At 55.7% G+C, this 55,433-nt stretch carries 69 protein-coding genes, 2 rRNA genes and 1 other annotated feature; of the genes, 70 read left to right on the plus strand and 1 reads right to left on the minus strand.

Features of this window, described 5'->3' with window-relative positions; all coding sequences use genetic code 11:
- From BMZ79_RS32195 to pssA, 9 genes are all read left to right on the plus strand, one after another.
- Positions 1-106: ribosomal RNA gene (locus BMZ79_RS32195) — 23S ribosomal RNA — on the plus strand; the annotation flags it as partial.
- Positions 107-211: 105 nt separating this feature from the next.
- Positions 212-328, plus strand: a 5S ribosomal RNA gene (gene rrf / locus BMZ79_RS32200).
- A gap of 320 nt (positions 329-648) precedes the next feature.
- A complete protein-coding gene (locus tag BMZ79_RS32205) occupies positions 649-1,110 on the plus strand; it encodes a CtsR family transcriptional regulator (RefSeq protein WP_090648984.1) in 462 nt (153 codons plus the stop codon).
- 35 nt (positions 1,111-1,145) lie between these two features.
- Entirely contained in the window at positions 1,146-1,688 is a 543-nt protein-coding gene (locus tag BMZ79_RS32210; RefSeq protein ID WP_090648987.1) for a protein-arginine kinase activator protein McsA, read from the plus strand.
- A gap of 14 nt (positions 1,689-1,702) precedes the next feature.
- Complete coding sequence (locus tag BMZ79_RS32215) at positions 1,703-2,785, plus strand: protein-arginine kinase McsB (protein WP_090648989.1); 1,083 nt, start codon at positions 1,703-1,705, stop codon at positions 2,783-2,785.
- Between the two features lie 2 nt (positions 2,786-2,787).
- Positions 2,788-5,247 carry an ATP-dependent protease ATP-binding subunit ClpC gene (gene clpC, locus BMZ79_RS32220; protein ID WP_090648992.1) on the plus strand — a complete coding sequence of 820 codons (2,460 nt, stop codon included), beginning with the start codon at positions 2,788-2,790 and terminating at the stop codon, positions 5,245-5,247.
- A 133-nt stretch (positions 5,248-5,380) separates the two neighbouring features.
- Entirely contained in the window at positions 5,381-6,748 is a 1,368-nt protein-coding gene (gene radA, locus BMZ79_RS32225; RefSeq protein WP_090648994.1) for a DNA repair protein RadA, read from the plus strand.
- Between the two features lie 14 nt (positions 6,749-6,762).
- Positions 6,763-7,839 carry a DNA integrity scanning diadenylate cyclase DisA gene (gene disA / locus BMZ79_RS32230; RefSeq protein WP_090648997.1) on the plus strand — a complete coding sequence of 359 codons (1,077 nt, stop codon included), beginning with the start codon at positions 6,763-6,765 and terminating at the stop codon, positions 7,837-7,839.
- Positions 7,840-7,995: 156 nt separating this feature from the next.
- Positions 7,996-8,751 carry a CDP-diacylglycerol--serine O-phosphatidyltransferase gene (gene pssA, locus BMZ79_RS32235; RefSeq protein WP_090648999.1) on the plus strand — a complete coding sequence of 252 codons (756 nt, stop codon included), beginning with the start codon at positions 7,996-7,998 and terminating at the stop codon, positions 8,749-8,751.
- A 110-nt stretch (positions 8,752-8,861) separates the two neighbouring features.
- Here the strand turns inward: pssA and BMZ79_RS32240 are convergent, their stop codons facing one another.
- Entirely contained in the window at positions 8,862-9,257 is a 396-nt protein-coding gene (locus tag BMZ79_RS32240; RefSeq protein ID WP_090649002.1) for a nucleoside triphosphate pyrophosphohydrolase family protein, read from the minus strand.
- A 189-nt stretch (positions 9,258-9,446) separates the two neighbouring features.
- On the opposite strand from BMZ79_RS32240, the gene BMZ79_RS32245 reads away from it, so the two are divergent.
- The 61 genes from BMZ79_RS32245 to sat all read left to right on the plus strand — a co-directional run bounded on the left by BMZ79_RS32245 (position 9,447) and on the right by sat (position 55,381).
- Positions 9,447-10,541: a PIN/TRAM domain-containing protein gene (locus BMZ79_RS32245; RefSeq protein ID WP_090649004.1), complete on the plus strand. Its 1,095-nt coding sequence runs from the start codon at positions 9,447-9,449 to the stop codon at positions 10,539-10,541.
- 87 nt (positions 10,542-10,628) lie between these two features.
- The gene (ispD, locus tag BMZ79_RS32250; RefSeq protein ID WP_090649007.1) at positions 10,629-11,351 is read left to right on the plus strand and encodes a 2-C-methyl-D-erythritol 4-phosphate cytidylyltransferase; all 723 of its coding nucleotides are present in this window, start codon (positions 10,629-10,631) and stop codon (positions 11,349-11,351) included.
- Positions 11,348-11,833, plus strand: coding sequence for a 2-C-methyl-D-erythritol 2,4-cyclodiphosphate synthase (gene ispF, locus BMZ79_RS32255; RefSeq protein ID WP_090649010.1), 486 nt, complete (start codon positions 11,348-11,350; stop codon positions 11,831-11,833). Before ispD ends, ispF begins: the two co-directional genes overlap by 4 nt.
- Before the next feature lie 40 nt (positions 11,834-11,873).
- The gene (gltX, locus tag BMZ79_RS32260) at positions 11,874-13,331 is read left to right on the plus strand and encodes a glutamate--tRNA ligase (RefSeq protein WP_090649012.1); all 1,458 of its coding nucleotides are present in this window, start codon (positions 11,874-11,876) and stop codon (positions 13,329-13,331) included.
- A gap of 489 nt (positions 13,332-13,820) precedes the next feature.
- Positions 13,821-14,537 (plus strand): serine O-acetyltransferase, encoded by a 717-nt coding sequence (gene cysE, locus BMZ79_RS32270; RefSeq protein WP_090649173.1) that lies wholly within the window; start codon positions 13,821-13,823, stop codon positions 14,535-14,537.
- Positions 14,534-15,934, plus strand: a complete 1,401-nt coding sequence (gene cysS / locus BMZ79_RS32275) for a cysteine--tRNA ligase (RefSeq protein ID WP_090649017.1) — start codon at positions 14,534-14,536, stop codon at positions 15,932-15,934. Before cysE ends, cysS begins: the two co-directional genes overlap by 4 nt.
- Positions 15,931-16,404: a Mini-ribonuclease 3 gene (locus BMZ79_RS32280; RefSeq protein WP_090649020.1), complete on the plus strand. Its 474-nt coding sequence runs from the start codon at positions 15,931-15,933 to the stop codon at positions 16,402-16,404. The genes cysS and BMZ79_RS32280 overlap by 4 nt, the downstream gene beginning before the upstream one ends.
- Positions 16,391-17,158, plus strand: a complete 768-nt coding sequence (rlmB, locus tag BMZ79_RS32285) for a 23S rRNA (guanosine(2251)-2'-O)-methyltransferase RlmB (protein ID WP_090649022.1) — start codon at positions 16,391-16,393, stop codon at positions 17,156-17,158. The genes BMZ79_RS32280 and rlmB overlap by 14 nt, the downstream gene beginning before the upstream one ends.
- 2 nt (positions 17,159-17,160) lie before the next feature.
- On the plus strand, positions 17,161-17,685 hold the full coding sequence (locus BMZ79_RS32290) for an NYN domain-containing protein (protein WP_090649025.1): 525 nt from the start codon (positions 17,161-17,163) through the stop codon (positions 17,683-17,685).
- 290 nt (positions 17,686-17,975) lie between these two features.
- Entirely contained in the window at positions 17,976-18,626 is a 651-nt protein-coding gene (gene sigH, locus BMZ79_RS32295) for an RNA polymerase sporulation sigma factor SigH (protein WP_090649176.1), read from the plus strand.
- Positions 18,627-19,053: 427 nt separating this feature from the next.
- Entirely contained in the window at positions 19,054-19,203 is a 150-nt protein-coding gene (gene rpmG, locus BMZ79_RS32300) for a 50S ribosomal protein L33 (RefSeq protein WP_090583192.1), read from the plus strand.
- A 20-nt stretch (positions 19,204-19,223) separates the two neighbouring features.
- Entirely contained in the window at positions 19,224-19,433 is a 210-nt protein-coding gene (secE, locus tag BMZ79_RS32305; protein ID WP_090649027.1) for a preprotein translocase subunit SecE, read from the plus strand.
- 32 nt (positions 19,434-19,465) lie between these two features.
- Positions 19,466-19,999 (plus strand): transcription termination/antitermination protein NusG, encoded by a 534-nt coding sequence (gene nusG, locus BMZ79_RS32310; protein ID WP_090649179.1) that lies wholly within the window; start codon positions 19,466-19,468, stop codon positions 19,997-19,999.
- 56 nt (positions 20,000-20,055) lie between these two features.
- Entirely contained in the window at positions 20,056-20,481 is a 426-nt protein-coding gene (gene rplK, locus BMZ79_RS32315) for a 50S ribosomal protein L11 (protein WP_090649030.1), read from the plus strand.
- 136 nt (positions 20,482-20,617) lie between these two features.
- Entirely contained in the window at positions 20,618-21,310 is a 693-nt protein-coding gene (gene rplA, locus BMZ79_RS32320; RefSeq protein WP_090649033.1) for a 50S ribosomal protein L1, read from the plus strand.
- 17 nt (positions 21,311-21,327) lie between these two features.
- Positions 21,328-21,486, plus strand: a sequence feature (ribosomal protein L10 leader region).
- A gap of 57 nt (positions 21,487-21,543) precedes the next feature.
- Positions 21,544-22,041 (plus strand): 50S ribosomal protein L10, encoded by a 498-nt coding sequence (gene rplJ, locus BMZ79_RS32325; RefSeq protein WP_090649036.1) that lies wholly within the window; start codon positions 21,544-21,546, stop codon positions 22,039-22,041.
- A 66-nt stretch (positions 22,042-22,107) separates the two neighbouring features.
- Entirely contained in the window at positions 22,108-22,470 is a 363-nt protein-coding gene (rplL, locus tag BMZ79_RS32330; protein WP_090649041.1) for a 50S ribosomal protein L7/L12, read from the plus strand.
- Between the two features lie 90 nt (positions 22,471-22,560).
- A complete protein-coding gene (locus BMZ79_RS32335; RefSeq protein ID WP_090649044.1) occupies positions 22,561-23,163 on the plus strand; it encodes a class I SAM-dependent methyltransferase in 603 nt (200 codons plus the stop codon).
- A 347-nt stretch (positions 23,164-23,510) separates the two neighbouring features.
- On the plus strand, positions 23,511-27,074 hold the full coding sequence (gene rpoB, locus BMZ79_RS32340; protein WP_177222460.1) for a DNA-directed RNA polymerase subunit beta: 3,564 nt from the start codon (positions 23,511-23,513) through the stop codon (positions 27,072-27,074).
- Positions 27,075-27,217: 143 nt separating this feature from the next.
- Positions 27,218-30,838 (plus strand): DNA-directed RNA polymerase subunit beta', encoded by a 3,621-nt coding sequence (gene rpoC / locus BMZ79_RS32345; protein WP_090649050.1) that lies wholly within the window; start codon positions 27,218-27,220, stop codon positions 30,836-30,838.
- Positions 30,839-31,076: 238 nt separating this feature from the next.
- Positions 31,077-31,307 (plus strand): ribosomal L7Ae/L30e/S12e/Gadd45 family protein, encoded by a 231-nt coding sequence (locus BMZ79_RS32350; RefSeq protein WP_090649053.1) that lies wholly within the window; start codon positions 31,077-31,079, stop codon positions 31,305-31,307.
- 135 nt (positions 31,308-31,442) lie between these two features.
- Positions 31,443-31,862: a 30S ribosomal protein S12 gene (rpsL, locus tag BMZ79_RS32355; RefSeq protein WP_090583216.1), complete on the plus strand. Its 420-nt coding sequence runs from the start codon at positions 31,443-31,445 to the stop codon at positions 31,860-31,862.
- Positions 31,863-31,929: 67 nt separating this feature from the next.
- Complete coding sequence (rpsG, locus tag BMZ79_RS32360; RefSeq protein WP_090649056.1) at positions 31,930-32,400, plus strand: 30S ribosomal protein S7; 471 nt, start codon at positions 31,930-31,932, stop codon at positions 32,398-32,400.
- Positions 32,401-32,429: 29 nt separating this feature from the next.
- Entirely contained in the window at positions 32,430-34,508 is a 2,079-nt protein-coding gene (gene fusA, locus BMZ79_RS32365) for an elongation factor G (protein ID WP_090649059.1), read from the plus strand.
- A 119-nt stretch (positions 34,509-34,627) separates the two neighbouring features.
- A complete protein-coding gene (gene tuf / locus BMZ79_RS32370) occupies positions 34,628-35,818 on the plus strand; it encodes an elongation factor Tu (protein ID WP_090649062.1) in 1,191 nt (396 codons plus the stop codon).
- Positions 35,819-36,242: 424 nt separating this feature from the next.
- Entirely contained in the window at positions 36,243-36,551 is a 309-nt protein-coding gene (rpsJ, locus tag BMZ79_RS32380; RefSeq protein ID WP_005544556.1) for a 30S ribosomal protein S10, read from the plus strand.
- A 33-nt stretch (positions 36,552-36,584) separates the two neighbouring features.
- Complete coding sequence (gene rplC / locus BMZ79_RS32385; protein ID WP_090649066.1) at positions 36,585-37,208, plus strand: 50S ribosomal protein L3; 624 nt, start codon at positions 36,585-36,587, stop codon at positions 37,206-37,208.
- 25 nt (positions 37,209-37,233) lie between these two features.
- A complete protein-coding gene (rplD, locus tag BMZ79_RS32390; RefSeq protein ID WP_090649068.1) occupies positions 37,234-37,857 on the plus strand; it encodes a 50S ribosomal protein L4 in 624 nt (207 codons plus the stop codon).
- Positions 37,857-38,147, plus strand: a complete 291-nt coding sequence (rplW, locus tag BMZ79_RS32395; RefSeq protein ID WP_090649070.1) for a 50S ribosomal protein L23 — start codon at positions 37,857-37,859, stop codon at positions 38,145-38,147. Before rplD ends, rplW begins: the two co-directional genes overlap by 1 nt.
- Positions 38,148-38,210: 63 nt before the next feature.
- Positions 38,211-39,041 (plus strand): 50S ribosomal protein L2, encoded by an 831-nt coding sequence (rplB, locus tag BMZ79_RS32400; protein WP_090649073.1) that lies wholly within the window; start codon positions 38,211-38,213, stop codon positions 39,039-39,041.
- Between the two features lie 68 nt (positions 39,042-39,109).
- Entirely contained in the window at positions 39,110-39,391 is a 282-nt protein-coding gene (gene rpsS / locus BMZ79_RS32405) for a 30S ribosomal protein S19 (RefSeq protein WP_090649075.1), read from the plus strand.
- Between the two features lie 43 nt (positions 39,392-39,434).
- The gene (gene rplV / locus BMZ79_RS32410; RefSeq protein WP_090649078.1) at positions 39,435-39,770 is read left to right on the plus strand and encodes a 50S ribosomal protein L22; all 336 of its coding nucleotides are present in this window, start codon (positions 39,435-39,437) and stop codon (positions 39,768-39,770) included.
- A 13-nt stretch (positions 39,771-39,783) separates the two neighbouring features.
- Positions 39,784-40,446 (plus strand): 30S ribosomal protein S3, encoded by a 663-nt coding sequence (gene rpsC / locus BMZ79_RS32415; protein ID WP_090649081.1) that lies wholly within the window; start codon positions 39,784-39,786, stop codon positions 40,444-40,446.
- Between the two features lie 2 nt (positions 40,447-40,448).
- The gene (gene rplP / locus BMZ79_RS32420) at positions 40,449-40,883 is read left to right on the plus strand and encodes a 50S ribosomal protein L16 (protein ID WP_090649084.1); all 435 of its coding nucleotides are present in this window, start codon (positions 40,449-40,451) and stop codon (positions 40,881-40,883) included.
- On the plus strand, positions 40,873-41,073 hold the full coding sequence (gene rpmC / locus BMZ79_RS32425; RefSeq protein WP_090649087.1) for a 50S ribosomal protein L29: 201 nt from the start codon (positions 40,873-40,875) through the stop codon (positions 41,071-41,073). Before rplP ends, rpmC begins: the two co-directional genes overlap by 11 nt.
- Before the next feature lie 48 nt (positions 41,074-41,121).
- Complete coding sequence (gene rpsQ, locus BMZ79_RS32430) at positions 41,122-41,385, plus strand: 30S ribosomal protein S17 (protein WP_090649090.1); 264 nt, start codon at positions 41,122-41,124, stop codon at positions 41,383-41,385.
- Positions 41,386-41,426: 41 nt separating this feature from the next.
- A complete protein-coding gene (gene rplN / locus BMZ79_RS32435) occupies positions 41,427-41,795 on the plus strand; it encodes a 50S ribosomal protein L14 (RefSeq protein ID WP_090583243.1) in 369 nt (122 codons plus the stop codon).
- Between the two features lie 45 nt (positions 41,796-41,840).
- On the plus strand, positions 41,841-42,194 hold the full coding sequence (gene rplX, locus BMZ79_RS32440; RefSeq protein WP_090649093.1) for a 50S ribosomal protein L24: 354 nt from the start codon (positions 41,841-41,843) through the stop codon (positions 42,192-42,194).
- 31 nt (positions 42,195-42,225) lie between these two features.
- A complete protein-coding gene (gene rplE, locus BMZ79_RS32445; RefSeq protein ID WP_090649096.1) occupies positions 42,226-42,768 on the plus strand; it encodes a 50S ribosomal protein L5 in 543 nt (180 codons plus the stop codon).
- Positions 42,769-42,790: 22 nt separating this feature from the next.
- Positions 42,791-42,976, plus strand: a complete 186-nt coding sequence (locus BMZ79_RS32450; protein WP_090583249.1) for a type Z 30S ribosomal protein S14 — start codon at positions 42,791-42,793, stop codon at positions 42,974-42,976.
- A gap of 30 nt (positions 42,977-43,006) precedes the next feature.
- The gene (gene rpsH / locus BMZ79_RS32455; protein ID WP_090649099.1) at positions 43,007-43,405 is read left to right on the plus strand and encodes a 30S ribosomal protein S8; all 399 of its coding nucleotides are present in this window, start codon (positions 43,007-43,009) and stop codon (positions 43,403-43,405) included.
- Between the two features lie 30 nt (positions 43,406-43,435).
- Complete coding sequence (rplF, locus tag BMZ79_RS32460; protein ID WP_090649102.1) at positions 43,436-43,978, plus strand: 50S ribosomal protein L6; 543 nt, start codon at positions 43,436-43,438, stop codon at positions 43,976-43,978.
- A 61-nt stretch (positions 43,979-44,039) separates the two neighbouring features.
- Positions 44,040-44,408 (plus strand): 50S ribosomal protein L18, encoded by a 369-nt coding sequence (rplR, locus tag BMZ79_RS32465; protein ID WP_090649104.1) that lies wholly within the window; start codon positions 44,040-44,042, stop codon positions 44,406-44,408.
- Between the two features lie 30 nt (positions 44,409-44,438).
- On the plus strand, positions 44,439-44,936 hold the full coding sequence (gene rpsE, locus BMZ79_RS32470) for a 30S ribosomal protein S5 (protein ID WP_090649107.1): 498 nt from the start codon (positions 44,439-44,441) through the stop codon (positions 44,934-44,936).
- Between the two features lie 13 nt (positions 44,937-44,949).
- Positions 44,950-45,135 carry a 50S ribosomal protein L30 gene (gene rpmD, locus BMZ79_RS32475; RefSeq protein ID WP_090649110.1) on the plus strand — a complete coding sequence of 62 codons (186 nt, stop codon included), beginning with the start codon at positions 44,950-44,952 and terminating at the stop codon, positions 45,133-45,135.
- Positions 45,136-45,228: 93 nt separating this feature from the next.
- The gene (gene rplO / locus BMZ79_RS32480; protein WP_090649114.1) at positions 45,229-45,669 is read left to right on the plus strand and encodes a 50S ribosomal protein L15; all 441 of its coding nucleotides are present in this window, start codon (positions 45,229-45,231) and stop codon (positions 45,667-45,669) included.
- The gene (secY, locus tag BMZ79_RS32485; protein ID WP_090649117.1) at positions 45,669-46,970 is read left to right on the plus strand and encodes a preprotein translocase subunit SecY; all 1,302 of its coding nucleotides are present in this window, start codon (positions 45,669-45,671) and stop codon (positions 46,968-46,970) included. The genes rplO and secY overlap by 1 nt, the downstream gene beginning before the upstream one ends.
- A gap of 87 nt (positions 46,971-47,057) precedes the next feature.
- Positions 47,058-47,711, plus strand: a complete 654-nt coding sequence (locus BMZ79_RS32490; protein WP_090649120.1) for an adenylate kinase — start codon at positions 47,058-47,060, stop codon at positions 47,709-47,711.
- Complete coding sequence (gene map, locus BMZ79_RS32495) at positions 47,708-48,469, plus strand: type I methionyl aminopeptidase (protein ID WP_090649123.1); 762 nt, start codon at positions 47,708-47,710, stop codon at positions 48,467-48,469. Before BMZ79_RS32490 ends, map begins: the two co-directional genes overlap by 4 nt.
- 6 nt (positions 48,470-48,475) lie before the next feature.
- A complete protein-coding gene (locus BMZ79_RS32500) occupies positions 48,476-48,757 on the plus strand; it encodes a KOW domain-containing RNA-binding protein (protein WP_090649126.1) in 282 nt (93 codons plus the stop codon).
- Between the two features lie 2 nt (positions 48,758-48,759).
- The gene (gene infA, locus BMZ79_RS32505; RefSeq protein WP_048743586.1) at positions 48,760-48,975 is read left to right on the plus strand and encodes a translation initiation factor IF-1; all 216 of its coding nucleotides are present in this window, start codon (positions 48,760-48,762) and stop codon (positions 48,973-48,975) included.
- Positions 48,976-49,019: 44 nt separating this feature from the next.
- On the plus strand, positions 49,020-49,133 hold the full coding sequence (gene rpmJ / locus BMZ79_RS32510) for a 50S ribosomal protein L36 (protein WP_003333770.1): 114 nt from the start codon (positions 49,020-49,022) through the stop codon (positions 49,131-49,133).
- Between the two features lie 17 nt (positions 49,134-49,150).
- Positions 49,151-49,519: a 30S ribosomal protein S13 gene (rpsM, locus tag BMZ79_RS32515; RefSeq protein ID WP_090649129.1), complete on the plus strand. Its 369-nt coding sequence runs from the start codon at positions 49,151-49,153 to the stop codon at positions 49,517-49,519.
- A gap of 18 nt (positions 49,520-49,537) precedes the next feature.
- Complete coding sequence (gene rpsK / locus BMZ79_RS32520) at positions 49,538-49,933, plus strand: 30S ribosomal protein S11 (RefSeq protein ID WP_090649131.1); 396 nt, start codon at positions 49,538-49,540, stop codon at positions 49,931-49,933.
- A 129-nt stretch (positions 49,934-50,062) separates the two neighbouring features.
- Positions 50,063-51,007, plus strand: a complete 945-nt coding sequence (locus BMZ79_RS32525) for a DNA-directed RNA polymerase subunit alpha (protein WP_090649134.1) — start codon at positions 50,063-50,065, stop codon at positions 51,005-51,007.
- A gap of 50 nt (positions 51,008-51,057) precedes the next feature.
- Positions 51,058-51,426 (plus strand): 50S ribosomal protein L17, encoded by a 369-nt coding sequence (gene rplQ / locus BMZ79_RS32530; protein WP_090649137.1) that lies wholly within the window; start codon positions 51,058-51,060, stop codon positions 51,424-51,426.
- Positions 51,427-51,501: 75 nt separating this feature from the next.
- Complete coding sequence (truA, locus tag BMZ79_RS32535) at positions 51,502-52,242, plus strand: tRNA pseudouridine(38-40) synthase TruA (RefSeq protein ID WP_090649140.1); 741 nt, start codon at positions 51,502-51,504, stop codon at positions 52,240-52,242.
- Positions 52,243-52,463: 221 nt separating this feature from the next.
- Positions 52,464-52,901 (plus strand): 50S ribosomal protein L13, encoded by a 438-nt coding sequence (rplM, locus tag BMZ79_RS32540; RefSeq protein ID WP_090649143.1) that lies wholly within the window; start codon positions 52,464-52,466, stop codon positions 52,899-52,901.
- 19 nt (positions 52,902-52,920) lie between these two features.
- Positions 52,921-53,313 carry a 30S ribosomal protein S9 gene (gene rpsI / locus BMZ79_RS32545; protein ID WP_090649146.1) on the plus strand — a complete coding sequence of 131 codons (393 nt, stop codon included), beginning with the start codon at positions 52,921-52,923 and terminating at the stop codon, positions 53,311-53,313.
- Positions 53,314-53,463: 150 nt separating this feature from the next.
- Positions 53,464-54,156 (plus strand): phosphoadenylyl-sulfate reductase, encoded by a 693-nt coding sequence (locus tag BMZ79_RS32550; RefSeq protein WP_090649149.1) that lies wholly within the window; start codon positions 53,464-53,466, stop codon positions 54,154-54,156.
- A gap of 61 nt (positions 54,157-54,217) precedes the next feature.
- Positions 54,218-55,381 (plus strand): sulfate adenylyltransferase, encoded by a 1,164-nt coding sequence (gene sat / locus BMZ79_RS32555; protein ID WP_090649152.1) that lies wholly within the window; start codon positions 54,218-54,220, stop codon positions 55,379-55,381.
- Positions 55,382-55,433: the final 52 nt, after the last annotated feature.

Here is a 55,433-nt window from a genome sequence, read left to right on the forward strand (position 1 = left end):
CCCAATTTAGTAAGACCCCTTGAAGACGACGAGGTAGATAGGTTCGAGGTGGAAGCGCAGCAATGCGTGGAGCTGACGAATACTAATCGGTCGAGGGCTTATCCAAGGTACATCGCTTCAGCTAAGCAAGACCTTCGCAAAGGTTCGTATCCAGTTTTCAGGGTGGCAAGCTCTGAGCAAGAATCGCGTTTCCGTTAGCGGAAGACGCCCGTTTGGTGGCGATGGCGGAGGGGAACCACGCGTACCCATCCCGAACACGACCGTTAAGCCCTCCAGCGCCGATGGTACTTGGACCGCAGGGTCCTGGGAGAGTAGGACGTTGCCAAGCACGATGAACCGACTGCATAAGCAGTCGGTTTTTTGTTGTTTAACAATCTTTTCTATGCGGGTAATCATATTGTGGCTGTAAGCCAGAAGCGGTTCGGAATGTTGTGGATATGCCTCCTCTCCGCGTATAAATGAACTGAATCCGCCCAAAGCTAGTAAGGTCAGGGCAATCATTCGATTGCAGGAACCCGCTTGACCTTTTGGGAAAATTGCGTATAATAAAATTAAGGTCAAAGAAAGTCAAAGTCAATTTGACTAAATACTTCGAGAATTATGATTTCTTGACCGAAGGGTTTTGGGCAATTTAGGGAGGTTGGCGAAATGCGCAACATTTCCGATCTCATCGAGCAGTACCTGAAGCATATGCTAAAGGAAAGCCCCGGCGGTGCGGTTGAACTGCAGCGCAATGACTTGGCGGACCGCTTCTCCTGCGTGCCGTCCCAGATCAATTACGTGATCAGCACCCGCTTTACGCTGGAGAAAGGCTATTTCGTCGAAAGCAAGCGCGGCGGCGGCGGCTACATCCGCATTCAACGCGTGGAGCTGCCTACGCTGTCCGCCCTCCAGGAACATCTCGCGCAAACGATCGGCGAGCAAGTGGACCAGGATACGGCGGAAGGGGTTATTTATCAGCTGGAGGAAGGCAAGCACATCACCCGCAGGGAAGCGAACTTGCTTCGGGCGGCGATGTCGCGCGACTCCCTGGCCGTGAAGCTCCCGCTGCGCGACGAAATCCGGGCCCGGCTGCTCCGGGCGATGCTGGTCACGCTGCTCATGAAGTAGGCTGCGCAGCCTTGCAAGAGGAGGGATAGTGCGGAATGCTTTGTCAGGAATGCGAGAAGAAGCCGGCTACGCTTCATTTTACGAAAATCGTGAACGGGGAGAAGACGGAGTTCCATATTTGCGAATCTTGCGCGCGTGAACGGGGCGAGGGAATTCCCGGCACGGCCAACGGATTCTCCATCCACAGCTTGTTGTCCGGCCTGCTCGACTTCGAGCAGAGCGGTGGCGGGGTGAACGGCATCGGCGCCAAGCAGGCCCAACAGCTCCGCTGCGACAACTGCGGATTAACGTATACGCAATTCAGTAAAATGGGCCGGTTCGGCTGCAGCAACTGCTACGCTCAATTCGGCAGCAAGCTGGACCCGATCTTGAAAAGGGTGCATGGCAACACCACGCATGTCGGCAAAATTCCAAAGCGGGCCGGCGTGAAAATCCAGGTGAAGCGCGAGATCGAAGAACTTCGGCGCGATTTGCAGACGCGGATCGAGCAGGAGGATTTCGAAAACGCGGCCAAAGTCCGAGACCGGATTCGCGAGCTGGAACGCGATTCGGCCGACGCAGAGGAAAGGCATGGGTAGGAAGGTGATTCGAAGTGTCGAAGCGGTCTTATGTCGATGAAGCGCTGAGCGATTGGATGAGGGGCAACGGTCCCGACTCGGACGTCGTCATCAGCAGCCGAATTCGCATCGCCCGCAACTTGTCGGGACATCCGTTTCCGATGCTGGCTACCAAGCAGCAGGCGCAGGGCGTGATGGAGAAGCTCACCGCCGTGGCCAAGAACGGCAAGCTTCGGGAAATCGGCGATTTCGAGACGATCGAACTTTCGCAGCTCAGCGAGCTGGAACGAAGGGTGCTCGTCGAGAAGCATTTGATCAGCCCGAACTTGGCCAACGAGTCGCGCAGCGGCGCGGTGATGCTCAGCGAGAACGAAGCCGTCAGCATCATGGTGAACGAAGAGGATCATTTGCGGATCCAGTGTTTGTACCCGGGATTCCAAGTCAAGGAAGCTTGGGGACTGGCCAGCCGCATTGACGATATTTTTGAAGAAGCAACCGATTACGCGTTCGACGAACGCAGGGGGTACTTAACGAGCTGTCCGACCAACGTCGGAACGGGCATTCGCTCTTCGGTGATGATGCATCTGCCGGGGCTGGTGCTGACGCAGCAAATCAACCGCATCCTGTCGGCGATCACGCAAGTGGGGCTGGCGGTCCGGGGGATTTACGGCGAAGGCAGCGAAGCGACGGGCAACCTGTTTCAGATCTCGAATCAAATTACGCTCGGCCAGTCCGAGGGGGAAATCATCGAGAACTTGCACAACGTCGTCCGCCAAATCATCGAGCACGAACGGGCGGCGCGGCAGCGTCTGCTTGAGGAATCCCGCATTCGGCTCGAGGATCGCGTAAGGCGTTCGTACGGCATCCTGTCCCATGCGATGGTCATGGACTCCAAGGAAGCGTCGCAGCGGTTGTCGGACGTGCGGCTCGGCATCGACTTGGGTTTGATTCCGGACGTTACGCCGCAAGCGATGAACGAAATGATGGTATTAACGCAACCGGGCTTTCTGCAGCAGGTGTTTCATGAGAAAATGTCGCCTGAGCTGCGGGACGTCCGGCGTGCGGAACTTATACGCAAGCAGTTGAATTCTTGTCAATCCGATCATGGGGGTGTGTGAACATGATGTTTGGAAGATTTACCGAACGCGCGCAGAAGGTGCTCGCATTGGCGCAGGAAGAAGCGGTTCGTCTCGGCCATAACAATATCGGGACGGAGCATATCTTGCTCGGCCTGAACCGGGAAGGCGAAGGCATTGCCGCCAAGGCGCTGATCGGGCTCGGACTGAGTCTGGAGAAAATTCAGGACGAAGTCGAAACGCTCATCGGCCGCGGCCAGGAGCAGCCTACCAATATCGCGTACACGCCGCGCGCGAAAAAGGTCATCGAGCTGTCGATGGACGAAGCGCGCAAGTTGGGTCACACGTACGTCGGGACGGAGCATATTTTGCTCGGCCTGATTCGCGAAGGCGAGGGCGTCGCGGCCCGCGTCCTCAATAATCTCGGCATCAGCTTGAACAAGGCGCGCCAGCAAGTACTGCAGCTGCTCGGCAGCAGCGAAGCGGTGTCCAGCAATCACGGGGCGCCGTCCAATGTCAGCACGCCGACGCTGGATGGACTCGCGCGCGATTTGACGGCCTATGCCAAAGACGGCAATCTGGATCCGGTCATCGGCCGGAGCAAAGAAATCGAGCGCGTCATTCAGGTGCTCAGCCGCAGAACGAAAAACAATCCGGTCTTGATCGGGGAGCCCGGCGTCGGTAAAACGGCCATCGCCGAAGGTCTCGCCCAGAAGATCATCGCCGGCGAAATTCCCGAGACGCTTCGCGATAAGCGCGTCATGACGCTCGATATGGGCTCCGTCGTCGCCGGCACGAAGTACCGCGGCGAGTTCGAAGACCGTTTGAAAAAAATCATGGACGAAATTCGTCAAGCCGGCAACATCGTGCTCTTCATCGACGAGCTGCATACGCTGATCGGCGCAGGCGGCGCGGAAGGCGCGATCGATGCCTCCAACATCCTGAAGCCGGCGCTTGCCCGCGGCGAGCTGCAGTGCATCGGGGCGACGACCCTGGACGAATACCGCAAATACATCGAGAAGGACGCCGCTTTGGAACGCCGCTTCCAACCGATTACGGTCGACCAGCCGACGCCGGAAGAAGCGATTCAAATCCTGCACGGCCTTCGCGACCGCTACGAAGCGCATCACCGGGTCAAAATCACGGATGAAGCCATCGAGCAAGCCGTGAAATTGTCGGACCGTTATATCACGGACCGCTTCCTCCCGGACAAAGCGATCGACTTGATCGACGAGGCGAGCTCCAAAGTAAGATTGAAATCGTACACGGTACCGCCGAATCTCAAACAGCTGGAGAACCGTTTGGAGGACATCCGCAAGGAGAAGGACTCCGCCGTTCAAAGCCAAGAGTTCGAGAAAGCGGCCGCGCTCCGCGATACGGAACAGAAGATCCGCGAGGAGCTCGACGTCACGAAGAACCAATGGAAAGAAAAGCAGGGCCGTACGGATTCCGAAGTGACGCCGGAAGACATCGCGCAAGTGGTGGCGAGCTGGACCGGCATCCCGGTATCGAAGCTGGCCGAAGAAGAGACGCAGCGTCTGCTGAAGATGGAAGACATTCTGCATGACCGCGTCATCGGCCAAAGCGAGGCCGTCAAAGCGGTATCCCGCGCCATCCGCAGAGCCCGTGCCGGCTTGAAGGATCCGAAGCGCCCGATGGGCTCGTTCATCTTCCTCGGCCCGACCGGGGTCGGCAAAACCGAGCTCGCCCGCGCGCTTGCGGAAGCGATGTTCGGCGACGAGAACGCGGTCATCCGCATCGACATGTCGGAGTACATGGAGAAGCACTCCACGTCCCGGCTGGTCGGGGCGCCTCCGGGCTACGTGGGCTACGAAGAGGGCGGCCAGCTGACGGAGAAAGTCCGCCGCAAGCCGTACTCGGTCGTCCTGCTCGACGAGATCGAGAAAGCCCATCCGGAAGTGTTCAACATCCTGCTGCAAGTGCTGGAAGACGGCCGCCTGACGGATTCCAAGGGCCGCGTCGTCGACTTCCGCAATACGCTGATCATCATGACGTCGAACGTCGGCGCGGATCAAATCAAGCGCAATTCCTCGCTCGGCTTCACGGCCGCCCAGGATGCGGGCCGCGATTTCAACATCATGAAGGAGAAGGTGCTGGCGGAGCTGAAGAAAAGCTTCCGTCCGGAGTTCCTGAACCGGATCGACGAAACGATCGTGTTCCACTCGCTGGAGCAAGAGCATATCGCGCAAATCGTGACGCTCATGTCCGATGAGCTGCGCAAACGGCTGCGCGAACAAGAAGTCGATTTCACGCTCACGGACGCCGCGAAGGCGTTCCTGGCGAAGGAAGGCTTCGATCCGCAGTACGGCGCGCGTCCGCTGCGCAGAGCGATCCAGAAGCATATCGAGGATCGGCTGTCCGAGGATCTGCTGCTCGGCAAGATCGCCAAGGGCCATACGCTCATCATCGACGAGAAGGACGGCGAGTTGACGGTCACGCATGCCGACAGCGCGCCCGCGACGGAAGAACCGGCTACGAAATAAAACGTTCGGCGAATACCCCTTGCTTCCCGCCCCGGCGGGGGCGAGGGGTATTTTTTAGCGTAATTTTAGGTTTAATCGCACCGCTAGAAATGGTAAACTTTTAATGATACGTCTTTTGCATAAGGAGCCGCTCATGGCAAAACTTAAAACCAAGTTCGCATGCACCGAATGCGGCAACGAATCGCCCAAATGGATGGGCAAATGCCCCGGCTGCGGGCAGTGGAACACGATGGTGGAAGAGAAGGAAACGGTGGTCAAGACGCAAGGAATGGGCTCGACGCTCATTCAGACGAAAGAAAAGCCGCGACCTATCATACATATAGAAAGTGGTCAAGAGAAGCGCATCGAGACGTCCAACCAAGAACTCAACCGCGTACTCGGCGGCGGCGTCGTGCCGGGCTCGCTCATTCTCGTGGGCGGGGATCCCGGGATCGGGAAATCGACGCTGCTGCTGCAAACGTCGCATGCGCTGGCTTCCAAAAAGCTGAAGGTGCTGTACATCTCCGGCGAGGAGTCCGTCCGCCAGACGCGGCTTCGCGCCGACCGCCTCGGCGCGTTGTCGGATACGCTGTACGTGCTCTGCGAAACGAACATGGAGCAGATCAACGACGCGATCGAGTCGGTGAATCCGGATTTTCTCGTCATCGACTCCATCCAGACCGTGTACGACCCGCAGGTGCAGTCCGCGCCGGGGAGCGTCTCGCAGGTAAGGGAGTGCACGGCGCATTTCATGCGGGTGGCGAAGATCAAAGGCATCGCGACGGTGCTCGTCGGCCACGTCACGAAGGAAGGCGCCATCGCCGGTCCGCGGATGCTCGAGCACATGGTGGACTGCGTGCTTTATTTCGAAGGCGAGCGGCATCATACATACCGGCTGCTCCGGGCGGTGAAGAACCGGTTCGGGTCCACGAACGAGATCGGCATCTTCGAAATGGTCGAGGACGGGCTGCGGGAAGTCAACAATCCGTCCGAGCTGTTCTTGTCCGAGCGGCCGATGGGCGTGTCGGGCTCGACCGTCGTGGCGAGCATGGAGGGCACGCGGCCGGTTCTCGTCGAGATGCAGGCGCTCGTGGCGACGACGAACTTCCCCTCGCCGCGACGGATGGCGACAGGCATTGACCACAACCGCATGACCTTGATCGTCGCGGTGCTGGAGAAGCGGATGGGCATGTTCCTCCAGACGCAGGACGCGTATTTGAACGTCGCCGGCGGCATCCGCCTGGATGAGCCGGCGGTCGACCTGGCCGCGGCGGTCAGCATCGCGTCGAGTTTCCGGGACGCGCCGACGAGGCCGTTCGACGTGTTTTTCGGCGAAATCGGGCTGACGGGCGAAGTGCGCGCGGTTTCGCGCGCGGAGCAGCGGGTGAAAGAAGCACAGAAGCTCGGCTTCAAACGCGTGATCATGCCGAAGAAGAGCTTGAAGGGGTGGACTCCGCCCAAAGGAATCGAAATCATCGGCGTCGAGACGGTCGCAGAAGCGCTGTCCGCGGCATTCGGATAAAGGGGGGAAACGATGTGAAAGAGACGAACCAGGCCGAAATGGTCAATCAGCTGCTTCAGATGGTCGCGCCCGGCATGCCGTTCCGCGAAGGGCTCGACAATGTCCTGCGGGCGAAGACGGGGGCGCTCATCGTGGTCGGCTACAGTCCGGAAGTGATGGAAGTGGTCGACGGCGGATTTTCCATCAACTGCGACTTCTCCCCGAACTATCTGTACGAGCTGGCCAAGATGGACGGCGCCATCATTCTGAGCGAGGACCGCAAACGGATCTTGTACGCTAACACGCAGCTCATTCCGGACAGCTCGATTTCGTCCAGCGAGACGGGGATTCGGCACCGGACGGCGGAGCGCGTGGCCAAGCAGACGGGCAAGCTGGTCGTGTCCATCTCGCAGCGGCGAAACGTCATTACGCTGTACCAGGGCCAGTTCCGGTACTCCTTGAAGGAAATGGGCGTCATCCTGACGAAAGCCAACCAGGCGATTCAGACGCTCGAGAAATATAAAGCGGTGCTCGGCCAATCTTTCACGAACCTGTCGGCGCTGGAGTTCGAGGAAATGGTTACGCTGCAGGAAGTGGCGCACGTCATCAAGCGCGTCGAGATGGTCATCCGCGTCAAAATGGAAATCAAGCGCTACGTGAACGAGCTCGGCACGGAAGGCCGGCTGATCAGCATGCAGATGGATGAACTGGTCGGCGGCGTGGAGGAGGAGGCGTGGTTCCTGCTGAAGGATTACGCCAAGGATCCCAATGAAGACCGCGTGAAGGACATTCGCACGAATATCCGCAAGCTCACGTCCGAAGAACTCCTCGACCTGCCGCAAATCCTGAAAACCTTGGGCTACGGCGGCATCAACGCGTCTGCCGAGGAGATGGTCGCTCCCCGGGGATACCGCTTGCTCAGCCGCATCCCGCGCCTGCCGGCGGGCATCATCAGCAACCTGGTCGAAAAGTTCGGGACGCTGCCGCACGTGCTCATGGCCACGATCGAAGAATTGGACGCCGTGGACGGGATCGGAGAGGTACGCGCGAGGGCGATCAAGGAAGGCTTGAAGCGGATTCAAGAGCAGATGTTCATTGACAGACAAATTTAAATCCCATACAATGGGGGAATGCAGCCAGAAGCTGGGTACAACTTACAATTCACGCCTTGCCGCTGATGAAGCTTCGATTTCGAAGCTTTTTCACAAGATTGCCCTTCATTACTGCGACGGTCGGTTTTGGGGCATAGTAAAGATGAGGTGGAGCAAATGATCACGAAGTCGATACCGAGTCTTTTTACGGTGGCGAATTTGTTTTTAGGCATTATTGCCGTTATATTGGTCTTTCCGGATAACGCCAAGCCGGAATTGGCCGCGATGATGGTCATCATCGCCATGCTGATGGACGGCGTCGACGGGCGGGTAGCTCGGGCGCTGAACGCGCAAAGCGAATTCGGCAAAGAATTGGACTCTCTCTCGGACGTCATATCCTTCGGGGTGGCTCCGGCGTTCATTATGTATAGCGTGGCCTTCCAAGAACTGAATCCGGCTCCGGCTTGGATCATCACGGCGCTGTTCCCGATTTGCGGAGCGCTCCGGCTGGCCCGGTTCAACGTGGTGTCCGGCATGCCGGGCTACTTCATTGGCCTGCCGATTCCGGCGGCCGGCGGCGTATTGGCCACGTTGGCCTTGTTCCACAAAGACATCGCGCTGTCCGTTCTGATGGCGAGCACGCTCGTGCTGTCGTTCCTGATGGTCAGCACGATTCGCTATCCGAATTTCAAGAAGCTGGGCATTCCGAAGAACGCGATTTGGGTCGTCCCCATCATCGTCGTGATCGCGGTCGGCCTGGGCATTCTGTTTCCGCACCACTTGTCCAAAATCATTTTCGTGCCGCTCGTGCTCTACGCGCTGTACGGCCTAAAAAAAAACGTTGATCGCCGTCTCCCGAATAAAAAGCGGAAACGCCGGCTCGAGAATCAGCTTCCAGAAGAAGCCGCGGTCAACGGGGAACACAGCGCCTAACCCGGGCGAACAAAAGAAGACCGCCTGATTTCTCCTTCGGGAGAAACCAGGCGGTCTTTCGTCGTTTCCGGCCGACCGCGAACGGTTCGGCCGGCAGATGAGTTCGCGCTCTACGTTAAATTAAACAGGCCCAGCGTGCTGCACTTGTCGGATTCGCGCTCGATGACGTCGTCCAGCTTGATGTCGAGCAGATTGGCCATGGCCGACATATAGAAGAGGTTGCGGCCCAGTTCGTTCTGGATGGCTTCTTTGCAGTGCTCGCAAAGCTCGCCGGAGATGTGGTGGTGCAGCTTGCGTTTGGCCTTCTCCAGGTTAAAATCGTCTTCGTACGACTGCTTGCGGGCATTGAGCTCGATGCACCCGCATTCGGTGACGGCTTTGGCGACGGCGCGATTCACGGAAGCGCCGGATTGACCGTATTTGGACAAAACGTCCAGCAAGCTTCGATGACGCAGCAGCAGTTCGGATACTTGCTGCTGGAATTGCTCCAACGTTGGTGCGATCATCGTATCCACCTCATTTCAGGAATGGGTTGCTTTGGTACCATTATAAGCCTCTCGGGGGATCATTTCAAAACGGATTTCCGCATTTTGTCCCGTCCGGAAGGCAAGTTAATAATTTCTAATGCATTCCCCGCCTCCGCGCGATTAACGTGACAGAAATTGGAACATAATTGGTAGTGGAGGTGGATTTATATGATGAAACGAATGATTCAAGGAATCGGGCTATGGTTTGGCGGCGTCATGGGGGCGCAGCTATTCGGCTCCGTGAACGGCGGTCTAAGCTGGGCGGCGCCCGCGAACGGCATTATGCAGCATTCGGGAAGCTATTACATGAGCGTGGGCATCGGCGCGGCCTGCGGCTTGGCGCTCGCGACGATGATGGCGGGGCCGCTCGCCAAATGGATCGAGCAGGGCGCGGACAAGGCGTCCGCCATGCCGACGGGCGAGCTGTTCTCGGGCGGCGCGGGGCTGCTCGGCGGCCTGGCGCTCGCGGCGCTGCTGTACCCGGCGCTCTCCGGGCTCGAAGGCACGTGGCTGCTCATTCCGGTGGCGCTGACGGCCTTCCTCGGCTACGCCGGGATGCGGATCGGCCTGAACAAGCGCGAGGAGTTGGCGCAGACCATCGCGGCGATCGCGGAGCGCACCTCGAAACCGTTGAAAGCAGAAGAAGAGAGCACGTACGAGGAGCATAAGATTCTCGATACGAGCGTCATCATCGACGGCCGGATCGCGGATATTTGCAAGACGGGTTTTATCGAAGGCACGCTGGTCATTCCGGAATTCGTGCTGGAAGAGCTGCAGCACATCGCCGACTCGTCGGATCTGCTCAAGCGCAACCGCGGACGCCGCGGGCTCGACATTTTGAACAAGATTCAGAAAGAGCTGGACGTCAAGGTACTCATCTATGAGGGCGACATGGAAGACGGCGAAGTGGACAGCAAGCTCGTGAAGCTGGCCAAGGCGCTGCACGGCAAAGTCGTCACGAACGACTTCAACCTGAACAAGGTGTGCGAGCTGCAGGGCGTGTCCGTGCTGAACATCAACGATCTCGCCAATGCCGTGAAGCCGGTCGTGCTGCCCGGCGAAGAAATCGTCGTCCAGGTCATCAAGGACGGCAAGGAGCACGGCCAAGGCGTCGCTTATCTGGACGACGGCACGATGATCGTCGTCGAGGGCGGCCGGGACTATATCGGCACGACGATGGAAGTGCTGGTCACGAGCGTGCTGCAGACGTCCGCGGGCCGAATGATTTTCGCAAAGCCGAAGCTGTTGGAAAAAGCGCTGTAACGCGGTATGATGGTATACGAATGATGTCCGGGCGAAGCGCCTGGCGGTTCTCCGGGACATCGAAGTTTACGGCGGGGCGGTAGAGGCATGGCGGAAGCAAAGGCAACATGGGGCGTCGTCGTCGTGGCGGCGGGCCGCGGCACCCGGATGGGGACGCCCGAGAGCAAGCAGTATCTGCTGCTGCGGGACAAGCCCATCCTGGTCCATACGCTGGAGACGTTCCAGGCGATGGACGAAATCGCGGAGATCGCGCTGGTCGTCGGACGGCCGGATATCGAACGCTGCGAAGCGTTCGCCGACGCGTACGGCCTGCATAAAATCTCCTCCGTCCTGGAGGGCGGCGGCGAGCGTCAGCATTCCGTGCGGCGGGGGCTGGCGGCGCTGGGCGGCGAGGTCAATTGGGTCATGGTGCACGACGGCGTCCGGCCGTTCGTCGCGCCGGAGGCCGTGCGGCGATGCATGGCGAAGGCGATGGCGACGGAGGCCGCGGTGCTGGCCGTGCCCGTGAAAGATACGATCAAGCAAGTGAACGAAGACGGCGTCATCACCGCGACACCCGAACGGCGAAGCTTGTGGGCGATACAAACGCCGCAGGCTTTTCGCCGTTCTTTGCTGGAACGGGGGCTGCGCAAGGCCGAGGAGGACCGGTTCGTCGGCACCGACGATGCGATGGCGGTCGAGCGGCTCGGCGTGCCGGTCTCGGTCGCCGAAGGGGATTACACGAACATTAAAATCACGACGCCGGACGATTTGCCGTACGCGGAATTTCTGCTGGCAAGCCGTTCGCGGGAGAGAGGGACGGACGTATGATTCGAGTGGGGCAAGGATTCGACGTGCATCAGCTGGTGGAGGGACGCCCGTGCATCATCGGAGGCGTGACGATTCCGTACGAACGGGGGCTGCTCGGCCATTCCGACGCCGACGTGCTGCTGCACGCCATCAGCGACGCGGTGCTGGGCGCGCTCGGCCTCGGCGACATCGGCAAGCATTTTCCGGACACGGATCCGGCGTTCAAGGACGCGGACAGCCTGAAGCTGCTGCGTCACGTGTGGGGGCTCGCGAAGGAGCGGGGCTACAAGCTCGGCAACGTCGACGCGACGATCATCGCGCAGAAGCCGAAGATGGCGCCGTACATCCCGCAAATGGCCGACGTCATCGCGGGCGCGCTCGAAGCGGAAGAGAGCGGCCAGGTCAACGTCAAAGCGACGACGACGGAGCAGCTCGGTTTCGCCGGCCGGGGCGAAGGGATCGCCGCGCAAGCGGTTGTCTGCCTCGCGAAAGTTATGCTATGATTCAGCAATACAAAGCGATGACGGGAGGAATCGAGAGGTCATGAGCGATCAAATCAGGGTGCGCTATGCGCCGTCGCCGACGGGGCATCTGCATATCGGGAATGCCCGGACGGCCTTATTCAATTATTTATTCGCCCGCAATCTCGGCGGGAAATTCATTATTCGGATCGAAGACACCGACGTGAAGCGGAACATCGCGGGCGGCGAGGAGAGCCAATTGACGTATTTGAAATGGCTCGGCATCACGTGGGACGAGAGCGTCGATATCGGCGGCGGCTACGGCCCGTATCGCCAGACGGAACGGCTCGACATCTACGAGAAGTACTGGCAGGACCTGATCGACCGCGGACTCGCCTACAAATGCTACTGCACGGAAGAAGAGCTGGAGCAGGAGCGGGAAGAGCAGACGGCGCGCGGCGAGATGCCGCGTTATTCCGGCAAGCACCGCAGTCTGACGGCGGAGCAGCAGGCGGCCTATGAGGCGGAAGGCCGGATCCCGAGCATTCGTTTCCGCGTGCCCGAAGGCAAGACCTACACGTTCAACGACATGGTCAAAGGCGAAATCAGCTTCGAGTCCGACGGCATCGGCGACTTCGTCATCGTGAAGAAAGACGGCATTCCGACCTATAACTTCGCCGTGGCGCTGGACGATCACTTGATGGCCATCAGCCACGTGCTGCGCGGGGAGGACCATATCTCCAACACGCCGCGCCAGCTCATGATCTACGAAGCGTTCGGCTGGGAGCCGCCGGCGTTCGCCCACATGACGCTGATCGTCAGCGAGAGCCGCAAGAAGCTGAGCAAGCGCGACGAGTCCATCATTCAGTTCATCGAGCAGTACGACAAGCTCGGGTATTTGCCGGAGGCGCTGTTCAATTTCATCGCGCTGCTCGGGTGGTCGCCGGAGGGCGAGCAGGAGATGTTCACGCAGGACGAACTCATCGCGGCGTTCACGGCGAGCCGGCTGAGCAAGAGTCCGGCGTTGTTCGATACGAACAAGCTGGCCTGGATGAACAACGAATACATGAAGAAGACGGAACTGTCCCGCGTCGTGGACCTGTGCTTGCCGCACCTGGCGGCCGCGGGCCGCGTCACCGGCATGCTGTCCGAGAGCCAGCGCGCGTGGGTGAACGATCTGGTCGCGCTGTATCAGGATAAGCTGCGCTCCGCTTCCGAGATCGTGCCGCTCACGGAGCTGTTCTTCCTGCCGGAGCCCGCGGACGAAGAGGACGCGGCGGCCGTGCTGGGCGAGGAGCAAGTGCCGGCCGTGCTTGGCGCCTTCCTGGAGCAGGTCAAGGCGCTGGAAGAGTTCTCTGTCGACGGCGTGAAGGCCGCGATCAAGACGGTGCAGACCTCGACGGGCTTCAAGGGCAAGCAGCTGTTCATGCCGATCCGCGCGGCGCTGACGGGCCAGACCCATGGTCCCGACCTGAATGCGACCATCGTCCTGCTAGGCCGGACGAAGGTGGAGGAGCGGCTCGCGGCCCGTCTGGGCTGAACCGGCGCTACCAAAGCCCGCAAGGCGCACGGCCACTTGTCAGTTTCGGGACGGTGGGCTATACTTGAAGTAGTTATTCGCAGCTCGAACCCATCGCCCTTTAGATGCATAAGGCAAGGAACAGGATCGTGCATTTCAATCGAAAATTCCAGAGATGGCGACCTTTCGCACGGAGCCGCGCATTGGGGCGCTTCCCGCGATCGGCTGGAAGTCGCCGATTTTCGGAAATGGACGTTGCGCCTGGGAGCCGCGTCTTCGAACTGCCGCCGGCAGGGTGGAAGACGACGCCTTCGTCCCCGTTACGGACGAACCGAGATCGCGCATGCCCGGCTGTACCTTGGCGGCGCGAAGCAGAGTGGAACCGCGTAGGAGTACGCCTCTGCAGCCCGTTTTGGGCTGCGGGGGCGTTTTTGTTTACCTTTTTCGGCTAGGGGAGAGAGCTTGTCGTCCAGGCGAGATAGAGAGGGGGGCTTGACCTTGCTGCGTTCGATGAAATCCGATATCCAGGCGGTGCTGGAGAACGATCCCGCCGCGAGGAACATTTTCGAGGTCGTCTTCACGTATTCGGGGCTGCACGCCATCTGGGCTCATCGGATCGCGCACGCCTTTTTCAAACGCAAGTGGTTTACGCTAGCGCGGATTATTTCGCAAACGAGCCGGTTCTTCACCGGCATCGAGATCCATCCCGGCGCCCGGATCGGCGAGCGGCTGTTCATCGACCACGGCATGGGCGTCGTCATCGGGGAGACGTGCGAAATCGGCGATAACGTCATCATCTACCAAGGCGTCACGCTCGGCGGAACGGGAAAAGAGAAAGGCAAGCGCCATCCGACGATCGGCAATAACGTGGTCATCGCGTCCGGCGCGAAGGTTCTAGGCTCCTTCAAGGTTGGAGACAATGTGAACATCGGCGCGAATTCCGTCGTGCTTCGGGAAGTGCCGGAGAGCAGCACGGTCGTCGGCATCCCGGGACGGATCGTCAAGCGCAACGGCGCCCGCGTCAGCGACCGGCTCGATCATGCCCAGCTGCCGGACCCCGTGGTCGAGATGCTGCGCGCGATGCAGAAGGAAGTGGCGGAGCTGCGAACGGAGCTCGAGCGCGAGCGGCGCGACAAGCAGGAACGGCTCGAGCGGCTGGAATCGGAGCTGCGCGAACGGCCGGAAAAACATAAACACGCAGTAGCTGGAGGAGAAACGAGAACATGACGTTGCGGATTTATAATACGATGACGCGCGAGAAAGAAGATTTCAAGACCCTGACTCCGGGTAAAGTGAACATGTACGTCTGCGGACCGACGGTCTATGATTATATCCACATCGGAAACGCGCGGCCGGCGATCTTTTTCGACGTCGTGCGCCGGTACCTGGAATCGATCGGCTACGACGTGCATTACGTCGTCAACTTTACCGACGTCGACGATAAGCTGATCCGCAAGGCGGAGCAGCTGGGCACGACGGTGCCGGACGTGGCCGAGCGGTTCATCGCCGCCTTCAAGGAAAACATCGAAGGTCTCGGCATCCGCAAAGCGTCGTTCAACCCGCGGGTAACCGAGAACATTCCGGAGATCATCACGTTCATCTCCGAGCTCGTCGCCGAAGGGCATGCGTACGAGAACGGCGGCGACGTGTTCTTCCGCACGAGCAGCTTCCCCGACTACGGCAAGCTGTCGCACCAGATCCTGGAGGAGCTGCAGCTGGGGATCCGGATCGGCGTCGACGAGCGCAAGGAGAACGGGCAGGATTTCGTCCTCTGGAAAGCGGCGAAGCCCGGCGAGATCAAATGGGAGAGCCCATGGGGACCGGGGCGGCCGGGCTGGCATATCGAATGTTCCGCGATGGCGCGCAAATATTTGGGCGACACGCTCGACATCCACGGCGGCGGCCACGACCTGCAGTTCCCGCACCACGAGTGCGAAATCGCGCAGTCCGAAGCATTGACGGGCAAGCCGCTCGCCAACTACTGGATGCATAACGGCTTCATCAACATCAACAACGAGAAAATGTCCAAGTCGCTCGGCAACGGGATTACGGTACAGGAGCTGCTCAGCCGGTTCAAGCCGGCGGTCATCCGGTATTTCATGCTGTCCGGCCATTACCGGAGCCCGCTGAACTTCAACGACGAGACGATGGAGCAGGCGCAGAACAGCATCGAGCGCATCGCCAACTCCGTCTCGAACCTAAAGCATCGGCTGGAAACGGCGGTAAGCCCGGCGGGCGAAGAGTTGGTTGCGCTGAAGGCGCGCATAACGGAGATCAAGGCGCGGTTTAACGCCAAGATGGACGACGATTTCAACACGCCGGACGCGATCACCGCTCTGTTCGACCTCGTCAGCGAAGCGAACCAGCTGCTGCAGCGCCCGGTCGTGTCGCCGGAGTCGGTGCGGGTGCTGCTGGAGGCGTTCGAATCGTTCGACCGCGTGCTCGGGTTGCTCGGCGCCGACGAAGAGCTGCTGGACGCGGAGATCGACGCGCTGATCGTGGAGCGCGCGGAGGCGCGCGCCGCGAAGAACTGGAAGCGGGCGGACGAGATCCGGGACCTGCTTGCGGCGCAAGGGATTGTCCTGGAAGACACGCCCCAGGGCATCCGCTGGAAGCGCAAATGACGGGCGGTCCATCGGAAGGGCCGCATCTCTGGTTTCACGAGCCGACGAAGCCGATCGACCTCGTGAACCCGATCGTCCTCGCGTATATCGGCGATGCGGTCTATGAAGTGTTGGTGCGGCAGTACCTGATCTCGCTGCCCAACCATCGGCCGCACCACTTGCACCGGGAGGCGACGAAGTTCGTATCGGCGAAGGCGCAGTTTCACATTTTGGAGAAATGGCGGCCGCATTTGACGGAAGCGGAGGCGGACATCGTGCGGCGGGGACGGAACGCGAAGTCCGGCACGATGCCGAAGAACGCGGACCCCGCTCACTATAAACAAGCGACGGCGCTGGAATGCCTCGTCGGCTACCTCTATTACGGCAAGCAGGTCGAACGTCTGCGCGAGCTGATGGCGATCGCTTTCGGCGAAACGGACGAAGCGGCGGACGGCGGCACAACGAAGGAGAATCAAGATGCGCGAGCATGAAGAACAAACGCAGGAATGGATTGCGGGCAGGCATCCCGTCATGGAGGCGCTGCGCTCCGGACGGGAAATCAATAAGATCTGGGTTACCGAGCAGGCGCAGAAGAGCGCCCAGCCGCTCATGCTGGAGGCGAAGAAGGCGGGGCTGATCGTTCAGATCGTCGACAAGCGCAAGCTGGACCAGCTGGTCGAGGGCGCGAACCATCAAGGGATCGTCGCCCAGGCCGCGGCCTACCGGTATTTCGAAGTGGAGGAGCTGATCGCGCGGGCGAAGGAGAGCGGCGAGTTGCCGTTCTTCCTGCTGCTCGACGAAATCGAGGATCCGCATAACCTCGGCTCGATCCTGCGGACGGCGGAATGCACCGGCGTGCACGGCGTCGTCATTCCGAAGCGGCGGTCCGCGTCGCTGACGGCGACGGTCGCCAAGACGTCGGCCGGCGCCGTGGAGTACGTGCCGGTCGCGCGGGTCACGAACATGGCGCAGACGATCGACAAGCTGAAGGAAGCGGGCGTGTGGATCGCGGGCGCGGACGTCGGCGCGGAGCGGGACGTGTTCGCGTCGGGCATGAAATTCGACATGCCGCTCGCCGTCGTGATCGGCAATGAGGCCAAGGGCATCGGCCGCCTCATCCGCGAGAAGTGCGATTTTCTGATCAAGCTTCCGATGCACGGCCAGTTGAACTCCCTGAACGCGTCCGTCGCGGCCGGCGTGCTGATGTACGAAGTGCTGCGGCAGCGTCTCGGCCTCGGCAAGTAACCGTGAAGCGGCGCGACGACGTCCTGCTCGTGGACGGGTACAACATGATCGGGGCTTGGCCCGAGCTGGCCGCCCTGCGGGACAAGGAGTTGGAGGACGCGCGCGACCGGCTGCTCGAGATGCTGGCGGACTATCAAGGTTTCACTGGAATGACGGTTATCGTCGTTTTCGACGCGCATCAGGTGCCGGGCGTCGGTTCGACGTTCAAGCAGCACAGGCTGACGGTCGTGTATACGAAGGAGAAGGAAACCGCGGATGCCTGCATCGAGCGGCTGGCCTCGGACCTTGCCATGCGAAGCCGTAACATCCACGTGGCGACGTCGGATCTGGTGGAGCAGCACGTGGCGTTCGGCAAAGGTGCGCTGCGCATCTCCGCCCGCGAGCTGCTGATCGAAATCAAGCAGAACCGCAAGGCGATCGAGCAGAGAGTCGTCGAGCAGCGGAGCAAAGTCCGCAACGAGCTCGACGGGAACTTGAGCATGGACGTGCGCATGAAACTCGAGAAGCTTCGCAGGGGAAAAAGTTAATGTTAACCTTGTGTTAAATTCGGGTAATCATAAGTGACGCAAGAACCTGTTTTTTAGGCGTGATATCCCAAATTTGCTAGATAAATAGCGGGATCTCGGCATGATCGTCATTGACGGTTCAAGGTTACGTAATGTATACTGAGTCTATGTTTCTGAACGGAGATTGCTGCTAGAAGCGGTTTCGCCGGTTTTGGCGAACACGATCTGCCGATTGCGCGCTGCGGGCCGGTTAATCATTGCGCTGCTGAAGTTACGGGGCATTCATGCCTTTCGAGCCGGAGGGATTGTTCGTGAGCATCGACCTCAGAGAATGGAAAACGCTGGACTATGACTGCAAAACGGACGAGGACGTTGTCGATCTGGTTCGCGACGGCGACGGCGAAGCATTGGAGTATTTGATTAATCGGTATAAGAACTTTGTCCGGGCCAAAGCGCGTTCCTATTTTCTCATCGGGGCCGATCGCGAAGACATCGTCCAAGAAGGCATGATCGGGCTGTATAAAGCGATCCGGGACTTCAAGGGAGACAAGCTGGCATCGTTCAAAGCCTTTGCCGAGCTGTGCATCACGCGACAGATCATCACGGCCATCAAGACGGCCACGCGGCAGAAGCATATTCCGCTCAATTCGTACGTTTCGCTGGACAAGCCCATTTACGATGAAGACTCCGACCGCACGCTGCTCGACGTCATCTGCGGAACGCGGGTGTCGGACCCGGAAGAGCTGATCATCAACCAGGAAGAGTTCGTCGGCTTGGAAGACAAGATGTCCGAGATCCTGAGCGACCTTGAGCGCAAGGTGCTGATGCTCTACTTGGACGGGAAGTCGTATCAGGAAATCGCCGTCGACTTGGATCGTCACGTGAAGTCCATCGACAACGCGCTCCAGCGCGTGAAGCGAAAGCTCGAGCGATACTTGGAAGTCCGGAATATCGGGATTTAACGCGTTAGCCAAGAGCCGACTGAGGCTCTTTTTTTATTTAATGGGAAGGCCTTTCGGGGTTTGAAACCTTTGTCCGGTGACGATACTGGATAAGACGAAGAAGGAAATTTTTCGTTTCTTTGCGCTGCTGCCTCGTGCCGAAATGGACGTTTGCCAAGCTGATAGAGAGGCGCCGCGGAACGTGATCCAACGCATGAAGTCCGACAGTTTGCGAGTTTCGCCTCGCGCGCTGCCGGGTTGTCCGGAGGAGGAAACCGGCCATCGCTGCCAGTACAAGGCACGGTTGTTTCGCCTTGACACTCCCTATTGCTTGTGATAAAGTGTTTTGGTAGCCCTAAATAGGTCTTTTTTTATTATGGGTCAATCAGGCTAGTTTCACATACAGCGCTTAAACCTTTATCTATGTTTAGTTTGGGAGGTGTCGACAATGCGGGTAATTATTACGTTGGCTTGCACGAACTGCAAACAAAGAAACTATGCTTCCAGCAAGAACAAACGGAATCACCCTGACCGTATCGAGATGAAGAAGTTTTGCAAGTATTGTAACGAGCATACTCCTCATCGCGAAACCCGATAGGTCACTTTGGAGGTGTGGACGTGGCATTTTTAGCTAAGCTGAAGCAGAGCTTCGGATCGACGTTTTCCTTCTTCACCGACAGCTTCGCTGAATTGAAGAAAGTCCGGTGGCCAAGCCGCAAGGAATTGACAAGCTATTCCCTCGTGGTGTTTTTCACGATTATAGCGGTGACAATTTATTTTTGGGTGCTTGACATCGGAATTTCCGCATTGGTCGAACTGATTGTTTAAGAAGGGGCCAAGGGTGGCTTGTTATGGAAATGATGGAGAAAAGATGGTACGTTGTACACACCTACTCGGGTTATGAGAACAAAGTGAAAGCGAACCTCGAGAAACGCGTTGAATCGATGGGCATGGAGGACAAAATCTTCCGCGTGCTCGTTCCGATGGAGGAAGAAGTGGTAGACAAGGACGGCAAGAAAAAAACCGTCATGCGTAAAGTTTACCCCGGCTACGTCCTCGTCGAAATGATTCAAACCGATGATTCTTGGTATGTCGTTCGCAACACTCCGGGCGTAACCGGATTCGTCGGTTCAACGGGCTCAGGTTCAAAACCTACTCCGCTTTTGCCTGATGAAGTGGATCAGATTTTGAAACATATGGGCATGGAAGAGCCGAAGCCGAAAATCGAATTCGATTTGAAGGAAACGGTGCGTGTCAAAGTCGGGCCATTCGCTAATTTTGTCGGCACGGTGGAAGAAATTCTTCTCGACAAGAGCAAGCTGAAGGTTCATGTCAACATGTTCGGCAGGGAAACGCCGGTTGAGCTGGATTACGGCCAAGTGGAGAAGGTATAATAAGCCTGGTTTCCTACGCTTAAGCATGTGATTACTACGGCAAGGAGGTGTTCACAATGGCAAAGAAGGTCATCAAGTTGGTCAAACTGCAAGTTCCAGCAGGCAAAGCGAATCCGGCTCCGCCGATCGGTCCGGCCCTGGGTCAAGCAGGCGTTAACATCATGGCGTTCTGTAAAGAGTTCAACGCTCGTACGGCTGATCAAGCGGGTCTCATCATTCCGGTTGTCATCACGGTATTCGAGGACCGTTCGTTCACGTTCGAAACGAAAACGCCGCCGGCAGCAGTTCTTCTTCGCGTCGCCGCTAAGATCGCTAAAGGTTCCGGCGAACCGAACAAGAAGAAAGTCGCTACGGTTAAACGTTCCGTCGTTCGCGAAATCGCGGAACAAAAAATGCCCGACCTCAACGCGGCTTCGGTCGAAGCAGCAATGCGCATGGTTGAAGGTACGGCGCGCAGCATGGGCGTCATCGTCGAAGACTAATTTTCGGCACGCGCGCATGTTTTAGACACGCTAGAGTGCGTTGTCTGTCCGGCGGAACGTCTCGTTCGGCCGGGTGGGAGGGACTCCGGAGTGCCGGAGGATTTCCGTTATTACCACACAAGGAGGAGATTTTCACATGGCTAAACACGGCAAGAAATATCAAGAAGCCCTCAAGGTGATTGACGCCGAAGCTACGTACGAGTCGTTCGACGCGATCGAACTCGTGAAGAAAGCCGCTACCGCAAAGTTCGACGAAACCGTCGAAGTTGCCGTGCGTCTGGGCGTAGACCCTAAGAAGCAAGACCAGGCCGTCCGCGGCGTCGTAGTACTCCCGCACGGTACGGGTAAAACGAAGCGCGTTCTCGTTTTCGCGAAAGGCGACAAAGCCAAAGAAGCGGAAGCAGCAGGCGCGGATTATGTCGGCGACGCTGACGTAATCGCGAAAATCCAACAAGGCTGGTTCGAGTTCGACGTTTGCGTCGCGACTCCGGACATGATGGCCGAAGTTGGTAAACTCGGCCGTATCCTCGGCGGTAAAGGCCTTATGCCTAACCCTAAAGCGGGTACCGTAACGTTCGACGTTACGAAAGCCGTCCAAGAAATCAAGGCCGGTAAGATTGAATACCGTCTTGATCGCGCAGGTCAAATCCATGCGCCGATCGGCAAAGTTTCGTTCGACTCCGAGAAGCTGAACGAAAACCTGAAGACGCTGATCGACGCGCTGAACCGTGCTAAGCCGGCTGCGGCAAAAGGGGTTTACCTGAAAGGCATTTCCGTTTCTTCGACGATGGGACCAGGCGCTCGTCTGAACGCCGCTTCGTTCCGCTAAGCGATTTACGGAAATTTTAGAATCGAATATGCATACCGAAGACAGTAGGTGCCGGTTGGCTTAATTTCCTACCGAGGTGTTATGATAAACGTGTTTGTACGCCCACCCATCGGGTGTGCGGGTAACGGACCATCATGGCCTTCGCACTGTCTGCGGGGGCCTTTCTCATGCATCGCGGGGAAGGAATCCGCTGCAACATCGGGATGTCGACAACATAACGGGAGGTGTACATTTTGGCAAACGCAAAAATCATTCAAGGTAAAGAGCAGGCCGTCGCGGAAATCACGACGAAGCTTCGCGAGAGCTCCAGCACGGTCGTAGCCGATTACCGCGGTCTTAACGTTGCGCAAGTAACGGAACTGCGTAAACAACTGCGCGAAGCTAACGTCGAGTTCCAAGTTCTGAAAAACTCGCTCGTTCGCCGTGCGACTGCAAATGCGGAACTGAGTGAGCTGGATGCCGTTCTGGCCGGCCCTACGGCTGTCGCGTTCAGCAAGGACGACGCAGTTGCACCAGCCAAAATCCTGGCTGACTTCGCTAAGAAGAACGACGCTCTGAAACTGAAGGGCGGCGTCGTGGAAGGTCAAGTATTCAGCGCGGAACAAATCAAAGCGTTGGCGGATCTGCCGTCCCGCGAAGGTTTGCTCTCCATGCTCCTCAGCGTGCTCCAAGCGCCTATGCGCAACTTCGCCCTTGCGGTTAAAGCCGTCGCGGAGAAGCAAGAAGCTTAATTACGGCTCCGGCAAGCCGGAGGATCGCTATACCCAACTTAAAACAAATTATTGGAGGTTTATCTCATGAGCAAAGAGCAAATCTTGGAAGCCATTAAAGGCATGAACGTTCTTGAACTGAACGACCTGGTTAAAGCAATCGAAGAAGAATTCGGCGTAACGGCTGCAGCTCCTGTAGCATTCGCAGGCGGCGCGGCAGCTGCCGTTGTCGAAGAGCAATCCGAATTCGACGTCATCCTGAACAACGCCGGCGCTTCCAAAATCAACGTTATCAAAGTCGTTCGCGAAATCACGGGTCTCGGCCTGAAAGAAGCGAAAGACCTTGTTGACGGCGCTCCTAAACCGATCAAAGAAAAAGTATCCAAAGAGGATGCTGAAGCTGTTAAAGAAAAACTCGAAGCAGCTGGCGCTTCCGTAGAAGTGAAGTAATCACCGCTTATCGGCGGCAAACCCCTTGGAGCGATTGCTTCAAGGGGTTTCCTTATGAGAACGGCAAGCCGGCGAACCAGGAGGAGTAGCATGTCGGAGCATTACTATACGCAGTCGCCAGGCACGAAGCATGACCGTCAGCAGCTCGAAACCGTGCTGCGCGGCCATAAGTTGCGGTTCTTGACGGACGCCGGCGTCTTCTCGAAGACGGGCATCGATTTCGGCAGCCGGGTTTTGATCGAAACGGTGGAGCTCGGCGAACGGGACCGGATACTGGATGTCGGATGCGGCTATGGGCCTATGGGCATTACGGCGGCAAAGCTGGCACCGGCCGGCCAAGTGACGATGATCGACATCAACGAGCGCGCGGTTGCGCTTGCGAACGAGAATATCAGGCTAAACGGCATTTCGAATGCGGCCGCCATGCAAAGCGATCTGTTCGAGCGCGTGCTTGACCGGACGTTCGATGCGATCATTACCAATCCGCCGATTCGGGCAGGCAAAGAGGTCGTGCACCGGATTTTCGAAGAGGGAGCCGCATTGCTGAATCCGGGAGGGTCCATGTGGGTCGTCATTCAGAAGAAGCAGGGGGCGCCATCCGCGGAAGCGAAGCTAGAAGCCGTATTCGGGAACGTGGAAGAGGTTACGAAAGAAAAAGGGTACCGCATCTACAGGGCGCGCAAAGAACAATAGGCAGCTAGAATCATTTGTTGACTCGCAAGCGCTGATGTGGTATCATTATAAAATGTCAGCATTAAAATGGGCGCAATGTCTTTAGCCGACTAAAATGTCAAGCGCTATTTTAAACGTATAAAAGTAGCGAATTTGACGTATAATGTTTACATTTTGGGTCAAAATTACTTGATATGAGACTTTTACGGGTTGTGGTGTGCGTAGAAGGCTGACTGTCAGAAACATGCTCTTTTTTCGAATTTTCGATAAGGGCTTTTCTTTATTGAATCAGAATTTGCCTGCTGCACGTTCTGGTTACAGCAATGTTTGTGTATACACGGTCATTGTTCACTTTCTGTGAAGCAGACATGAGGGGTGAGGTTAAGTTGGCAGGACAACTTGTTCAGTATGGGCGTCGCACGCGTAGAAGCTATGCCCGCATCCGCGAGGTGCTCGAAGTTCCGAACCTGATTGAAATCCAACAAAAATCGTACGAGAAGTTTTTGGAGAAGGACTTGCTTGAGCTTTTCCAGGACATCTCGCCGATTCAGGATTTTACGGGCAATTTGATGCTGGAGTTCATCGACTACTCGCTTGGCGAGCCGAAGTATTCCGTGGACGAGTCGAAAGAACGCGACGTAACGTACGCAGCTCCGCTGCGCGTGAAGGTTCGGCTCATTAACAAGGAAACCGGCGAAGTTAAAGAGCAAGAAGTGTTCATGGGCGACTTCCCGCTGATGACCGAAACGGGCACGTTCATCATCAACGGGGCGGAGCGCGTTATCGTCAGCCAATTGGTACGTTCACCTAGCGTTTACTTTAGCACGAAAGTGGACAAAAACGGCAAGAAAAATTATACGGCGACGGTGATTCCGAACCGCGGGGCCTGGCTCGAGCTGGAAACCGACGCGAAGGACATCATCTACGTCCGGATCGACCGCACGCGTAAAATTCCGGTCACGGTATTGCTTCGCGCGCTCGGATTCGGGACGGACGCCGAAATTTTGGATTTGCTGGGGCATGACGAGTATATCCGGAACACGCTCGATAAAGACAATACCGATTCCACCGAAAAAGCGCTTATCGAAATTTACGAAAGACTTCGTCCGGGCGAGCCGCCGACATTGGATAACGCGAAGAGCCTCCTGGTCGCGCGTTTCTTCGATCCGAAGCGCTACGATCTGGCGAACGTCGGCCGCTATAAAATCAATAAGAAGCTGCATATCAAGAACCGTTTGTTCAACCAGCGTTTGGCCGAGACGCTCTTCGATCCGAGCACGGGCGAAATTTTGGCCGAAGCCGGCCAAATGATCGACCGCCGCTTGCTGGATGAGCTGATTCCTTACTTGGAGAACAACGTCGGTTTTAAGACGTACCATGTGGCGAACGGCGTTCTGGATGCGGATAGTATACCTCTGCAAACCGTCAGCGTATTCTCGCCGCTGGACGAGAACAAGGTCATTAAGGTCATCGCCAACGGCATGATCGACAAAACGGTTAAACACATCACGCCTGCGGACATCATCGCTTCCATCAATTACTTCATCGATCTGCTTCATGGCGTGGGCAGCACGGACGACATCGATCACCTGGGCAACCGTCGTCTGCGTTCCGTCGGCGAGCTGCTGCAGAACCAGTTCCGCATCGGCCTTTCCCGGATGGAGCGCGTCGTTCGCGAGCGGATGTCCATTCAGGACGCCAACGCGATTACGCCGCAGGCGCTCATCAACATTCGTCCGGTTATCGCGTCGATCAAGGAGTTCTTCGGGTCGTCCCAATTGTCGCAGTTCATGGACCAGACGAATCCGCTTGCCGAACTGACGCACAAGCGCCGTCTTTCCGCGCTCGGACCGGGCGGCTTGACGCGCGAGCGCGCGGGCTTCGAGGTCCGCGACGTGCATAATTCCCATTACGGCCGGATGTGCCCGATTGAAACGCCGGAGGGTCCGAACATCGGGTTGATCAACTCTTTGTCGACCTTCGCCCGCATCAACGAGTACGGCTTCATCGAGGCGCCATATCGTTGGGTCGATCCGAAGACGGGCATCGTCACGGAGCAAATCGCGTACCTGACGGCCGACGAGGAAGACAACTACGTTATCGCGCAAGCAAACGCGCAACTGAACGAGGAGGGCAAGTTCGTAGAGGACGCCGTCATCGTTCGGTACAATAAGCAAGCCGACAACATTTTGACGATGCCGACCGAACGCGTCGACTACATGGATGTTTCTCCGAAACAGGTCGTGTCCGTCGCGACGGCGCTGATTCCGTTCCTCGAGAACGACGACTCCAACCGTGCGCTCATGGGATCCAACATGCAGCGGCAAGCGGTGCCGCTTCTGATTCCGAAGGCGCCGCTCGTCGGCACGGGCATGGAGCACAAGTCCGCAAAGGATTCCGGCGTGTGCATCGTCTCCAAATACGACGGCGTCATCGAGCGCGTGTCCGCCAACGAAATTTGGCTGCGCCGCGTCGAGACGGTCGACGGCAAGCCGGTCACCGGCGACTTGGTGAAGCATAAACTGCACAAGTTCATGCGTTCCAACCAAGGCACATGCATCAATCAACGCCCGATTTGCCAAAAGGGCGATATCGTGAAAAAGGGAGACATTCTCGCGGACGGTCCTTCCACGGAAATGGGCGAGCTCGCGCTCGGGCGCAACGTCGTCGTCGCGTTCATGACCTGGGAAGGCTACAACTACGAGGATGCGATCCTGCTGAGCGAGAAGCTCGTGAAAGAGGACGTCTATACTTCGATTCACATCGAGGAATACGAATCCGAAGCGCGGGATACGAAGCTCGGACCGGAAGAAATCACGCGCGACATTCCGAACGTGGGCGAAGAAGCGCTCCGCAACCTGGATGAGCGCGGCATCATTCGCGTCGGCGCCGAGATCAGCGCAGGGGACATTCTCGTCGGCAAAGTAACGCCCAAAGGGGTTACGGAACTGACGGCGGAAGAACGCCTGCTGCACGCGATCTTCGGCGAGAAGGCGCGCGAAGTGCGCGACACGAGCCTGCGCGTTCCGCACGGCACCGACGGTATCGTCGTGGACGTGAAAGTGTTCACCCGCGAGAACGGCGACGAACTGCCGCCGGGCGTCAACCAACTGGTTCGCGCCTACATCGCGCAAAAACGGAAAATTTCCGAAGGCGACAAGATGGCGGGACGCCACGGCAACAAAGGGGTTATCGCCCGCATCTTGCCGGAAGAAGATATGCCGTTCCTGCCGGACGGCACGCCGGTCGAGGTCGTTCTCAATCCGCTGGGCGTGCCGTCCCGGATGAACATCGGTCAGGTGCTTGAAGTCCACTTGGGCATGGCGTGCAAACGTCTCGGCATCCACGCCGCGACGCCGGTCTTCGACGGCGCGCGCGAGAACGACGTATTCGACACCATGGAAGAGTCGAGCATGCAGCGCAACGGCAAGACGATCCTGTATGACGGCCGCTCCGGCGAGCCGTTCGAACGGGAAGTCACCGTCGGCGTCATGTACATGATCAAGCTGGCGCACATGGTCGACGATAAAATCCATGCCCGTTCCACGGGTCCATACTCGCTCGTTACGCAGCAGCCACTGGGCGGTAAAGCCCAATTCGGCGGCCAGCGCTTCGGGGAGATGGAGGTTTGGGCCCTTGAGGCCTACGGCGCGGCTTATACGCTGCAAGAAATTTTGACCGTGAAATCCGACGATGTCGTCGGCCGCGTCAAAACGTACGAGTCCATCGTGAAGGGCGAGAATGTGCCGGAGCCGGGCGTGCCGGAGTCGTTCAAGGTTTTGATCAAAGAACTTCAAAGCTTGGGCATGGACGTCAAGATCCTGACCGAGAACGAGGAAGAGATCGAAATGAAAGAGATCGACGACGACGAGGACGGCACTTCGGATAAGCTCAACCTGAATTTGGAAGGCGCGGAGGTCGGCGTGGAGTAGCAGCTTCCACAGCCTTGGAATAGAGAATGCCGATTCGTCCCACGGGCGAATCAAGCCGGGGAGCGCCTTCGCGGGCACGAACCGGCTGCACGGCATTCGACGCAGCAAGAATTAAGTGAACCATGACGAAGGAGGGTTGCTCCTTGTTGGACGTGAACAACTTCGAGTATATGAAGATCGGATTGGCTTCCCCGGATAAAATCCGATCGTGGTCCCGCGGAGAAGTAAAGAAACCGGAAACGATTAACTACCGGACGCTGAAACCGGAGAAGGAAGGCCTGTTCTGCGAAAAGATTTTCGGGCCGACCAAAGACTGGGAGTGCCATTGCGGCAAATACAAGCGCGTCCGTTATAAAGGGGTCGTTTGCGACCGCTGCGGCGTCGAAGTCACGCGCGCGAAAGTGCGCCGCGAACGGATGGGCCACATCGAGCTGGCGGCTCCCGTATCGCATATTTGGTACTTCAAAGGCATCCCGAGCCGCATGGGCCTGGCACTCGACATGTCGCCCCGCTCGCTGGAAGAGATCATTTATTTCGCATCCTATGTCGTAACCGATCCAGGGGATACGCCGCTGGAGAAGAAACAGCTGCTGTCCGAGAAAGAATACCGCAGCTACCGCGAGAAGTACGGCTACGGCTTCCAAGCGGGCATGGGCGCAGAAGCGGTCAAGAAGCTGCTCCAAGATATCGACGTGGAGCGCGAGCTCGAAACGCTGAAGGAAGACCTTCGCACGGCGCAAGGCCAACGCCGCAACCGCGCGATCAAGCGTCTTGAAGTCATCGAGGCGTTCCGCAACTCCGGCAACATGCCGGAATGGATGATCCTCGACGTGCTGCCGGTCATTCCGCCGGAGCTTCGTCCAATGGTGCAGCTGGACGGCGGACGTTTCGCGACGTCCGACTTGAACGACCTGTACCGCCGCGTCATCAACCGCAACAACCGTCTGAAACGTCTGCTCGACCTTGGCGCGCCGGATATCATCGTGCAGAACGAGAAGCGGATGCTGCAGGAAGCGGTCGACGCGCTGATCGACAACGGCCGCCGCGGCCGTCCGGTAACGGGCCCTGGCAACCGTCCGTTGAAATCGCTCAGCCACATGCTGAAGGGCAAACAAGGCCGGTTCCGTCAGAACCTGCTCGGCAAACGGGTCGACTATTCCGGCCGTTCCGTTATCGTCGTCGGACCGAGCCTGAAAATGTTCCAATGCGGCCTGCCGAAAGAAATGGCGCTGGAACTGTTCAAGCCGTTCGTCATGAAAGAGCTGGTCAACAAAAACCTGGCTCATAATATCAAGAGCGCGAAACGCAAAGTCGAACGCGTCAGCCCGGAAGTTTGGGACGTGCTCGAGGAAGTCATCAAGGAGCACCCGGTTCTGCTGAACCGTGCTCCGACGCTTCACCGTCTCGGCATCCAAGCGTTCGAGCCGATTCTGGTCGAAGGCCGCGCAATCAAGCTTCACCCGCTCGTATGTACCGCGTACAACGCGGACTTCGACGGCGACCAAATGGCCGTTCACGTACCGCTTTCCGCCGAGGCGCAAGCCGAAGCGCGCCTGCTCATGCTGGCGTCGGGCAACATTCTGAACCCGAAAGACGGCAAGCCGGTCGTAACGCCTTCGCAGGATATGGTCCTCGGCAGCTTCTACCTGACGATGGACAACAAAGACGGCAAGGGCAGCGGATCCGTGTTCGCGACGGTCAACGAAGCGATCTCGGCTTACCAACGCGGCATCGTGTCGCTGCATGCGCGGATCTTTATCCCCGTTAAGGTTCTGAAGAAGTCGTCCTTTACGGACGCGCAGCAAAAAGCGCTGATTTGCACGACGGTCGGCAAAGTGATTTTCAACGAGATTTTCCCGAGCGACTTCCCGTTCATCAACGAACCGACGAAGGTAAACCTGCTTCAAGGTACACCTGAGAAGTACTTCGTTCATGAAAAGGGCGCGGATTTGGTTGCCTTCTTGGAGGGCATCGCCCAAATCGGCGGCGTCGGCAAAGAGTACCTCGGCTTGATCATTGCGGAATGCTTCCGTCAATATCATACGACCCGTACTTCCGTCATGCTTGATGCCATTAAACAGCTCGGATTTACGTATTCCACGCGCGCGGGCATCACGGTTGCCGTTGCGGACGTTGTCGTTCCGGCGGAGAAACAAGACATTCTGCGCGAGTCCGAAGATAAAGTTAAGGTCGTTACGAATCAATACCGCCGCGGTTTGATCACGAACGAAGAACGGTATGACCGCGTTATCGAGATCTGGAGCAAAACGAAGGATCAAATCACGGATATCCTCATGAAATCGATGGACCGCTACAACTCCATCATGCTCATGGTCGATTCCAAGGCGCGGGGCAACAAATCGCAAATCACGCAGCTCGGCGGCATGCGCGGTCTGATGGCGAACCCGTCCGGCCGGATCATCGAATTGCCGATCAAATCGAACTTCCGTGAAGGCCTGACGGTCCTCGAGTACTTCATCTCGACGCACGGCGCCCGTAAAGGTCTCGCCGATACGGCGCTTCGTACGGCCGATTCGGGTTACCTGACCCGTCGTCTGGTCGACGTCGCGCAGGACGTTATCGTTCGCGAGGACGACTGCGGCACGGACAAAGGGTTCATGGTCAGCAAGATCCAAGACGGCAAAGAGGTCATCGAGGATCTGTACGACCGTATCGAAGGCCGCTACTCGTTCGAGACGGTGCGTCATCCGCAAACGGGCGAAGTCATCCTTCAGCGCAACGAGCTGATCGACTCGAACAAGGCGGAAGCGATCGTCGCGGCCGGCGTCGAAAAACTGCAAATCCGCTCCGTGCTTAGCTGCCGCGCGCGTCATGGCGTATGTAAAATCTGCTACGGCCGCAACCTGGCGACGGGCAAATTCGTCGAGATCGGCGAAGCGGTCGGCATTATCGCCGCGCAATCGATCGGCGAGCCGGGCACGCAGCTCACAATGCGTACGTTCCATACCGGCGGCGTTGCCGGCGACGATATCACGCAGGGTTTGCCGCGTATCCAAGAGCTGTTCGAAGCGCGGAATCCGAAAGGCCAAGCGATCATTTCCGAAATCGACGGCGTCATCAAAGACATCCGCGAGACGAAAGATCGCCGCGAAATCGAAGTTCAAGGCGAGGCGGAATCGAAAACGTATGCGGTCAGCTTCGGCTCCCGTATCCGCGTAGTCAAAGGCAAGCAAATCGAAGCCGGCGACGAGCTGACGGACGGTTCCATCGACCCGAAAGATATGCTCCGGATCAAAGGGATTCGCGGCGTGCAGAACTATATTCTGCAGGAAGTTCAGCGCGTTTACCGGAACCGAGGGGTAGAAATCAACGACAAGCACATCGAAGTCATGGTCAAGCAAATGCTGCGTAAGATCCGGATCGTCGAAGCCGGCGACACGACGCTGCTCCCGGGCGCCTTCGTCGACATCCACGAGTACGAAGCAGCCAACCGCGAAGCGATCCTGTCCGGCCAAGAGCCGGCCGTCGCCAAGCCGGTCCTGCTCGGGATTACAAAAGCGTCGCTCGAGACCGATTCCTTCTTGTCCGCCGCTTCGTTCCAAGAGACGACTCGCGTCTTGACCGATGCCGCGATCAAAGGAAAGGTCGACCAATTGCTCGGCCTGAAAGAGAATGTCATCATCGGCAAGCTGATTCCGGCGGGAACGGGCATGCAGCGCTACAGAAGCGTGCACGTCGCCGGCATGGACGACGAGCAGCTCGAAGAGCAGCTTGAAGCCGAGACGGTGCCCGTAGAGTCTTAAGTCAAGGCAAAAGCGCATAAAAGTGCCGGGGGAAGAGCGAGAAGGGGCAGTCTCGAGGAGGCCGTCGCCCTGATCGCTCTTCGCTCCGTTACGGGGCGCGCCGGTTTACTTTATTTTCATGCAAATCTGGGGCTTGGAAGCTTGACATAGCCTTAGGCTAAATGCTAATATGTCGTAGTGTGCCTAATCGCACGACCTCTGCACTTGTCAGTTTGATTGACTTGGAAGGATGGTTATTATGCGATTCGTTATAGGTAGTAAGCAAACGATGAAGATGGTAGAGCAGCGCAAAGCCAATCTCGTCTACGTTGCGCAAGATGCAGATCCGCGGCTGAAGAACAATATTGTTCGGCTTTGCGAGACGGCGGGCGTGCCGATTACCTGGTCGGAGTCGATGAAGAGCCTTGGGGAAACCTGCGGCATTGAAGTCGGAGCGGCCATGGCGGCGGTAATCCCCGAAATCGAATAAGAACATGCTGTTTTTACCGACCCGCAAGGGAAAGTAAAAACTTTCGTTTGTTCCTTTATGAACCGCCTGGATCTGTGGGCTTAACAAAGCCGATATGTCTTGAGAGCATTACTATGTGAGGAAGGGGGAAGCAACATGCCAACAATTAACCAGCTGGTACGTAAAGGCCGTGAAGCGAAAGTCGTTAAATCGAAATCGCCGGCTTTGCAAAGAGGTTTCAATGCACTGAAACGTGAAGAAACAAACCTGAGCTCGCCTCAAAAACGCGGGGTTTGCACACGTGTAGGTACGATGACGCCGAAAAAACCTAACTCCGCCCTGCGGAAATATGCGCGTGTTCGTCTGACGAACCGCGTTGAGGTAACGGCCTACATCGGCGGCATTGGCCACAACCTGCAAGAGCACAGCGTCGTATTGGTTCGCGGCGGCCGGGTAAAAGACCTTCCGGGCGTACGTTACCACATCGTTCGCGGCGCGCTTGACACTGCAGGCGTGAACAATCGTAAGCAAGCTCGTTCCAAGTACGGTACGAAGCGTCCTAAAGTTAAAAAATAATGAAGGTCCGGCCGGCAACGGTTAACTTCATCCTAAATTGTCAAACTAGAAGAAAGGGGGACTTCCAATGCCACGCAAAGGTCCTGTAACCAAGCGCGATGTATTGCCAGATCCGCTGTACAACAGCAAGCTCGTGACGCGCTTGATCAACCGCATCATGATCGACGGCAAACGCGGTGTTGCTCAAACGATTCTGTATGATGCGTTCACGCTCATCAACGAACGTACGGGCAAAGAACCGATGGAAGTTTTTGAAGCAGCTATTAAGAACATCATGCCGGTGCTCGAAGTTAAAGCACGCCGTGTAGGCGGCTCGAACTATCAAGTGCCGATCGAAGTCAAGCCTGAGCGCCGTACGTCGCTTGGTCTACGTTGGCTCGTGAACTATTCGCGCAACCGCGGTGAGAAGACGATGGAAGAGCGTCTGGCGGCTGAGATTATCGATGCTTCCAACAACACTGGTTCATCCGTTAAAAAACGCGAAGATACGCACAAAATGGCTGAAGCGAACAAAGCATTCGCTCACTATCGTTGGTAGTATCCGCATAATCGAAAGGAGATCGAATTATGGCAAGAGAGTTCTCCTTGAAAAATACGCGTAATATCGGGATTATGGCGCATATTGACGCTGGCAAGACGACCACGACGGAACGGATCCTGTTCTATACGGGCCGTACCCACAAAATCGGCGAGGTGCACGAAGGTGCAGCGACGATGGACTGGATGGAGCAGGAACAAGAGCGCGGGATCACGATTACGTCCGCAGCTACGACCGCTCAATGGAATGGTCACCGCATCAATATTATCGACACCCCGGGGCACGTTGACTTCACGGTAGAAGTCGAACGCTCCCTGCGCGTATTGGACGGGGCCGTTGGTGTTTTCAGTGCGAAAGAGGGCGTTGAGCCACAATCCGAAACCGTTTGGCGTCAAGCCGACCGTTACGGCGTTCCGCGGATTGCGTATGTCAACAAGATGGACATTATCGGCGCGGACTTCCTTAACGTAGTTAACGATATGCGCCTGCGCCTTCAAGCAAACGCGGTAGCGATTCAACTTCCGATCGGCGCAGAGAACGACTTCGTGGGCGTAATCGACCTCGTTGAACGAGTCGCTTACAAATACAAAGACGATCTGGGCAAAGAGCCGGAAAAGATTGAAATCCCTGCCGAGTATGCGGACAAAGTGGAAGAACTCCGCATGGAGCTTGTCGAGAAAGTCGCTGAGCTTGACGAAGAGCTCACGATGAAGTACCTCGAAGGCGAAGAATTGTCCGTGGAAGAAATCAAAGCAGCGCTCCGCAAAGGCGTTTGCGATGTTAAAATCTTCCCGGTCATCTGCGGTTCCTCTTACCGTAACAAAGGCGTTCAATTGATGCTCGATGCCGTTGTCGACTACCTGCCTGCTCCAATCGACGTTCCGGATATCAAGGGTCACCTTGAAGACGGCACGGAGACGACTCGCAAATCGGCCGACGACCAGCCGTTCGCGGCACTGGCATTCAAAATCATGACTGACCCGTTCGTGGGGAAACTGACGTTCTTCCGCGTATACTCCGGCGTCCTGAACTCCGGCTCGTACGTCGTGAACGCAACGAAAGGCAAGCGCGAACGGATCGGCCGTATCCTTCAAATGCACGCCAACAGCCGTCAAGAAATCAGCGAAGTTTACTCCGGTGATATCGCGGCTGCGGTAGGCTTGAAAGATACGACAACCGGCGATACGCTTTGCGACGAGAAGAACCCGGTTATCCTGGAGTCCATGAACTTCCCTGAGCCGGTTATCCAGCTCGCGGTTGAACCGAAGACGAAAGCTGACCAAGACAAAATGGGTATCGCGCTGCAAAAGCTGGCAGAGGAAGATCCTACGTTCCGTGCGCACACGGACGAAGAGACCGGCCAAACCATTATCGCAGGTATGGGCGAGCTTCACCTTGAGATCCTCGTTGACCGTATGCTTCGTGAATTCAAAGTCGAAACGAACGTTGGTAAGCCGCAGGTTGCTTATCGCGAAACGTTCAAGACGGCTGCGAAGGTCGAAGGCAAATTCGTTCGTCAGTCCGGCGGACGCGGTCAATTCGGTCATTGCTGGGTTGAATTCATTCCGCTCGAGCCAGGAGAAGGTTTTATCTTCGAAAATAAAACCGTCGGCGGCTCGATTCCGCGTGAATACATTGCCCCAGTTCAAGCAGGTATCGAAGAATCGATGAAAAACGGTGTCCTCGCGGGCTTCCCGATGGTTGACATCAAAGCAATCGTATTCGACGGTTCCTACCATGACGTCGACTCCTCCGAAATGGCGTTCAAAATCGCCGGATCGATGGCGCTTAAAGCAGCGAAGGACAAGTGTAATCCTGTGTTGCTTGAGCCAATCATGAAGGTAGAAGTCAGCGTTCCTGAAGAGTACATGGGCGACGTAATGGGTATGCTGAGCTCCCGCCGCGGTCGTATCGAAGGTTCGGACACGCGCCATGGCGCGTTGATCGTTCGTGCGAAGGTACCTCTGGCAGAGATGTTCGGTTACTCCACGGTTCTTCGTTCCGGTACGCAGGGTCGCGGCGTATTCTCCATGGAGCTCTCTCACTATGAAGAAGTACCGCGCTCGATCTCGGAAGAAATCGTTGCAAAATCCAAAGGCAACGCCTAATCGGGAACCTTTGAGCCATCCGCGTGGAATAAGTTGTACCTTGGCCGGATGATGGACGTCCATATGGCGTTCATCCGGCCGATCACATAATCTTCTATATATTGAGGAGGAAGAGTTCAATGGCTAAGGCTAAATTTGAACGTAATAAACCGCACGTTAACATCGGAACTATCGGTCACGTCGACCACGGTAAAACGACGCTGACTGCAGCGATCACGACTGTACTTTCCAAGCGTTATGGCGGTGCTGCCGTAGCGTTCGACCAAATCGACAAAGCGCCGGAAGAGCGCGAGCGCGGTATCACGATCTCGACCGCACACGTTGAGTACGAGACGCCTAACCGTCACTACGCTCACGTTGACTGCCCAGGCCACGCCGACTATGTTAAAAACATGATCACCGGCGCAGCGCAAATGGACGGCGCAATCCTGGTTGTATCCGCAGCTGACGGCCCAATGCCGCAAACGCGCGAGCACATCCTGCTGTCCCGCCAAGTAGGCGTACCATACATCGTCGTATTCCTGAACAAATGCGACATGGTTGAAGACGAAGAGCTCCTGGAACTCGTTGAAATGGAAGTTCGCGACCTGCTCAGCGAATACGAATTCCCAGGCGACGACACGCCGATCATCCGCGGTGCAGCTCGTGAAGCGCTGCAAAACCCGGACGGTCCTTGGGCCGACAAAATCGTCGAGCTGTTCGAACAAGTCGACACGTACATCCCGACTCCGCAACGCGATACGGACAAACCGTTCCTGATGCCAGTCGAGGACGTATTCACGATCACGGGCCGCGGTACGGTTGCAACGGGTCGTGTAGAGCGTGGCGTCGTAAAAGTCTCCGACGAGATCGAAATCATCGGTCTGGTTGAAGAAACGCGCAAATCCGTCGTAACGGGCGTTGAAATGTTCCGCAAACTGCTTGACTCCGCTCAAGCTGGCGACAACATCGGCGCGCTGCTTCGCGGCGTTGACCGTAAAGACATCGAGCGCGGCCAAGTCCTGGCAAAGCCAGGTTCCGTTAAACCGCACACGAACTTCACGGCTCAAATTTACGTCCTGACAAAAGAAGAAGGCGGACGTCACAAGCCTTTCTTCACGGGCTACCGTCCTCAGTTCTACTTCCGTACGACTGACGTAACGGGTATCATCTCCCTGCCAGAAGGCACGGAAATGGTTATGCCTGGCGACAACATCACGGTAACGGTTGAGCTGATCGCTCCAATCGCCCTCGAAGACGGCACTCGCTTCGCTATTCGCGAAGGCGGCCGTACGGTAGGCGCTGGCGCAGTAGCATCCATCCAAAAGTAAGCGGCCTGCTGCGAAAGCTGCGGCTTGCGAAAACCCTCACTTCGGTGAGGGTTTTTTTATTTCCCCTGCGAGAAACAGTTTTCACAGTATTTGAGGTTTGCGGTGAAGGCGTTTTTTCTTTAATAATAATGAAGATGTTTCTGATGCGGCGAAATGGGCAACACCGATAAGACGGAAGCTTCGCACAAAGCGGGGGAATTTGGTCGTGGATCGACATAACACTCCATTTGAGAAAAGCATCGAGAAAACCAGGTTTTTGTTGCATTTGCCTACGGGCTTAGGTATAATAGTGAAGTTGGTCTGTGACGTTGCGATGATGCGAGAGGTTGCCGACACACACGGCTCCTTTGCCATGAGGGGCGTGTCGGGTTTTCTCGCGGAGTATGTCCGATACTAAATTGGGCGATAGAAGGAGGGACTTATAATGGCTAAGCAAAAGATTCGTATTCGCTTGAAAGCATACGATCACAGAATTCTGGATCAGTCCGCAGAGAAGATTGTTGAAACTGCGAAACGTTCCGGTGCAGGCGTGTCTGGGCCGATTCCGCTTCCGACCGAGAAGCAAATCATCACCATTCTGCGTGCCGTACACAAGTACAAGGATTCTCGTGAACAATTCGAAATGCGCACACACAAGCGTTTGATCGACATTGTGAACCCAACGCCGCAAACGGTTGATGCGCTCATGCGTCTTGATCTGCCGTCCGGTGTAGATATCGAAATCAAGCTGTAAGATCTCAATGTGGAAGGGAAATGAGGTGTCAACATGAAGGGTATCTTAGGTAAAAAACTTGGGATGACGCAAGTCTTTACTGCAGACGGTAACGTAGTTCCCGTAACGGTTATCGAAGCAGGTCCTTGTGTTGTTTTGCAGAAGAAAGACCAAGAAAACGATGGGTACGTATCCATCCAAGTCGGTTTCTCCGACAAAAAGGAAAACAGAGCGAACAAGCCGGAAACCGGCCACGCTAAAAAAGCCAACACGGCTCCTAAGCGCTACATTCGTGAATTCCGCGGCGTAAACGACGGGGAATATGAAGTTGGCCAGGAAATCAAGGCCGACCTCTTCGCGGCTGGCGAATTCGTTGACGTAACGGCTACGTCCAAAGGTAAAGGTTTCACGGGTACGATCAAACGTTGGAACCAAAGCCGCGGACCGATGGCGCACGGCTCGCGTTACCACCGCGGTCCTGGTTCAATGGGTTCCATCCAAGCGAACCGCGTACCGAAAGGCAAGCACTTGCCTGGTCACATGGGCGGCGAAACGGTTACGATTCAAAACCTTGAAATCGTTCGCGTCGACGTTGAACGTAATGTACTGCTGGTTAAAGGCTCCGTACCAGGCGCTAAAAACAGCTTTGTAAAAGTTAAAACTACGGTGAAGAAATAATCGCTAAAGAAAGGAGGAACATGAAATGCCGAAAGTAGCACTTTACAGCGTGAACGGTTCGCAAGTCGGCGAGATCGAATTGTCCGAAGCGGTATTCGGTATCGAGCCGAACGTTCACGTCGTTCACAGCGCCGTATTGCTTCAGCAAGCCGCTGAACGCAGAGGCACGCACAAAACGAAGGGCCGCTCCGAAGTACGAGGCGGCGGTCGCAAGCCTTGGAAACAAAAAGGCACGGGACGCGCGCGTCAAGGCTCCATCCGCGCTCCGCAATGGGTTGGCGGCGGTACGGTATTCGGACCGACTCCACGCAGCTACAGCTTCAAACTTCCTAAAAAGGTTCGTCGCTTGGCTATTAAATCCGCACTGTCTTCCAAGGTGATCGACAACGAAATCATCGTTTTGGATCAACTGGCGTTCGCGCAGCCGAAGACGAAGGAATTCGCCGCAGTCTTGAATAACCTGAAAGTGGCTCGCAAAGCACTGGTGGTTACGGCGAACTACGAAGATAACGTTGCGCTCTCCGCCCGCAATCTTCCGAACGTGAAGTTCGTTGCGGCCGATGGCATCAATGTTCTGGACGTCGTGAAATACGACCAGCTGATCATCACGAAGGAAGCGGTCGAAAAAGTACAGGAGGTGCTTGCGTAATGAAAAATCCACGCGATATTATCAAGCGCCCGATCATTACGGAACAAACGAGCGACTTCATGGCGAACAAACGCTATGTGTTCGAAGTTGATCTCCGTGCCAACAAGACGGAAATCAAGCTCGCGATCCAAGAGATCTTCAAAGTCAAAGTAACGAGCGTGAACACGCTGCGCATGCCGGCGAAACCGAAGCGTTACGGACGCCACAGCGGATATACGTCCGAGTGGAAAAAAGCGATCGTTCAACTGAGCGCTGACAGCAACGAGCTTGAATTTTTCGAAAGTGTTTAATCCGCGTTCGGGCCGTAGGGCTAACGCGAATTAAACGAGATATCGGTTAAGGAGGGAATCGAAGTGCCAGTTAAGAAGTATAAACCGACTTCTCCTGCGCGCCGTGCCATGTCGGTCTCGACGTTCGAAGAGATTACGACAAGCACCCCGGAGAAATCGCTTCTTGCGCCGCTTTTCAAAAAAGCCGGCCGTAACAACCAAGGCAAAATTACGGTTCGCCATCACGGTGGCGGCCATAAACGCAAATACCGGATTATCGACTTCAAGCGTAACAAGGACGGTATTTCGGGCAACGTCGCGTCGATCGAATACGATCCGAACCGTACGTCCAACATCGCGCTGATCCACTACGTGGATGGCGAGAAAGCCTACATCATCGCTCCAAAAGGCCTGAAAGTCGGAGACAAAATCGTATCCGGTCCGCAAGCGGACATCAAGATCGGCAACGCACTGCCGCTCGAGAACATTCCGGTCGGTACGGTTATCCACAACATCGAGCTGAAACCTGGCAAAGGCGGACAATTGGTTCGCGCTGCGGGTACGGAAGCTCAACTGCTTGGTAAAGAAGAACAGTACGTAACGATTCGCTTGACGTCCGGCGAAGTTCGTCGTATCCTGAAAACTTGCCGTGCAACGATCGGCTCCGTAGGCAACGAAGATCACGAACTCGTGAAAATCGGTAAAGCCGGCCGCTCCCGTTGGATGGGCAAGCGTCCGGAAGTTCGCGGCGTCGTCATGAACCCGAACGATCACCCGCACGGCGGTGGCGAAGGCCGCGCTCCAATCGGTCGCAAATCGCCAATGTCCCCATGGGGCAAACCGACGCTTGGCTTCAAAACGCGCAAGAAGAAAAAAGCTTCCAGCCAATACATCGTACGTCGTCGTACGAAATAATAGGCGCCTTGGCGTCATCCGCGTGACGCGCAGCGTCGCGTAACGCCAGCGTGAAGGGAGGATCATCCATGGGTCGCAGTTTGAAAAAGGGGCCGTTCATCGACGGTTACCTGCTGAAGAAAGTTGAAGTTCTGAACGAATCGAACAAAAAGACGGTCGTTAAGACTTGGTCGCGCCGTTCGACGATTTTCCCGCAATTCATCGGTCACACGTTCGCTGTTTACGACGGCAAGAAACACGTGCCGGTGTACGTAACGGAAGATATGGTCGGCCACAAACTCGGCGAGTTCGCGCCGACGCGTTCGTATAAAGGCCACGGCAACGACGACAAGAAAACGGGCCGTCGTTAGACGACGGATTTGCATGAAGTTATGATCGAGAGGAGGTTCATCCATGCCAGAAGCAAAAGCATTCGCTAACCATGTCCGCATTGCTCCTCGCAAAGCGCAGCTGGTGGTGGACTTGATTCGCGGCAAGCAAGTCGGCGAAGCGATCGCAATTCTGCGACACACGCCGAAATCGGCTTCCCCAATCGTCGAGAAGCTGCTGAACTCTGCTATCGCCAACGCAGAGCACAACTTCCAACTGGACGTGAACAAACTTGTGATTTCGCAAGTGTTCGTCAACCAAGGTCCAACCATGAAACGTTTCCGTCCGCGCGCCATGGGCCGCGCTAGCCGGATTAACAAGAGAACCAGCCACATTACTTTGGTGGTATCCGAAAAATAAGGAGGGACAACGTGTGGGACAAAAAGTAAATCCGGTCGGTCTGCGTATCGGCGTTATCCGTGATTGGGAGTCCAAATGGTACGCCGGCAAAGACTTCGGCGATCTGCTTATGGAAGACGTCAAAATCCGTGAGCACCTCAAGAACAAATTGAAGGATGCGGCTGTTTCCAAGTTCGAAATCGAACGCGCAGCAAACCGCGTCAACGTTACGATTCATACGGCTAAGCCTGGTATGGTTATTGGCAAAGGCGGTTCCGAGGTCGAAAACCTGCGTTCCGAGCTGTCCAAAATCTCCAAAGGCAAAAAAGTCCACATCAACATTTCCGAGATCAAAAATCCGGAACTGGATGCCGTTCTTGTGGCGGAAAGCATCGCGCAGCAACTCGAGCGTCGGATCTCGTTCCGCCGCGCAATGAAACAATCCATCCAACGCACGATCCGCGCTGGCGCGAAAGGCATCAAAACATCCGTTAGCGGACGTTTGGGCGGCGCCGAGATCGCTCGTCAGGAAGGCTACAGCGAAGGTACGGTTCCTCTTCATACGCTGCGTGCAGACATTGACTACGGAACAGCGGAAGCTCATACGACTTACGGCCGTATCGGCGTAAAAGTATGGATCTATCGCGGCGAAATCCTTCCGACGAAGAAGAAAGCTCCACAGGAAGGAGGCAACTAATCATGTTGGTCCCAAAACGCGTCAAACACCGTAAACAACAACGCGGTCACATGAAAGGTCGCGCGAAAGGCGGCGCTGAAGTCGCATTCGGCGAATACGGCCTCCAAGCGCTTGAGCCTTCGTGGGTGACGAACCGTCAAATCGAAGCAGCGCGTATCGCGATGACACGTTACATCAAACGTGGCGGTAAAGTATGGATCAAGATTTTCCCTGATAAGCCGATCACGCAAAAACCTCTCGAAGTCCGGATGGGTAGCGGTAAAGGTAACGTCGAGAAGTGGGTTGCAGTCGTAAAACCAGGTAAAATCATGTTCGAACTTGCCGGCGTTTCGGAAGAAATCGCACGTGAAGCTATGCGTCTTGCCGCACATAAACTGCCTGTTAAAACGAAGTTCGTGAAACGCGAAGAAGTGGGTGGTGAAGCAAATGAAAGCTAATGAATTCCGCAACCTTACCTCTGTTGAACTCGAACAGAAAGTCGCTGGCTTCAAAGAAGAGCTATTCAACCTTCGTTTTCAATTGGCTACCGGTCAATTGGAAAACCCAACTCGTATCCGCGACGTGCGCAAGGATATAGCTCGTGCCAAAACCGTTCTTCGTGAAAGAGAACTCGGAATCAGCGGCTAAGCCGCGGTCGTCCGTGACGAATAACGAATGCGTGGAAGGAGGATGAACATGAGCGAACGTAATGCCCGCAAAGTTCAAATCGGTAAAGTCGTGAGCGACAAAATGGACAAAACGATCGTTGTCGCGATCGAAACGTACAAGAAACACGACCTGTACCACAAACGGATTAAGTACACGAAGAAATTCAAGGCTCATGACGAGAACAACCAAGCGAAAATCGGCGATATCGTCAAAGTCATGGAAACTCGCCCGTTATCGAAAGACAAACGGTTCCGCCTGGTCGAAATCGTTGAAGCTGCTGTGATTCTGTAAAAATGAGTTATTAAGCATTTTTCCGAAAGGAGGACGTTGAAATGATTCAACCATTTACACGTTTGGCCGTTGCCGACAATTCCGGCGCGAAAGAACTGATGTGCATCCGCGTACTGGGCGGCACGGGACGTCGCGTAGGCCATATCGGTGATCTGATCGTTTGCTCCGTCAAACAAGCAACACCCGGTGGCGTTGTCAAAAAGGGTGACGTAGTCAAAGCGGTAATCGTGCGTACGAAGCGCGCCGTTCGCCGTAAAGACGGTTCCTACATCGCATTCGACGAGAATGCAGCCGTAATCGTGAAAGAAGACAAGAGCCCGCGCGGCACGCGTATCTTCGGACCAGTGGCGCGCGAACTTCGCGACCGCGACTTCATGAAGATCGTATCGCTTGCTCCGGAAGTTATCTAATAAAGACTTTGCGCATTCGGCGCAAGCACGCAGGAGGTGTAACTCATGCCACGGTTGAAAAAAGTGTTGGAGTCCCACAACAATAAATTGCACGTGAAGAAAGACGACACGGTAATGGTCATTACGGGCAAAGACAAAGGCAAGAAAGGTCGCGTCATCGCCGCGTATCCGCGCCAAAACCGCGTACTTATCGAAGGTGTCAACATGGTGAAGAAGCATTCGCGCCCTTCCCAAGCGAACCCGCAAGGCGGCATCATCGAGCAAGAAGCGCCGATTCACGTGTCCAACGTCATGCACATCGATCCGAAGAGCGGAAAAGTAACGCGGATCGGCTACAAAGTGCTTGATAACGGCAAAAAAGTCCGGATCGCGAAAAAATCCGGCGAAGTAATCGACTAATCGACCGATACGGAAAGGAGGTCCACGTTACATGGCAGCAAGAATGAAAGACCGTTTCTTGAATGAAATCACTCCTGCTCTGATGCAGAAGTTCAGCTATTCGACGGTTATGCAAGTACCGAAGATCGAAAAAGTCGTCATCAACATGGGTGTCGGCGAAGCCGTCTCCAACTCCAAAGTACTGGATGCAGCGGTTGAAGACATGCGTCTGATCTCGGGTCAAAAACCGGTTGTTACGCGCTCGAAGAAATCGATTGCCGGTTTCAAACTTCGCGAGAACATGCCGATCGGGGTAAAAGTAACGCTGCGCGGCGAGCGCATGTACTACTTCCTGGATAAACTGTTCAATGTCACTCTCCCACGCGTACGCGACTTCCGCGGCGTATCGAACAAAGCGTTCGACGGTCGTGGTAACTACACGCTCGGCTTGAAAGAGCAGCTGATCTTCCCGGAGATCGAGTACGATAAAGTAGATAAAGTACGCGGTATGGACGTCGTCATCGTCACGACGGCAAAATCGGACGAAGAAGCTCGTGAACTGCTGACCCAACTGGGCATGCCGTTTACGAAGTAATCCACAGGAGGTGTAATACCAAGTGGCAAAAACTTCGATGAAGGTTAAGCAGCAACGTGCTCCTAAATTCAAAGTGCAGGCTTACACACGCTGCGAACGTTGCGGCCGTCCGCATTCCGTTTTGCAAAAGTTCAAAATTTGCCGGATTTGTTTCCGTGAATTAGCATACAAAGGCCAGATTCCTGGCGTTAAAAAAGCAAGCTGGTAATCAGCCTAGTTCGGGAAGGAGGTTTACACAATGGTTATGTCTGATCCGATCGCAGATATGCTTACTCGCATCCGTAACGCAAACGTTGTGCGTCACGAGACAGTCGAAATGCCTGCTTCGAAAGTAAAGAAGCAAATCGCTGAAATTCTGAAACGCGAGGGCTTCATTCGTGATGCTGAGTATATCGAAGACAACAAACAAGGGATTATCCGTATCTTCTTGAAGTACGGCCCGAACCAAGAGCGTGTAATCACGGGGCTGAAACGCATCAGCAAACCGGGTCTGCGCGTTTACACGAAGAGCACGGAAGTGCCTCGCGTTCTTGGCGGCTTGGGAATGGCGATCATTTCCACGTCGAAAGGCGTTATGACCGATAAAGAAGCTCGCCAACAGAAATCCGGCGGCGAAGTCGTCTGCTACGTTTGGTAATTAACCGTCACAACGATTGGAGGTGTAACAATGTCTCGTATTGGCCGTAAACCGATCCAAGTTCCAGGTGGCGTAAACATCGACTTGGACAACAGCTTCATCACCGTTAAAGGACCGAAAGGTACACTGAGCCGCGAACTCCACAAGGACATGAAAGTGGTTGTAGCGGACAGCGTTATCACCATCGAACGTCCTTCCGACAATAAATTGCATCGTTCCCTGCACGGCACAACTCGCAGCGTCATCGCTAACATGGTTAGCGGCGTGACCGAAGGTTTCGCAAAGAACCTCGAGCTCGTAGGCGTTGGTTACCGTGCAAACAAAACTGGCGAGAAGATCGTCCTCAACGTCGGTTACTCGCACCCGGTTGAAATCGTGCCTGAGAACGGAATCGAATTCGAAGTTCCGTCCAACACGAAAATCATCGTTAAAGGCATCGACAAAGAACTCGTCGGCGCAACCGCAGCAAAAATCCGCTCCGTTCGCGAGCCAGAGCCGTATAAAGGCAAAGGCATCAAGTACGAAGGCGAGCGCATCCTTCGCAAAGAAGGTAAAGCCGGTAAGAAAAAATAAGCAGCCGCTTAGGGCTGCTTGACCGAATAGCTTAGAGACAGCAGAAAGGAGTGTACGACGAATGATTACAAAAGGCGATAAAAACAAATCGCGTCTGAAGCGTCACCTTCGCGTTCGTAAGAAAGTCAACGGTACGACGCAGCGTCCGCGCCTGTCCGTATTCCGTTCCTCCAAACACATCTATGCTCAACTGATCGACGATGTTCAAGGCGTAACGGTAGCAGCGGCTTCGACGCTCGACAAAGAGCTCGCAGGTCAAGTGACGAACGGCGGCAACATCGAAGCGGCTCGCAAAATCGGCGAACTGATCGCGGTTCGCGCGAAAGCGAAAGGCGTAGAACAGATTGTATTTGACCGTGGCGGATACTTGTACCATGGCAGAATTCAAGCATTGGCCGACGCAGCTCGCGAAGCAGGCCTCGAATTTTAATCAAGATTCTTATGAAGGAGGTAAATCGACTTGCGTATTGATCCAAACTCGTTGGAACTCACCGAGAAGGTAGTTCAAATCAACCGCGTTGCGAAAGTAGTAAAGGGCGGACGCCGTTTCAGCTTCAGCGCGCTGGTAGTCGTAGGCGACGGTAAAGGATACGTTGGCGCAGGGATCGGTAAAGCGGGCGAAGTACCTGATGCGATTCGCAAAGGTATCGAAGACGCGAAGAAAAACCTGATCCACGTACCACTCGTGAAAACGACCATTCCACACCAAGTTCTTGGTCACTTCGGCGCTGGCCGCGTTCTCTTGAAACCAGCTTCCGAAGGTACCGGAGTTATCGCTGGCGGCCCTGTCCGCGCGGTGCTCGAGCTTGCAGGCGTGGGCGACATTCTGACCAAATCGCTCGGTTCCTCGAACTCCATGAACATGGTCAACGCGACACTGGAAGGACTGTCCCGTCTGAAACGTGCCGAAGACGTTGCTAAGCTTCGTGGCAAAACCGTAAAAGAGCTTTTGGGCTAAGGAGGAGAATACGATGGCAAAATTGCAAATCACCCTCGTTCGCAGCCTGATCGGACGTAACGAGAAGCAGCGTGCGACTGTTGCTACGCTTGGTCTTCGCAAGATTCGTCAATCGGTTGTCCACAACGACAGCCCGGCAATCCGCGGCATGGTCAATAGTGTCAGCCACCTGGTTAAGGTAGAAGAAGTACAAGCGTAATTAAGCCCTTCAGGGCACGCAATACACGAAAGGCTCTCCGGGCGCACGAGCGCTTCGGGAGCAATGCAAAACTTAAGGAGGTGCAACGATCCGATGAAATTGCATGATCTCAAACCAGCTCCGGGTTCCCGTAAAGAGGGATTTCGCGTTGGACGCGGTATCGGCAGCGGCAACGGTAAAACTGCGGGTCGCGGTCACAAAGGTCAAAATGCTCGTTCCGGTGGCGGCGTTCGTCCTGGATTCGAGGGCGGTCAGAACCCACTGTACCGTCGTTTGCCTAAACGCGGCTTCAACAACCCGTTCCGTAAAGAGTATGCGATTGTGAACATCGATGAGTTGAACAGCTTCGCAGCAGGCACGGAAGTAACGCCGGAATTGCTGATGGAGCAAGGTATCGTCAAAAACCCACAAAGCGGCATCAAAGTGCTGGGTAACGGCGACATCACGGTTCAACTCACGGTGAAAGCAAACAAGTTCTCTCAATCTGCGGTAGAGAAAATCCAAGCTGCCGGTGGTAAAACCGAGGTGATCTAATGTTTAAGACCGTGTCTAACATTTGGAAAGTGGAAGATCTCCGAAAGCGGATCTTGTTCACGCTGTTCATCTTGTTGGTTTACCGCATCGGTTCCTTCATTCCGGTTCCGGGCGTCAATAAGGATGTTTTCACCCAAACGGACCAGGCCGGTTCCGAATTGTTCGGTTTGCTTAATACGTTCTCGGGCGGGGCGTTGTTCCAGTTCTCGATCTTCGCGATCGGGATCATGCCGTACATCACCTCCTCGATCATCGTACAGCTGCTGTCGATGGACGTCATTCCGAAATTCGCCGAATGGGCGAAGGAAGGCGAGAACGGCAAACGCAAACTGGCGCAAATCACCCGTTACGGTACGATCGTGCTTGGCTTGGTCCAAGGCTTCGGTACCGCAATCGGCTTTAACCGGCAGTATCAGTACGATATGATTCCTGGCGCAACCGTTACGGATTACATCATGATCGCGATCATCCTGACGGCGGGAACGGCCTTCCTCATGTGGCTCGGTGAGCAGATCACGGAGAGAGGGATCGGCAACGGGATTTCCGTCCTGATCTTTGCCGGTATCGTAGCCAGACTTCCGGCACATGTCCGCTCCATCTACTCGCAAGAGTTTGTAGACGCGGGCGACGCGCTTTTCCTGGCGATCATCAAAGTAGTCGCAATCGTAATTGCGGTCGCGGCGATCATCGTGGGCGTTATCTTCGTCCAGCAGGGAATTCGCAAAATTCCGGTTCAATACGCGAAGCGCGTCGTTGGACGGAAAATGTACGGCGGACAATCGACCCACATTCCGCTGAAAGTAAACGGAGCAGGCGTTATCCCGGTCATCTTCGCGGTATCGCTGCTAATGTTCCCGGTTACGATCGCGAACTTCTGGTCGACGCGTCCTTGGGCGCAATGGATTCAGACGCATATGTACTACGACAAGCCCCTTGGCATGGTGTTGTACGTCATCTTGATCATTGCGTTCACATTCTTCTACACGTTCGTGCAAATCAATCCGGTGCAGATGGCCGATCAAATGAAGAAGAACGGCGGTTACATCCCGGGCGTTCGCCCAGGCAAACCGACTTCGTCTTACATTACGCGCGTCATGTCTCGGATCACGCTCAGCGGAGCGATTTTCCTGTCGCTCATCTCGATCCTGCCGGTGTTCTTCGGTACGCTCGCGGATTTGCCTCGTGACGTGAAACTGGGCGGCACCTCGCTCTTGATCGTCATCGGCGTCGCGCTGGATACGATGAAGCAAATCGAGACGCAGCTGATCAAGCGCCACTACAAAGGGTTTATCAATAAATAACACTAGGTTCGCAAGCGGGATTCCGAGCATCTTGCACGGTGACGGAACCCGGCCGAGCCTATTATGTTTAAAGCGAGGAACACGCTAATGAACATTTTATTCATGGGCCCTCCAGGAGCCGGAAAAGGCACGCAGGCCGAGCGGATCGTCGATACGTTCAAGATTCCGCATATCTCGACCGGCGATGCTTTTCGTTTGGCAATGAAGCAAGGCACGCCCCTCGGTCAGAAGGCGAAACAGTTCGTGGATCAAGGTCTCTTGGTTCCGGACGAAATCACGAACGGCATCGTTCGCGAGCGCCTGCAGCTCGAGGATTGCAAGGAAGGCTTCCTGCTCGACGGTTTTCCGCGCACGCTGCAGCAAGCAGAAGCACTGGACGGAATGCTGGCTGAAATGGGACGCAGCATCGATCACGTCGTGAACCTGAAGGTTGATCGCGGTCTCCTGCTTGCGCGTCTGACCGGTCGTCGCATTTGCAAAACCTGCGGCTCCACGTACCATGTCATGTTCAACCCGCCGAAGCAGGAAGGCGTCTGCGATAAATGCGGCGGCGAGCTGTATCAGCGGTCAGACGATACGGAAGCGAAGGTAGGCACGCGTCTCGACGAATACATCTCCAAGACGGCTCCCCTGCTTGAGTACTATGCAAGCAAAGGCGTTTTGCGCGAAGTGGACGGCGAGAAAGAAATCGACGAAGTCACGGCGGACATCGTAAATTGCTTGCGGGGAACTGCGGAATGATCGTATGCAAGTCCGAAGCGGAATTGCAATATATGAGAGAAGCTGGACGAATTGTAGCGGATACGCATCGCTTGCTGAAGGAAGCGATACGCCCGGGCGTGACGACCAAGGAATTGGACGAAATCGCTGAAACGTACATTCGGAGCCAGGACGCTTCACCTTCTTTTAAAGGGTACAATCAGTTTCCTGCCAGCATTTGCGCTTCTGTGAACAATGAGCTGGTACACGGCATTCCGGGTTCGCGCAAGCTGAACGATGGCGACATCATCAGCATCGATATCGGAGCGCAGTATAAAGGGTATCACGGCGATTCGGCGTGGACCTACGGCGTCGGCCGAATTAGTGACGAGGCCCAGCGGCTGCTCGACATTACAGAACGGTCGCTCTATGCGGGACTCGCACTCGTGAAACCGGATGAACGCTTGTTTACCATCTCGCATGCGATTCAACAAGTTATCGAAGCTGCCGGCTTCTCCGTCGTTCGCGAATATTGCGGTCATGGGATCGGAACCGAGCTCCATGAAGACCCGCAGATCCCGAATTACGGTTTACCGGGCCGCGGACCGCGCCTGAAACCGGGCATGGTGCTGGCGATCGAGCCGATGGTCAACATCGGCGAGCGGTACGTGCGCACACTGACGGACAATTGGACAGTCGTTACCGAAGATCAATCATGGTGTGCTCACTTCGAGCATACGGTGGCTGTAACGGCGGATGGCTGTGAAATTTTAACCCGAACCGGGGAGCAGGCAGGTTGAGAGCGCTTGGAGAATAAGCCGGAGATTGGCCGAGTCGTTAAGGTGCTGCGGGGAAAAGACGAAGGCTCATACGCCGTGATCGTCCAGGTGCTGGACGAACGTCTCGTACTTGTAGCGGACGGAGACAAACGTCGCTTCGATCAATCGAAAAAGAAGAACATTCTGCATCTCGAGATGCAGCCGGTCGTCAGTCACGAAGTGGTTGACAGCATGCGGGAAACCGGCCGTGTTACAAATGCGAAGTTGCGTTTCGCCATACAGAAGGCAGTGCAAGGGAAAGGAGAATGACTATGGCCAAAGAAGACGTCATTGAAGTCGAAGGTACGGTCATCGAACCACTACCTAACGCCATGTTCAGGGTTGAACTGGAGAACGGACACCAAATTCTCGCCCACGTATCGGGTAAGCTCAGAATGCACTTCATCCGCATTCTGACAGGAGATAAAGTCGTGATTCAGCTATCGCCTTACGATTTGTCCAGAGGACGCATTACCTATCGGAAGTAGGGGCTTCGGCGCCTGCCCACGAAAGATATCGGGAGGTAATCACAATGAAGGTTAGACCTTCGGTCAAGCCGATTTGCGAAAAGTGCAAAGTCATTCGCCGCAAAGGGAATGTCATGGTTATTTGCGAAAATCCGAAACACAAACAAAAACAAGGATAAAGGAGGGATATCTGTAGATGGCACGTATTGCTGGTGTAGACTTACCGCGTGATAAACGCGTTGTCATCGCGCTGACGTACATCTTCGGTATTGGCAGAACGACCGCCAATAAAATCCTGAGCACGACCGGTATTAGCGAAAATACCCGTGTTCGTGATCTGACGGAGGACGAAGTCAGCAAGCTGCGCGAAACGATCGACAAGAGCGTTAAGGTGGAGGGCGACCTGCGCCGTGAAATTTCCCTTAACATCAAGCGTCTGATCGAGATCGGATGCTATCGTGGCGTGCGTCACCGCCGCGGCCTGCCGGTTCGCGGTCAACGGACGAAAACCAATGCTCGTACGCGTAAAGGTCCGCGTCGGACCGTGGCGAACAAGAAGAAATAATAAGGGGGGATAACCGAAATGGCAAAACCAAAGAAAGTGGTTCGTACAAAACGCCGTGACCGTAAAAACATCGACTCCGGCGTCGCGCACATCCGCTCGACGTTCAACAACACGATCGTAACGATTACCGATCCGCACGGCAACGCGATTTCTTGGGCAAGCTCGGGTAACCTCGGCTTCAAAGGTTCCCGTAAGAGCACGCCTTACGCAGCGCAAATGGCTGCCGAGTCCGCAGCGAAAGCCGCAATGGAACACGGCATGAAGACGGTCGAAGTCATGGTTAAAGGCCCAGGCGCCGGCCGTGAAGCGGCAATCCGCTCGCTGCAAGCCGCAGGCCTGGAAGTCAACCTCATTAAAGACGTAACGCCGGTTCCGCATAACGGATGCCGCCCGCCTAAACGTCGTCGCGTATAGTTTCCAAACTTTGTGGTATCAAATTACTGCAACTTGTGAATAATGGTTGTGAAGGTTTGCCATACTACATGATTTGACTGCATACGCGATAATGGTAACGGAGCGACGTTTTGAGGGAGGGTACTATTAGTGATTGAGATCGAAAAGCCGAAAATCGAATCCGTAGAGTTGAACGAGGATGGCACATACGGACGTTTCGTTGTTGAACCGCTGGAACGCGGGTATGGTGCGACGCTCGGGAATTCCCTTCGGAGAATCCTGCTGTCGTCGCTACCCGGCGCAGCCGTAACTTCCGTTCAGATCGACGGCGTACTTCACGAGTTCTCTACGGTTCCAGGTGTGATGGAAGACGTGACGGAAATCATCCTGAACCTCAAAGGCCTTTCGCTGAAGATTCATTCCGACGAAGAGAAGGTCTTGGAGATCGACGCGGAGGGTGAAGGCAACGTTACGGCTGGCGATATTCGCGCGGACAGCGATGTCGAGATTTTAAGCCCAGATCTTCATATCGCGACGCTGGCCTCCGGTGCACGGCTCCATATGCGGGTATTTGCGAATCGCGGACGCGGTTATGTGCAAGCAGATCGCAACAAACGGGAAGATCAGCCGATCGGCGTGATCCCCGTGGATTCGATCTACACACCGATTACCCGTGTTAACTACACGGTTGAGAACACTCGGGTTGGTCAAGTGACGAACTACGACAAACTCACACTTGAAGTTTGGACCGACGGAAGCATTCGTCCGGAAGAGGCGGTTAGCCTCGGCGCCAAAATTTTGACGGAGCATCTCGACCTGTTCGTCGGTCTGACCGACGAAGCGAAAGATGCCGAGATCATGGTGGAAAAAGAAGAAGACAAGAAAGAGAAAGTACTCGAGATGACGATCGAAGAGCTCGACCTCTCGGTGCGTTCTTATAACTGTCTGAAACGTGCGGGGATTAATACCGTTCAAGAGCTGATCACGAAAACGGAAGAAGACATGATGAAAGTCCGCAACCTCGGACGCAAGTCTTTGGAAGAAGTTCAGGAGAAGCTGGAAGAACTCGGTCTTGGCCTTCGCATGGAGGAATAGAACGCAGCACAGACTAAGGTCGTCAGACTGTTTTAAGGAGGGGAATTTCGATGGCATATTCCAAACTGAGCCGTGACGCTAGCTCCCGGAAAGCACTGTTCCGCGATCTCGTCACCGACTTGTTCTTGTATGAGCGTATCCAAACGACGGAGGCGAAAGCGAAAGAGCTTCGTCCGATCGCGGAGAAGCTGATCACGCTGGCGAAACGCGGCGATCTGCACGCACGTCGCCAAGTGGCAGCTTTCGTGCGTCGCGAGTCCGTTGCAGCAGGTGAGCAGGATGCAATCCAAAAATTGTTCTCCGAGCTTGCTACCCGTTATTCGGAACGTCCGGGCGGATATACGCGCATTATGAAGCTGGGTCCTCGTCGCGGTGACGCGGCGCCAATGGTTTACTTGGAACTGGTAGATCGCGCGTAGCAAACGAAGGGTGGACCTTGCGGCCACCTTTTTTTGTTGCCCGCGAGGGACGTTCGGCGCTGGGGAGGGGATGACATGCGCAACATTCGAATGACGATCAGCTATGACGGAACGACGTATTACGGCTTCCAAACGCAGCCGAAGGGCAATACCGTACAGGATGTGTTGGAAGAGGCGATACGCGTTCTGACGGGCGAGGAAGCCAGCATAACGGCTTCCGGACGGACGGATGCGGGCGTGCATGCCCGCGCGCAGGTGATCAACTTCGAAACCGCCTCCCCCATCCCGGTCGAGCGTTGGGCGCTTGCCCTGAACTCCAGGCTGCCGGACGACATCGTCGTGCTGCAGGCGGAAGAAGTGCCGCTTAACTTTCACGCCTCCTACCACGCCAAACGGAAAACGTATCGCTACGGCATCGATACGACCAAGTTCGGCGACGTGTTCGAACGGCGGTATCGGTTGCATGTTCCGCTGCCGCTGCGGCTCGAAGAGATGCGGCGCGCGATCGCGCATCTGAAGGGGAAGCACGACTTCACTTCGTTCGCCTCGACGAGATCGGCGAAGTCTTCGCATGTACGGACCATCCTGGATGCGCGGATCGAGGCAAGCGAAGGGAAGCTGGATATTTTCCTGACCGGGGATGGATTCTTGTACAATATGGTCCGGATCGTCGTCGGAACGTTAATGTGGGTCGGCGAAGGCAAACTGACCGCCGAGGACGTCAAGCGGATCCTGGAGGCAAAGGAAAGATCGGCTGCAGGGCCGACGGCGATGGCGCATGGGTTAATGCTGTGGGAGGTTCATTACGACGATTAACAATTTTTCACGGCTGGACGCCGTCTCCAACCAAGAAATAGCTTGCACTTGCTAGGTCATTGTAGTAGAATATAACTTGTGCTTTCTTAGTGGCTCTCCCACAGCCCCGGCTAAGAATGGCCGCAAATGCAGTGCTAACCTAAGGAATTGAAACCGGTAAAACGGTCTTGAAACGTGATACATGAACAATGATGGTTTGAAATGAAGAGGGAGGATCTTCCATGCGCACTACCTATATGGCTAAGCCAAATGAAGTTGAACGCAAATGGTACGTCATCGACGCAGCAGGCAAAACGCTTGGTCGTCTGGCGAGCGAAGCCGCTAGCATCATCCGCGGCAAACACAAACCGCAATTTACTCCGCATGTGGACACGGGCGATTTCGTCGTGATCATCAATGCCGAGAAAATTCACCTGACCGGCAAAAAACTGCAAAACAAAATGTACTACCGCCACTCCTTGTATGCAGGCGGCTTGAAAGTGACTCCTGCGCAAGACATGATCAAGAACAAACCGGAGCAAGTGCTGGAGCAAGCAATCCACGGTATGCTGCCGAAAAACCGTCTGGGCGACAAAATGAAGCTGAAGCTGAAAGTGTACGCCGGCGCAGAACACCCACATCAAGCACAAAATCCAGAAGTTTACGAACTTCGCGGGTAAATAGAGGGAGGACAGTTTCATGGCACAAGTTCAATACTATGGAACCGGTCGTCGTAAACACTCCGTAGCACGTGTACGTCTCGTGCCGGGTGAAGGACGAATCATTATCAACAAACGTGATCTGAATGATTACTTCGGTCTGGAAACGCTGAAGCTGATCGTTAAACAACCGCTTGCGCTGACTGAAACGGCAAGCAAATACGACATCATCGTCATCGCTAACGGCGGCGGCATCTCCGGTCAAGCCGGCGCGATCCGTCACGGGATCTCCCGCGCGCTGCTGAAAGCAGATCCGGAATTCCGTCCGGCGCTGAAGCGTGCAGGTTTCCTGACGCGTGACCCGCGTATGAAGGAACGGAAAAAATACGGCTTGAAAGCCGCTCGTCGCGCACCACAATTCTCGAAACGTTAATCTTTACATCAAAATGCCTTTCCTGCTCTGCGGGGAAGGCATTTTTTTTATGAAAATGGCGTAATTCGGACATTGAACATTATGCCTAGTGGACGTATAATCTAATGTAGATAAAATTACTTGGAATTCGCATAACGGAGGGACTCATCCATGAACCTTTTCGAAAAAGAAGCGTTAATTAAGCAAAAGGAAGTTGAGCTTGAAACCGCGACCCCGCAAGACATTTTGAAATTCGCGGTCGAGACGTTCCCGAACCTTACGTTCGCCTGCAGTTTCGGCGCGGAAGATGTCGTTCTGGTGGATATGCTGCAAAAAATCAGTCCGAAAACGGACATTTTCTACCTCGACACGGATTTCCATTTTAAAGAGACCTACGAAACCCGAGATAAAATGGCCGAAATTTACGGGCTTGAATTCGTACAGGTTAAACCGGCCATCACGCCGGAAGAACAGGCGGCGCAATTCGGCGAAGAGCTGTGGAAATCCAACGCGAACGAATGCTGCAATATTCGCAAAGTTCAGCCGCTGACGCAGATCTTGTCCAAGTACGAAGCATGGATCACAGGCATCCGCCGCGATCAAGCGCCGACGCGCGCCAACGCGAAGAAAATCGAATACGATACGAAATTCGGACTGGTCAAATTCAATCCGATCGCGGACTGGACGTCCGAGGACGTGTGGAACTACATCCGCGAGAACAACGTGTACTACAACCCGCTGCACGACAACAACTATCCGAGCATCGGCTGCGAGTACTGCACGCGCCAGGTCATGCCGGGCGAAGATCCGCGTGCCGGACGTTGGGCAGGCCAAGAGAAGACGGAATGCGGATTGCATAAATAAACCGGCGCCAATCCGGCAACAACCGGGCACCCGAATAAATCTTAGGAGGCACTTGCATACCATGACCAGCATCAAACCGCATGGCGGCATACTCGTCAACCGAATCGCGACCGGAGCCGAACGCGAAACCTTGCTTTCCGAAGCGGCATCGCTTTCCAGCATCATCGTCAATACGTGGACCATTTCCGACCTGGATCTCATCGGCGTCGGCGCGTTCTCCCCGCTGACGGGCTTTATGAACGAGGAAGATTACCGCTCGGTCGTAGAACGCATGCGCCTGGCGAACGGCACAGTATGGAGCATACCGATCACGCTGGCCGTCGAAGAAGCGAAGGCCTCGGAACTTTCCGTCGGACAGCGCGCCGCGCTTGTCGGCGAAGACGGCATCGTCTACGCCACGATCGATATCGCGAGTATCTATAGCGTGGATCAGAAGCACGAAGCGGTCAACGTCTTCAAGACCGATGATCTGGCGCACCCGGGCGTCGCGAAGCTGTTTGCGCGTCCTTCCACCTACGTGGGCGGCTCCATCACGGTACTGAACCGTCCGGTGCCGGAGAAATTCAACGAGTTTTATTTCGAACCGGCCGAGACGCGCCGCATCTTCGCGGAGAAGGGCTGGCGCACGGTCGTTGGTTTCCAAACGCGCAACCCGGTTCACCGCGCGCACGAGTACATTCAGAAATGCGCCATGGAAATCGTTGACGCGCTTTTTCTGAACCCGCTGGTCGGCGAGACCAAGTCCGACGACGTACCGGCGAACGTGCGCATGAAGAGCTACATCGCGCTGCTCGAGAACTACTATCCGGCCGATCGCACGTTCCTGGGCGTCTTCCCGGCCGCTATGCGCTATGCGGGGCCGCGCGAAGCGATTTTCCACGCCATGGTTCGCAAAAACTACGGCTGCACGCACTTCATCGTCGGACGCGACCACGCGGGCGTCGGCGACTACTACGGCACGTACGAAGCCCAGGAGCTGCTCCGTTCGTTTCCGATTGAGGAGCTCGGCATCATGCCGCTGTATTTCGAACACAGCTTCTTCTGCACGAAGTGCGGCAACATGGCCTCGAGCAAGACTTGCCCGCACGGCAAGGAAGATCATCTGACGCTGTCCGGCACGAAGGTCCGCGCGCTGCTGCGCGACGGCGTCTGCCCGCCGCCGGAGTTCTCGCGACCGGAGGTCGCCAAAATTTTGATCGAGGGCATGTCCGGCCAGCCGGTCTAATTCCCCTCGGGATGTCCGCATAAGTAGCCGCCTCGTCCCATAGGATGATAAA

It is taken from the genome of Paenibacillus sp. UNC496MF (assembly GCF_900113915.1).
Taxonomy (GTDB): Bacteria; Bacillota; Bacilli; order Paenibacillales; family Paenibacillaceae; genus Paenibacillus_Z; species Paenibacillus_Z artemisiicola.

Coding starts and splice junctions, on each gene's coding strand:
- BMZ79_RS32205 (WP_090648984.1), top strand. CDS start 649: ATGCGCAACATTTCCGATCTCATCGAGCAGTACCTGAAGCATATGCTA.
- BMZ79_RS32210 (WP_090648987.1), top strand. CDS start 1,146: ATGCTTTGTCAGGAATGCGAGAAGAAGCCGGCTACGCTTCATTTTACG.
- clpC (WP_090648992.1), top strand. CDS start 2,788: ATGATGTTTGGAAGATTTACCGAACGCGCGCAGAAGGTGCTCGCATTG.
- radA (WP_090648994.1), top strand. CDS start 5,381: ATGGCAAAACTTAAAACCAAGTTCGCATGCACCGAATGCGGCAACGAA.
- pssA (WP_090648999.1), top strand. CDS start 7,996: ATGATCACGAAGTCGATACCGAGTCTTTTTACGGTGGCGAATTTGTTT.
- BMZ79_RS32240 (WP_090649002.1), bottom strand. CDS start 9,257: ATGATCGCACCAACGTTGGAGCAATTCCAGCAGCAAGTATCCGAACTG.
- BMZ79_RS32245 (WP_090649004.1), top strand. CDS start 9,447: ATGATGAAACGAATGATTCAAGGAATCGGGCTATGGTTTGGCGGCGTC.
- ispD (WP_090649007.1), top strand. CDS start 10,629: ATGGCGGAAGCAAAGGCAACATGGGGCGTCGTCGTCGTGGCGGCGGGC.
- ispF (WP_090649010.1), top strand. CDS start 11,348: ATGATTCGAGTGGGGCAAGGATTCGACGTGCATCAGCTGGTGGAGGGA.
- gltX (WP_090649012.1), top strand. CDS start 11,874: ATGAGCGATCAAATCAGGGTGCGCTATGCGCCGTCGCCGACGGGGCAT.
- cysE (WP_090649173.1), top strand. CDS start 13,821: ATGAAATCCGATATCCAGGCGGTGCTGGAGAACGATCCCGCCGCGAGG.
- cysS (WP_090649017.1), top strand. CDS start 14,534: ATGACGTTGCGGATTTATAATACGATGACGCGCGAGAAAGAAGATTTC.
- BMZ79_RS32280 (WP_090649020.1), top strand. CDS start 15,931: ATGACGGGCGGTCCATCGGAAGGGCCGCATCTCTGGTTTCACGAGCCG.
- rlmB (WP_090649022.1), top strand. CDS start 16,391: ATGCGCGAGCATGAAGAACAAACGCAGGAATGGATTGCGGGCAGGCAT.
- rpmG (WP_090583192.1), top strand. CDS start 19,054: ATGCGGGTAATTATTACGTTGGCTTGCACGAACTGCAAACAAAGAAAC.
- nusG (WP_090649179.1), top strand. CDS start 19,466: ATGGAGAAAAGATGGTACGTTGTACACACCTACTCGGGTTATGAGAAC.
- rplK (WP_090649030.1), top strand. CDS start 20,056: ATGGCAAAGAAGGTCATCAAGTTGGTCAAACTGCAAGTTCCAGCAGGC.
- rplA (WP_090649033.1), top strand. CDS start 20,618: ATGGCTAAACACGGCAAGAAATATCAAGAAGCCCTCAAGGTGATTGAC.
- rplL (WP_090649041.1), top strand. CDS start 22,108: ATGAGCAAAGAGCAAATCTTGGAAGCCATTAAAGGCATGAACGTTCTT.
- BMZ79_RS32335 (WP_090649044.1), top strand. CDS start 22,561: ATGTCGGAGCATTACTATACGCAGTCGCCAGGCACGAAGCATGACCGT.
- rpoB (WP_177222460.1), top strand. CDS start 23,511: ATGAGGGGTGAGGTTAAGTTGGCAGGACAACTTGTTCAGTATGGGCGT.
- BMZ79_RS32350 (WP_090649053.1), top strand. CDS start 31,077: ATGCGATTCGTTATAGGTAGTAAGCAAACGATGAAGATGGTAGAGCAG.
- rpsL (WP_090583216.1), top strand. CDS start 31,443: ATGCCAACAATTAACCAGCTGGTACGTAAAGGCCGTGAAGCGAAAGTC.
- rpsG (WP_090649056.1), top strand. CDS start 31,930: ATGCCACGCAAAGGTCCTGTAACCAAGCGCGATGTATTGCCAGATCCG.
- fusA (WP_090649059.1), top strand. CDS start 32,430: ATGGCAAGAGAGTTCTCCTTGAAAAATACGCGTAATATCGGGATTATG.
- tuf (WP_090649062.1), top strand. CDS start 34,628: ATGGCTAAGGCTAAATTTGAACGTAATAAACCGCACGTTAACATCGGA.
- rpsJ (WP_005544556.1), top strand. CDS start 36,243: ATGGCTAAGCAAAAGATTCGTATTCGCTTGAAAGCATACGATCACAGA.
- rplC (WP_090649066.1), top strand. CDS start 36,585: ATGAAGGGTATCTTAGGTAAAAAACTTGGGATGACGCAAGTCTTTACT.
- rplD (WP_090649068.1), top strand. CDS start 37,234: ATGCCGAAAGTAGCACTTTACAGCGTGAACGGTTCGCAAGTCGGCGAG.
- rplW (WP_090649070.1), top strand. CDS start 37,857: ATGAAAAATCCACGCGATATTATCAAGCGCCCGATCATTACGGAACAA.
- rpsS (WP_090649075.1), top strand. CDS start 39,110: ATGGGTCGCAGTTTGAAAAAGGGGCCGTTCATCGACGGTTACCTGCTG.
- rplV (WP_090649078.1), top strand. CDS start 39,435: ATGCCAGAAGCAAAAGCATTCGCTAACCATGTCCGCATTGCTCCTCGC.
- rplP (WP_090649084.1), top strand. CDS start 40,449: ATGTTGGTCCCAAAACGCGTCAAACACCGTAAACAACAACGCGGTCAC.
- rpmC (WP_090649087.1), top strand. CDS start 40,873: ATGAAAGCTAATGAATTCCGCAACCTTACCTCTGTTGAACTCGAACAG.
- rpsQ (WP_090649090.1), top strand. CDS start 41,122: ATGAGCGAACGTAATGCCCGCAAAGTTCAAATCGGTAAAGTCGTGAGC.
- rplN (WP_090583243.1), top strand. CDS start 41,427: ATGATTCAACCATTTACACGTTTGGCCGTTGCCGACAATTCCGGCGCG.
- rplX (WP_090649093.1), top strand. CDS start 41,841: ATGCCACGGTTGAAAAAAGTGTTGGAGTCCCACAACAATAAATTGCAC.
- rplE (WP_090649096.1), top strand. CDS start 42,226: ATGGCAGCAAGAATGAAAGACCGTTTCTTGAATGAAATCACTCCTGCT.
- rpsH (WP_090649099.1), top strand. CDS start 43,007: ATGGTTATGTCTGATCCGATCGCAGATATGCTTACTCGCATCCGTAAC.
- rplF (WP_090649102.1), top strand. CDS start 43,436: ATGTCTCGTATTGGCCGTAAACCGATCCAAGTTCCAGGTGGCGTAAAC.
- rplR (WP_090649104.1), top strand. CDS start 44,040: ATGATTACAAAAGGCGATAAAAACAAATCGCGTCTGAAGCGTCACCTT.
- rpmD (WP_090649110.1), top strand. CDS start 44,950: ATGGCAAAATTGCAAATCACCCTCGTTCGCAGCCTGATCGGACGTAAC.
- rplO (WP_090649114.1), top strand. CDS start 45,229: ATGAAATTGCATGATCTCAAACCAGCTCCGGGTTCCCGTAAAGAGGGA.
- secY (WP_090649117.1), top strand. CDS start 45,669: ATGTTTAAGACCGTGTCTAACATTTGGAAAGTGGAAGATCTCCGAAAG.
- BMZ79_RS32490 (WP_090649120.1), top strand. CDS start 47,058: ATGAACATTTTATTCATGGGCCCTCCAGGAGCCGGAAAAGGCACGCAG.
- map (WP_090649123.1), top strand. CDS start 47,708: ATGATCGTATGCAAGTCCGAAGCGGAATTGCAATATATGAGAGAAGCT.
- infA (WP_048743586.1), top strand. CDS start 48,760: ATGGCCAAAGAAGACGTCATTGAAGTCGAAGGTACGGTCATCGAACCA.
- rpmJ (WP_003333770.1), top strand. CDS start 49,020: ATGAAGGTTAGACCTTCGGTCAAGCCGATTTGCGAAAAGTGCAAAGTC.
- rpsM (WP_090649129.1), top strand. CDS start 49,151: ATGGCACGTATTGCTGGTGTAGACTTACCGCGTGATAAACGCGTTGTC.
- rpsK (WP_090649131.1), top strand. CDS start 49,538: ATGGCAAAACCAAAGAAAGTGGTTCGTACAAAACGCCGTGACCGTAAA.
- rplQ (WP_090649137.1), top strand. CDS start 51,058: ATGGCATATTCCAAACTGAGCCGTGACGCTAGCTCCCGGAAAGCACTG.
- truA (WP_090649140.1), top strand. CDS start 51,502: ATGCGCAACATTCGAATGACGATCAGCTATGACGGAACGACGTATTAC.
- rplM (WP_090649143.1), top strand. CDS start 52,464: ATGCGCACTACCTATATGGCTAAGCCAAATGAAGTTGAACGCAAATGG.
- rpsI (WP_090649146.1), top strand. CDS start 52,921: ATGGCACAAGTTCAATACTATGGAACCGGTCGTCGTAAACACTCCGTA.
- BMZ79_RS32550 (WP_090649149.1), top strand. CDS start 53,464: ATGAACCTTTTCGAAAAAGAAGCGTTAATTAAGCAAAAGGAAGTTGAG.
- sat (WP_090649152.1), top strand. CDS start 54,218: ATGACCAGCATCAAACCGCATGGCGGCATACTCGTCAACCGAATCGCG.